Annotated in this window: 43 protein-coding genes and 4 pseudogenes (1 of these 47 only partly in view); 20 read left to right on the forward strand and 27 right to left on the reverse strand. The window is 73.7% G+C overall.

Annotated elements, in window-relative coordinates:
* Positions 1 to 1,924 (forward strand): annotated as a pseudogene (locus ABD335_RS08535) (RICIN domain-containing protein); the annotation flags it as partial.
* 179 nt (positions 1,925 to 2,103) lie between these two features.
* Here ABD335_RS08535 and ABD335_RS08540 read toward each other — a convergent pair.
* Positions 2,104 to 3,978 (reverse strand): calcineurin-like phosphoesterase C-terminal domain-containing protein, encoded by a 1,875-nt coding sequence (locus tag ABD335_RS08540; RefSeq protein ID WP_344321516.1) that lies wholly within the window; start codon positions 3,976 to 3,978, stop codon positions 2,104 to 2,106.
* 245 nt (positions 3,979 to 4,223) lie between these two features.
* The gene (locus ABD335_RS08545) at positions 4,224 to 5,522 is read right to left on the reverse strand and encodes an alpha/beta fold hydrolase (protein WP_344321517.1); all 1,299 of its coding nucleotides are present in this window, start codon (positions 5,520 to 5,522) and stop codon (positions 4,224 to 4,226) included.
* A 242-nt stretch (positions 5,523 to 5,764) separates the two neighbouring features.
* On the opposite strand from ABD335_RS08545, the gene ABD335_RS08550 reads away from it, so the two are divergent.
* The 3 genes from ABD335_RS08550 (at position 5,765) to ABD335_RS08560 (ending at position 9,866) form a co-directional block, all read left to right on the forward strand.
* A complete protein-coding gene (locus ABD335_RS08550; RefSeq protein ID WP_344321518.1) occupies positions 5,765 to 7,168 on the forward strand; it encodes a glutamine synthetase family protein in 1,404 nt (467 codons plus the stop codon).
* Entirely contained in the window at positions 7,168 to 8,289 is a 1,122-nt protein-coding gene (locus ABD335_RS08555) for an amidohydrolase family protein (RefSeq protein WP_344321519.1), read from the forward strand. Before ABD335_RS08550 ends, ABD335_RS08555 begins: the two co-directional genes overlap by 1 nt.
* A 233-nt stretch (positions 8,290 to 8,522) precedes the next feature.
* Positions 8,523 to 9,866: a GDSL-type esterase/lipase family protein gene (locus tag ABD335_RS08560; protein WP_344321520.1), complete on the forward strand. Its 1,344-nt coding sequence runs from the start codon at positions 8,523 to 8,525 to the stop codon at positions 9,864 to 9,866.
* Positions 9,867 to 9,948: 82 nt separating this feature from the next.
* Here ABD335_RS08560 and ABD335_RS08565 read toward each other — a convergent pair whose 3' ends face one another.
* Entirely contained in the window at positions 9,949 to 10,758 is an 810-nt protein-coding gene (locus ABD335_RS08565; RefSeq protein WP_344321521.1) for an SDR family NAD(P)-dependent oxidoreductase, read from the reverse strand.
* 144 nt (positions 10,759 to 10,902) lie between these two features.
* On the opposite strand from ABD335_RS08565, the gene ABD335_RS08570 reads away from it, so the two are divergent.
* On the forward strand, positions 10,903 to 11,703 hold the full coding sequence (locus ABD335_RS08570) for an SDR family NAD(P)-dependent oxidoreductase (RefSeq protein ID WP_344321522.1): 801 nt from the start codon (positions 10,903 to 10,905) through the stop codon (positions 11,701 to 11,703).
* A 142-nt stretch (positions 11,704 to 11,845) separates the two neighbouring features.
* Here the strand turns inward: ABD335_RS08570 and thiI are convergent, their stop codons facing one another.
* On the reverse strand, positions 11,846 to 13,057 hold the full coding sequence (gene thiI, locus ABD335_RS08575) for a tRNA uracil 4-sulfurtransferase ThiI (RefSeq protein ID WP_344321523.1): 1,212 nt from the start codon (positions 13,055 to 13,057) through the stop codon (positions 11,846 to 11,848).
* 259 nt (positions 13,058 to 13,316) lie between these two features.
* Here thiI and ABD335_RS08580 point away from each other — a divergent pair, with 259 nt between their 5' ends.
* Together ABD335_RS08580 and ABD335_RS08585 are read left to right on the forward strand one after the other, a co-directional pair.
* On the forward strand, positions 13,317 to 13,547 hold the full coding sequence (locus tag ABD335_RS08580; RefSeq protein ID WP_344321524.1) for a hypothetical protein: 231 nt from the start codon (positions 13,317 to 13,319) through the stop codon (positions 13,545 to 13,547).
* A 155-nt stretch (positions 13,548 to 13,702) separates the two neighbouring features.
* Complete coding sequence (locus ABD335_RS08585; protein ID WP_344321525.1) at positions 13,703 to 15,193, forward strand: MFS transporter; 1,491 nt, start codon at positions 13,703 to 13,705, stop codon at positions 15,191 to 15,193.
* 226 nt (positions 15,194 to 15,419) lie between these two features.
* Here ABD335_RS08585 and ABD335_RS08590 read toward each other — a convergent pair whose 3' ends face one another.
* From ABD335_RS08590 to ABD335_RS08600, 3 genes are all read right to left on the reverse strand, one after another.
* Positions 15,420 to 16,397, reverse strand: a complete 978-nt coding sequence (locus tag ABD335_RS08590; RefSeq protein WP_344321526.1) for a TIGR03557 family F420-dependent LLM class oxidoreductase — start codon at positions 16,395 to 16,397, stop codon at positions 15,420 to 15,422.
* Between the two features lie 129 nt (positions 16,398 to 16,526).
* Positions 16,527 to 16,982, reverse strand: a complete 456-nt coding sequence (locus tag ABD335_RS08595) for a tellurite resistance TerB family protein (RefSeq protein ID WP_344321527.1) — start codon at positions 16,980 to 16,982, stop codon at positions 16,527 to 16,529.
* 205 nt (positions 16,983 to 17,187) lie between these two features.
* Positions 17,188 to 18,183, reverse strand: a complete 996-nt coding sequence (locus ABD335_RS08600; protein ID WP_344321528.1) for a DMT family transporter — start codon at positions 18,181 to 18,183, stop codon at positions 17,188 to 17,190.
* 73 nt (positions 18,184 to 18,256) lie between these two features.
* Between ABD335_RS08600 and ABD335_RS08605 the strand changes: the two genes are divergently transcribed.
* Together ABD335_RS08605 and rox are read left to right on the forward strand one after the other, a co-directional pair.
* The gene (locus ABD335_RS08605) at positions 18,257 to 19,204 is read left to right on the forward strand and encodes a LysR family transcriptional regulator (RefSeq protein ID WP_344321529.1); all 948 of its coding nucleotides are present in this window, start codon (positions 18,257 to 18,259) and stop codon (positions 19,202 to 19,204) included.
* 837 nt (positions 19,205 to 20,041) lie between these two features.
* Complete coding sequence (gene rox / locus ABD335_RS08610) at positions 20,042 to 21,475, forward strand: rifampin monooxygenase (RefSeq protein ID WP_344321530.1); 1,434 nt, start codon at positions 20,042 to 20,044, stop codon at positions 21,473 to 21,475.
* A 66-nt stretch (positions 21,476 to 21,541) separates the two neighbouring features.
* Here rox and ABD335_RS08615 read toward each other — a convergent pair whose 3' ends face one another.
* Positions 21,542 to 22,798 (reverse strand): M20 family metallopeptidase, encoded by a 1,257-nt coding sequence (locus ABD335_RS08615; protein ID WP_344321531.1) that lies wholly within the window; start codon positions 22,796 to 22,798, stop codon positions 21,542 to 21,544.
* Positions 22,799 to 23,253: 455 nt separating this feature from the next.
* Here ABD335_RS08615 and ABD335_RS08620 point away from each other — a divergent pair, with 455 nt between their 5' ends.
* From ABD335_RS08620 to ABD335_RS08635, 4 genes are all read left to right on the forward strand, one after another.
* Positions 23,254 to 23,724, forward strand: a complete 471-nt coding sequence (locus tag ABD335_RS08620) for a VOC family protein (RefSeq protein ID WP_344321532.1) — start codon at positions 23,254 to 23,256, stop codon at positions 23,722 to 23,724.
* A 487-nt stretch (positions 23,725 to 24,211) separates the two neighbouring features.
* Positions 24,212 to 24,637 carry an RlpA-like double-psi beta-barrel domain-containing protein gene (locus tag ABD335_RS08625; protein WP_344321533.1) on the forward strand — a complete coding sequence of 142 codons (426 nt, stop codon included), beginning with the start codon at positions 24,212 to 24,214 and terminating at the stop codon, positions 24,635 to 24,637.
* Positions 24,638 to 24,648: 11 nt separating this feature from the next.
* Positions 24,649 to 25,281, forward strand: coding sequence for a cell wall protein (locus tag ABD335_RS08630; protein ID WP_344321534.1), 633 nt, complete (start codon positions 24,649 to 24,651; stop codon positions 25,279 to 25,281).
* Between the two features lie 28 nt (positions 25,282 to 25,309).
* Entirely contained in the window at positions 25,310 to 26,218 is a 909-nt protein-coding gene (locus tag ABD335_RS08635; RefSeq protein WP_344321535.1) for a MauE/DoxX family redox-associated membrane protein, read from the forward strand.
* Between the two features lie 79 nt (positions 26,219 to 26,297).
* Here the strand turns inward: ABD335_RS08635 and ABD335_RS08640 are convergent, their stop codons facing one another.
* The gene (locus tag ABD335_RS08640) at positions 26,298 to 26,978 is read right to left on the reverse strand and encodes a TetR/AcrR family transcriptional regulator (protein ID WP_344321536.1); all 681 of its coding nucleotides are present in this window, start codon (positions 26,976 to 26,978) and stop codon (positions 26,298 to 26,300) included.
* A 139-nt stretch (positions 26,979 to 27,117) separates the two neighbouring features.
* Between ABD335_RS08640 and ABD335_RS08645 the strand changes: the two genes are divergently transcribed.
* Positions 27,118 to 28,326: a cytochrome P450 family protein gene (locus ABD335_RS08645; RefSeq protein WP_344321537.1), complete on the forward strand. Its 1,209-nt coding sequence runs from the start codon at positions 27,118 to 27,120 to the stop codon at positions 28,324 to 28,326.
* An 11-nt stretch (positions 28,327 to 28,337) separates the two neighbouring features.
* Here the strand turns inward: ABD335_RS08645 and ABD335_RS08650 are convergent, their stop codons facing one another.
* The 5 genes and pseudogenes from ABD335_RS08650 to ABD335_RS08670 all read right to left on the reverse strand — a co-directional run bounded on the left by ABD335_RS08650 (position 28,338) and on the right by ABD335_RS08670 (position 33,636).
* Complete coding sequence (locus tag ABD335_RS08650; RefSeq protein WP_344321538.1) at positions 28,338 to 28,901, reverse strand: tyrosine-type recombinase/integrase; 564 nt, start codon at positions 28,899 to 28,901, stop codon at positions 28,338 to 28,340.
* Between the two features lie 97 nt (positions 28,902 to 28,998).
* A pseudogene (locus tag ABD335_RS08655) lies at positions 28,999 to 29,640 on the reverse strand (helix-turn-helix domain-containing protein); the annotation flags it as partial.
* Between the two features lie 187 nt (positions 29,641 to 29,827).
* Positions 29,828 to 30,874 carry an NAD(P)-dependent alcohol dehydrogenase gene (locus ABD335_RS08660; RefSeq protein ID WP_344322100.1) on the reverse strand — a complete coding sequence of 349 codons (1,047 nt, stop codon included), beginning with the start codon at positions 30,872 to 30,874 and terminating at the stop codon, positions 29,828 to 29,830.
* A gap of 98 nt (positions 30,875 to 30,972) precedes the next feature.
* Positions 30,973 to 32,337 (reverse strand): rhodanese-like domain-containing protein, encoded by a 1,365-nt coding sequence (locus ABD335_RS08665; RefSeq protein ID WP_344321540.1) that lies wholly within the window; start codon positions 32,335 to 32,337, stop codon positions 30,973 to 30,975.
* 123 nt (positions 32,338 to 32,460) lie between these two features.
* The gene (locus ABD335_RS08670; protein WP_344321541.1) at positions 32,461 to 33,636 is read right to left on the reverse strand and encodes a lactonase family protein; all 1,176 of its coding nucleotides are present in this window, start codon (positions 33,634 to 33,636) and stop codon (positions 32,461 to 32,463) included.
* Positions 33,637 to 34,103: 467 nt separating this feature from the next.
* Here ABD335_RS08670 and ABD335_RS08675 point away from each other — a divergent pair, with 467 nt between their 5' ends.
* Positions 34,104 to 34,955 carry a hypothetical protein gene (locus ABD335_RS08675; RefSeq protein WP_344321542.1) on the forward strand — a complete coding sequence of 284 codons (852 nt, stop codon included), beginning with the start codon at positions 34,104 to 34,106 and terminating at the stop codon, positions 34,953 to 34,955.
* Between the two features lie 365 nt (positions 34,956 to 35,320).
* On the opposite strand, the gene ABD335_RS08680 is transcribed toward ABD335_RS08675, so the two are convergent.
* The 3 genes from ABD335_RS08680 to ABD335_RS08690 all read right to left on the reverse strand — a co-directional run bounded on the left by ABD335_RS08680 (position 35,321) and on the right by ABD335_RS08690 (position 36,751).
* On the reverse strand, positions 35,321 to 35,797 hold the full coding sequence (locus ABD335_RS08680) for a hypothetical protein (RefSeq protein WP_344321543.1): 477 nt from the start codon (positions 35,795 to 35,797) through the stop codon (positions 35,321 to 35,323).
* 175 nt (positions 35,798 to 35,972) lie between these two features.
* Positions 35,973 to 36,251, reverse strand: coding sequence for a hypothetical protein (locus ABD335_RS08685; RefSeq protein ID WP_344321544.1), 279 nt, complete (start codon positions 36,249 to 36,251; stop codon positions 35,973 to 35,975).
* The gene (locus tag ABD335_RS08690; protein WP_344322146.1) at positions 36,221 to 36,751 is read right to left on the reverse strand and encodes a hypothetical protein; all 531 of its coding nucleotides are present in this window, start codon (positions 36,749 to 36,751) and stop codon (positions 36,221 to 36,223) included. Before ABD335_RS08690 ends, ABD335_RS08685 begins: the two co-directional genes overlap by 31 nt.
* Before the next feature lie 87 nt (positions 36,752 to 36,838).
* Between ABD335_RS08690 and ABD335_RS08695 the strand changes: the two are divergent.
* Positions 36,839 to 37,338 (forward strand): annotated as a pseudogene (locus ABD335_RS08695) (IS5 family transposase); the annotation flags it as partial.
* A 107-nt stretch (positions 37,339 to 37,445) separates the two neighbouring features.
* A complete protein-coding gene (locus ABD335_RS08700; protein WP_344321545.1) occupies positions 37,446 to 38,006 on the forward strand; it encodes a cysteine hydrolase family protein in 561 nt (186 codons plus the stop codon).
* Positions 38,007 to 38,699: 693 nt separating this feature from the next.
* Here the strand turns inward: ABD335_RS08700 and ABD335_RS08705 are convergent.
* From ABD335_RS08705 to ABD335_RS08715, 3 genes and pseudogenes are all read right to left on the reverse strand, one after another.
* Positions 38,700 to 41,870 carry a glycoside hydrolase family 3 N-terminal domain-containing protein gene (locus ABD335_RS08705; RefSeq protein WP_344321546.1) on the reverse strand — a complete coding sequence of 1,057 codons (3,171 nt, stop codon included), beginning with the start codon at positions 41,868 to 41,870 and terminating at the stop codon, positions 38,700 to 38,702.
* A gap of 267 nt (positions 41,871 to 42,137) precedes the next feature.
* Positions 42,138 to 42,643 (reverse strand): annotated as a pseudogene (locus ABD335_RS08710) (cupin domain-containing protein).
* A gap of 38 nt (positions 42,644 to 42,681) precedes the next feature.
* The gene (locus ABD335_RS08715; protein WP_344321547.1) at positions 42,682 to 43,680 is read right to left on the reverse strand and encodes a Gfo/Idh/MocA family protein; all 999 of its coding nucleotides are present in this window, start codon (positions 43,678 to 43,680) and stop codon (positions 42,682 to 42,684) included.
* 216 nt (positions 43,681 to 43,896) lie between these two features.
* On the opposite strand from ABD335_RS08715, the gene ABD335_RS08720 reads away from it, so the two are divergent.
* Together ABD335_RS08720 and ABD335_RS08725 are read left to right on the forward strand one after the other, a co-directional pair.
* On the forward strand, positions 43,897 to 44,859 hold the full coding sequence (locus ABD335_RS08720) for a fibronectin type III domain-containing protein (RefSeq protein WP_425583600.1): 963 nt from the start codon (positions 43,897 to 43,899) through the stop codon (positions 44,857 to 44,859).
* Between the two features lie 22 nt (positions 44,860 to 44,881).
* Positions 44,882 to 45,397 (forward strand): metallophosphoesterase family protein, encoded by a 516-nt coding sequence (locus ABD335_RS08725; protein ID WP_344321549.1) that lies wholly within the window; start codon positions 44,882 to 44,884, stop codon positions 45,395 to 45,397.
* Here the strand turns inward: ABD335_RS08725 and ABD335_RS08730 are convergent.
* From ABD335_RS08730 to ABD335_RS08740, 3 genes are all read right to left on the reverse strand, one after another.
* Entirely contained in the window at positions 45,325 to 46,404 is a 1,080-nt protein-coding gene (locus ABD335_RS08730) for a pectate lyase family protein (protein WP_344321550.1), read from the reverse strand. The two genes, ABD335_RS08725 and ABD335_RS08730, sit on opposite strands and share 73 nt — an antisense overlap.
* 15 nt (positions 46,405 to 46,419) lie before the next feature.
* Positions 46,420 to 47,403 (reverse strand): pectate lyase family protein, encoded by a 984-nt coding sequence (locus tag ABD335_RS08735; RefSeq protein ID WP_486387923.1) that lies wholly within the window; start codon positions 47,401 to 47,403, stop codon positions 46,420 to 46,422.
* 20 nt (positions 47,404 to 47,423) lie between these two features.
* On the reverse strand, positions 47,424 to 48,524 hold the full coding sequence (locus ABD335_RS08740) for a pectate lyase family protein (protein ID WP_344321552.1): 1,101 nt from the start codon (positions 48,522 to 48,524) through the stop codon (positions 47,424 to 47,426).
* 237 nt (positions 48,525 to 48,761) lie between these two features.
* Here ABD335_RS08740 and ABD335_RS08745 point away from each other — a divergent pair, with 237 nt between their 5' ends.
* The gene (locus tag ABD335_RS08745) at positions 48,762 to 49,076 is read left to right on the forward strand and encodes a YkvA family protein (RefSeq protein ID WP_344321553.1); all 315 of its coding nucleotides are present in this window, start codon (positions 48,762 to 48,764) and stop codon (positions 49,074 to 49,076) included.
* Between the two features lie 152 nt (positions 49,077 to 49,228).
* Here the strand turns inward: ABD335_RS08745 and ABD335_RS08750 are convergent, their stop codons facing one another.
* From ABD335_RS08750 to ABD335_RS08765, 4 genes are all read right to left on the reverse strand, one after another.
* The gene (locus ABD335_RS08750) at positions 49,229 to 49,984 is read right to left on the reverse strand and encodes a DUF429 domain-containing protein (RefSeq protein ID WP_344321554.1); all 756 of its coding nucleotides are present in this window, start codon (positions 49,982 to 49,984) and stop codon (positions 49,229 to 49,231) included.
* Between the two features lie 134 nt (positions 49,985 to 50,118).
* Positions 50,119 to 50,391 carry a hypothetical protein gene (locus tag ABD335_RS08755; RefSeq protein ID WP_344321555.1) on the reverse strand — a complete coding sequence of 91 codons (273 nt, stop codon included), beginning with the start codon at positions 50,389 to 50,391 and terminating at the stop codon, positions 50,119 to 50,121.
* Between the two features lie 126 nt (positions 50,392 to 50,517).
* Positions 50,518 to 52,911, reverse strand: a complete 2,394-nt coding sequence (locus ABD335_RS08760) for a SpoIIE family protein phosphatase (RefSeq protein WP_344322101.1) — start codon at positions 52,909 to 52,911, stop codon at positions 50,518 to 50,520.
* A gap of 199 nt (positions 52,912 to 53,110) precedes the next feature.
* A protein-coding gene (locus ABD335_RS08765; protein WP_344321556.1) for a HAMP domain-containing protein crosses the window boundary here: on the reverse strand, positions 53,111 to 57,095 show its 3' portion. It continues 41 nt past the right edge of the window; the window shows 3,985 of its 4,026 coding nt (coding positions 42–4,026); its start codon lies beyond the right edge, outside the window — the gene reads right to left on this strand; its stop codon occupies positions 53,111 to 53,113.

The following is a 57,095-nucleotide window of genomic DNA, read 5'->3' on the forward strand; positions in this document are numbered from 1 at the left end:
GGTCACCCCCGACCCGTCCTACCGGCAGCAGGAGTTCGAGGGGTGGGGCACCAGCCTGGTGTGGTTCGCCAACGCCACCGGCGACTACCCCGACGGGATCCGCGAGGCCCTCGCCGACCTGGTCTTCGGCGACGACGGCCTCGCCCTGAACATCGCCCGGTACAACATCGGCGGCGGCAACGCCCCCGACGTGCGGGACTACCTGCGCGCCGGGGGCGCCGTGGAGGGCTGGTGGCGGGCCCCGGAGGGCACCACCCGCGAGGACACCGACTGGTGGAGCGCCGACGACCCGGCCGACTGGAACCCCGACGCGGACCGCACCCAGCGCTGGTGGGTGGACCGCGTCAAGGACGAGGTCGACCGCTGGGAGGCGTTCTCCAACTCACCGCCGTGGTTCATGACCGTCAGCGGATACGTCTCCGGCGGCTTCGATCCGAACGCGGACCAGCTCAGGAGCGACTCCGTCGACGACTTCGCCGCCTATCTGGTGGGCGCGGTCGAGCGGCTGGAGGAGGCGCACGGCATCGACGTCGACACCCTCGACCCGTTCAACGAGCCCAACACCCCCTACTAGAGCACGCGCCCGGGGCCCGACGGCGAACCCGTCGGCGGACGGCAGGAGGGCGCGCACATGGGCCCCGAGCTCCAGCAGCGCGTCATCCGGGCACTGGCCGCGGAGCTGGAGGACGCCGACACCGACGCCGTGATCTCCGCGATGGACGAGACCAACCCCACCCTCTTCGCGCGCAACTGGGAGTCGTACCCGGGCGACGTGCGCGAGGAGGTCGCGCAGCTGAACGTCCACACCTACGGCACCGCCGGCCGCACCACCGTCCACGACCTGGCCAAGGCCGCCGACAAGCCGCTGTGGATGAGCGAGGTGGAGGGCGGCTGGGGCGGCGGCCAGGACTTCGAGTCCATGGCGCCCGGTCTGGGCCTGGCCAGGCACATCGTCGACGACCTGCGCGAACTGGAGCCGTCCGCCTGGGTGTTCTGGCAGCCCGTCGAGGACTACGACAACATGAAGCCGGGGGGCGAGTCCCCGCAGGGCGGCAACTGGGGAAGCATCCAGCTCCCGTTCGACTGCACCGCCGAGGACACCCTGGAGACCTGCCCGATCCGCACCAACACCAAGTTCGACACGGCCCGGAATTTCACCCACCACATCCGTCCCGGGGACCGGCTGGTGAAGGTCGACGACGCCTCCAGCGTCGCGGCGGTCGGCACGAGGGGCGCGACGGTCGTCCACGTCAACGACTCCCGGGCGCCCCGGACGGTGACCCTCGACCTGTCGAAGTTCGGCCGCGTCGCGCGGGACGCCACGGTGACCCCGGTGGTGACCAGCGCCGACGGCGCGCTGGTGCGGCACGCTCCCGTCCGCGTCCTCGACCGCCGTGCCGCGATCGCCGTGCCGGCCGAGTCGGTGACCACCTTCCTGGTCGAGGGCGTCTCCGGCGTGGCGAAGGACGCCGCGCTGGTGCGGAAGGGGCACGCCTACCGGCTGGGCGGCGTCCAGAGCGGGAAGGCGCTCACCGTCTCCGACGACGGGAGCGGCGTGGTGATCCGCACCGCGGACCCGGCCCGCACCGACCAGCTCTGGCGTCTGGAGCCGGCCCCCGGGGACTCCCGGGCCGACGAGAACCGCCGGCGTTACACGATCACCGGCGCGGCGGACGGCCGGCGCCTGGCCGTCCGCGACGGCTCGGCGGTGCTGGAGGACGACCGGCGCCGCGACCTCGCCGCCCAGTGGATCCTGTCCACGACGGGCGACGGCTCCTGGACGTTCGTCAACGCCGCCGGCGGCGAGTTGCTGGAGGTGGGCGGCCAGGCGACCCACGACGGCGCCTCGGTCGGCGTCCGGCCGCCGAACTCCGGACCGAACCAGCGCTGGACCGTCACGGACACGACGCCCCCGCGGTCCTGATCACCCCTGATCACCACCGCCTCGCCCGCGGCACCACATCCGTCCGCGCCCGTCCCGCGCCCCGCCACGGTCCGGGCGGACGCCGGGGCGCGTCCGGCCGACCCGCCGGGAGGGGCGGACGCGCGGGGCCCGGGACCGCCGCCGGCGGCGGTCCCGGGCCCGTCGGGTCGAGGCTCGGCTCAGCGCTCCTCGACCACCGTGAACCTCAGCGTCTCGGTGAACGTGCGGCCGTGGGCGTCGGTCGCGGTGACCTTGGCGCGGTGGGTTCCCGCCGCGAGGTCGGCGGGCAGTTCGAACCGCCACAGGTGCATCGTCCGGTCGGCCACGCTGCCGCCGTGGACCAGCTGCCGGGCGACCGCGTGCGGGTCGGACCACTCCGGGCCGACCAGCTGGTCCTCGCCCCTGGCCCGCTGGGTGCGCACGGCCTCGCGCGCCGGGCCGCCGTCGACGGAGACCTTCACCTTCGAACCGGTCGAGCCCATCCAGAAGTTGGTGGTCAGCCAGGTGGTGCCGGTCAGGTCGGCTCTGCTGATCACGCGGGTGTCGCCGAGCTCGGGGGCCGGGCCCTGCTTGTTCTTGTTCCAGGCCTGGCGGTCGACGTACCACTGGCGGTAGGTGGGCGAGTTGACGCCCAGCTGCATCTGGACGTCGTCCTTCTCGCCCGTGACGGTGAAGCGCTCCTTGAAGGAGGTGCCCTTGATCTCCAGCGTCAGGACGCCCGGGCGCGAGCCGTCGCGGCCGACGGCGACCGGGTAGCCCTTGTCGGTCGGCTCACCGGAGTACCAGTCGCCGGAGATGGCGCCGGCGGTGATGTGGGGGAAGGGCAGGCCCTCGATGCCGAAGATGTCGCGCCAGCCCTTGAACAGGTCGCCGGTCTTCATGTTCTCGATCGAGTGGGTGTGGCCGGCCACGGCGACGGCCTTGCGGCCCTTCAGCAGTTCGTAGACCTCGCGGACCTGGTCGACCTGGTGTCGGGCGCTGCCCTCGTCGGCGAAGGTCAGCAGGGGGATGTGCCCGGCCACGACGACCAGCTTGTCCGAGGGGACCTTCGCCAGGTCCCGCTCCAGCCACTTCAGCTGCTCCTCGTCGAGCCGCCCGTTGTAGGAGGGGCTGTTGACGGGGTCGTTGCAGTTGGGCCGCTGCCCGTCGGCGTTGTCGACGTCCGGGGTGCAGGGGTAGCGGACGGTGTTGAGGGCGACGACGTGGGTCCGGCCGACGTCGTAGGAGTAGTAGGTCGGGGCGAGCCGGGCCCGGAAGGTGTCGAAGGAGTGCTCGGGGGTCTTGGCGTCGTAGTCCAGGTCGTGGTTGCCGGGCAGGAAGCGCACCGGGCCGTTGAGCCGCCCGGTCAGCTCCTTGACGTCCTTGTAGAGCGAGAGGTCGTCGCCGACCACGTCGCCGATGAACAGGGCGCCGCAGCTCGCGTAGTCGTTGCGCCGGGCGAGGTCCGCGATGGCTCCGGCGCGGGCGTAGCCGACCTCGGTCTTGTCGTAGGGCTGGAGGTCGCCGGCGATGACGCAGTCCTGGTCGCCGGACCGGGTGGCCTGGCTCTGGACCAGCGGGAAGTTCACGGCCTTCGGGAGCGGGCCGGTGGGCTCGATTCCGCCGTAGCGCAGCTCGGGGGACCCGGCGGGCAGGTGGTTGTAGTGGAACTGCGCGATGTTGTGCTCGTCCACGGGCACCTGGTAGCCGGCCGGCTGGGTGATGAAGACGGTCATGTTGTCGTGGACGGGCAGCTCGTAGCGGCCCTGGCGGTCGGTGGTGACCACGTCGCGTCCGTTGGAGACCAGCACCCCGGCCACGCCGCGCTCGCGCCGGTCGCTGCTGCTGTCGCGGTCGCCGTCGAGGAAGACCCGGCCGGTGAGCGTCCGCCCGTCCCCGTCGGTGCCGTCGCCCGGCACGACCTCGACCTTGCCCCGGTAGGCATCGGCGTTCCAGTCGCTCTTGTCGGCCGGGGCGGCGGCCGCGGGCATGGCCGTCGTCGTCTGTACGGCCACGGCGGCGAGCGTGGAGCTCGCGATCGCCACCGCGCCGAGCGCCGCGAGTCCGGCGCGCACTGGTCGGGACGTGGGGCGAGTGAGTGACACTGCTCCTGACACCTCCGTCGGTCTGTGGCTGACCCTGTCGTCGACTGCCTGGTGGAACGGATGGGTCCGCGCCCCACCGGCGGCAGTGACACTGGCGGGTGGAGCTGAACTGCGGGCGAGGAGAAGGCGAAGCGCCGGAGGACCGTGTCACTCGATCGTCTCCGGGGTCCGCAGGGAGGAAGGAAAGGGACGAACCGGAGGATATCTTCGGTTCGTCAGATCTCTCCCCTCGCCATGGCCAGCAGGCGGTCGAAGACGGAGGCGTCCACCCGGACGCCGTCGTGGGCGTGGGCGTTGGTGATCCAGGGGCGCAGTCCGCGGACGTGGGCGGCGGTGCGCAGGGAGTGCTCCCGGTCGACGTACATGTCGTCGTGGTAGACGGCGGCCACGACCGGCACCCGGTTGTCGGCGAGCCGGTCGAGGTCGTACAGCGGGGGCCAGTCGACGCGTTCGGCGAGCAGGTGGGCGGCGTCGCGCAGCGGCACCAGCGCCGGGTCCTCCTCGAAGTGCCAGGGGTAGATCATCTCGCCGGTGAGGCGCAGCGGTCCGCCGCGGGAGGCGTCGAAGGCGGGGAACTCCTCGCGCACCCGGTGCGCGGACCAGGCGGTGGGCCGGCCGCCCTGGGCGTAGATGGCCTCGTGGAGGACGGCGTACAGGGGGTGCGGGGCGAAGGAGACGGCGGACTCCACGCCCCGCAGGAAGGTGTCGGACAGCTCCGGCCCGCCGGGGCCGGGGACGAACGCGGTCTCCAGCAGGTAGTGCAGGGCGTCGAACGTCGAGACGCCGCCGAAGCCGGCGCCCAGGGTCTGGAAGCGGCGCACGGTGAGGCGCTCGCCGGTGGGCAGGCGCACGTCGTGCTCGGCCAGGTGGGCGGCCACGGCGTCGACGAGACGCTGGTCGCCGGGGTAGCGGGCGAAGTAGCGGGCGTTGTGGTCCAGGACGCGGGCGTAGGCGGCGCGGTAGACGTCGTCGGCGTGCGCGGTGAGGGCGGGCAGACCGCCGGTGATCAGTACCTTCTCCAGTCCCTCGGGGGCGAGGGAGAGATAGGTCAGGGCGCAGAAACCGCCGAAGCTCTGGCCCAGCACCGTCCAGGGGCGGTCCTGTTCGCCGTCGGCGGCCAGGTGCCGGCGCAGCAGTTCGGCGTCGCGGACGATCGCGTCGGCGCGGAAGTGCGCGAGGTACGCGGCGGTGGTCTCGGCGTCGGGGTGGACGGCGAGGGTGCGGCGGTCGGCGGGGGTGCTGCGCCCCGTGCCGCGCTGGTCCATCAGGACGACGCGGTGGTCGCGCAGCGCCCGGCGCAGCCAGGCGCCGGGGGCGTTGGGACGCTCGGCGCGGTGGCCGGGACCGCCCTGGAGCCACAGCAGGAGGGGCAGGTCCTCCCCCTCCCGTCCGGCGGCGGTGACCTCGCGGGCGAACAGGGTGATCGTCTCGCCGTCCGGGCGGGTGTGGTCCAGGGGCACCCGGAGGGTGTGGTCGGTGCAGACGAGCCCGTTGTGGCGGTGGACGGTGTTCATGGCGGACGGCGGTCCCTCGTGTGGTGGCGGACGGTGTGCGGTGGGGCCGTGCCTGCGCCGCGGACCCCTCCGGCACCGTACGCGCCCCCGTACCGCCGCCGGACAGGGGCCCTCCCTCCGATCGGGTGCCTTCCCCGGGCCGCGCCGGCGCCGGCGGAAGGCGCCGTCCGCCGACTGCGGCATGATCGCCTCACGGCCGTCCGGGCAGCCGGCCGATCCGGTCCGGCCGTGAAGGAGGAGCCATGGAGACGGGGGCGGCGGAACGCGAACGGGCGCGGCGGAACGCCCGGCACGAGACCGCCCGGCTGAGGGCGGAGGGCATCCGCGGCACCGCCCTGACCTGGGTGGACAACGCGGGCATCACCCGCACCAAGACCGTGCCCACCTCCCGGCTCGCGCACGCCGCGCGCTGGGGGGTGGGCATGTCGCCCGTCTTCGACGTCTACGCGGTCGACGACTCGGTCACCACCAGCCGCCACATCGGCGGTCCCTGCGGCGACCTGCGCCTGTTCCCCGACCTGGACCGGTTGACGGTGCTGGCCGGGCAGCCCGGCTGGGCGTGGGCCCCCGTCGACCGGTACACCCAGCGGGGCGAGCCGTACGTCGCCTGCCAGCGGCTCTTCGCCCGGCGCCAGACCGAACGGGCCCTGGCCCTGGGGCTGGAGCTGCGGATGGGGTTCGAGACCGAGTGGACCGTCCTGCGCCGCGACGCGTCGGAGACGGGGGCGGAGGCGGCAGCGGGGTCCGGGGAGGGCGCCCCGGAGGTCCGCTACCCGTGCCGCGGCCCGGCGTACGGGATGGCCCGCGTGGTGGAGCTGTCCGACTACCTCGGCGACGTCCTCGGCGCCCTCCTCGACCAGCACGTCGACGTCCTCCAGCTCCATCCGGAGTACTCGCCGGGGCAGTTCGAGGTGTCCGCCGCGCCCTCGGACCCGGTCGGCGCCGCCGACCTGGTCGTGCTGGTGCGGGAGACGATCCGGGCGGTGTCGGTGCGGCACGGGCTGACCGCCTCGTTCGCCCCCGTCGTGGAGGTCGGCAGGGTCGGCAACGGCGGCCACCTCCACCTGAGCCTGTGGCGGGAGGAGAGGAACCTGTGCCGGGGCGGCGACGGCCCCTTCGGCATGACGGCGGACTGCCGGTCCTTCCTCGCCGGGGTGCTGCGGGAGCTGCCCGCGCTGCTGGCCGTCGGCGCGCCCACCCCGGCCGGCCACCTGCGGCTGGTGCCCTCCCACTGGGCGGGTGTGTTCCGATGCTGGGGGCTGGAGAACCGCGAGGCCGCCATCCGCTTCGTCCCCGGGGCGCCGGACGACCCCGGCGGCGCGAACGCGGAGGTCAAGTGCTTCGACGCGTCGGCCAACCCCTATCTGGTGGTCGGTGGCGTCATCTCCGCCGGACTGGCCGGGATCGCCGACCGGCTGACGCTGCCCGAGCCGGTCTCCGGGGACCCCGCCCGGCGGGGCGACCAGCCCCGGCTGCCCACCTCGGCGACCGAGGCGCTGGAGCACTTCGAACGCTCCACCGTGCTCCGCGAGGCCATGGGGGATCCGCTGTTCGAGGCCTTCGCCGCCGTGCGCCGGGCGGAGATCGCGCTGTTCGAGGGCGTCGCGCCGCAGGACGTCGTCGCCGCGGTCCGGGAGAGGTACTGATGGCCGGGGCATCCGATCTGCCGCCGCTGGTGGACCACCACTGCCACGGTGTGGTCAGCGACGACCCGGACGACGAGACGTTCGCCTCGTACCTGGTGGAGTCGGACGCCCCCGCCGCGCCCGGCACCACGTTCCTCGACACCCAGTTGGGGTTCGCGGTGCGCCGCTGGTGCCCGCCGCTGCTGGACCTGGAGGTCCACTGCCCGCCCGAGGAGTACCTGGCGCGGCGCCGGGAGCTGGGCGCCGCGGAGGTCACGCGGCGGCTGCTGGGCGCCGACGGCATCGCCGACTACCTGGTGGACACCGGTGTGACCGCCGACCTGACCGGCCCCGCCGAACTCGCGGCGGCCGGCGGCGCGCGAGCCCACGAGGTCGTACGGCTGGAGCGGCTGGCCGAGGAGGCGGCCGACACCGCGGACACCGTCGCCTCCTTCCTGACCGCCCTGGACGACGCCGTGGCGGAGGCCGCGCGCACCGCGGTGGGCTTCAAGTCGGTGGCCGCCTACCGGCACGGGCTGGACCTCGCGCCCGAGCCGCCCGGCGACGCCGAGGTGCGGGCGGCGGCCGACCGCTGGCTGACCGGCCGCGAGGCCGGCGACCGGGTGACCGATCCCGTCCTGCTGCGCCGCCTGCTGTGGTCGGCCGTGCGGACCGGCCTGCCGCTGCAACTGCACACCGGGTTCGGCGACACCGACCTGCGGCTGGACCGCTGCGACCCGCTGCTGCTCACCGACTTCGTGCGCGCCGTCCAGCCCACCGGCTGCCCGCTGGTCCTGCTGCACGGCTACCCGTACCACCGGCACGCCGCCTATCTGGCGCACGCCTATCCGCACGTGTACGCCGACGTCGGCCTGGCGTTGAACCACACCGGTGCGCGGGCCGGGGAGGTGCTGGCCGAGGCGCTGGAGCTGACGCCGTTCGGCAAGCTGCTGTTCTCCACCGACGCCTACGGCCTGCCCGAGCTGTACGTGGTGGGGGCCGCCGTCTTCCGCGGCGCCCTGACCCGGCTGCTGTCCCGTTGGACCGGCGAGGGCCTGTGGTCGTACGAGGACGCCGAGCGGGTGGCCGCCATGGTCTGCGCGGACAACGCCCGGCGCGTGTACGGGCTCGACCGGGGCTGACCCCGAACCCGGCCGCCACGAGGCGGGGTTGACGCCGCCGGGGGCTCTTCCTACCGTGCGGAGCGCGGCCCGTCCGTCCGGACGGGCCGTCCACGGGACGAGCGCGTCTCCCCGGTCCGGGGGCCCGCGCCCGTTCCGCGCCCCGCCTGCCCGATCCGCGGGGAGACGACGCACGACTCCGGCTCTTCGACGCTCGGTCCACGCACGGCACCAGCCGAACGAGAGGAACGCTCGTGGGATCTTCACCAGGGCGCGGCGGACTCCGCACCCGTGTGGGCACGTGGTTGGCCCCGCTCGTCATGCTGATCGCCTCGGCGGTGGCCGCGCCCGTCGCCGCCGCGGAGCCCGCCTCCCGAAGCGACACCGGGCCCGCCGCGGCGCCCGGCCGCGACGCCGTCTGGAGCGCGAGCCTCCAGGGCGCGCACGGCACCTCCCCCGACCTGACGGTGCGGAACATCGCCCGGGCCTCGGTGGCGGCCTCCTCGCTGCGGGTGCGCATCGGGAACCCGTACGGCGACCGCCCCGCGACGTTCCGCTCGGCGACGATCGGGCTGCAACGCGAGGTCGGCGAGGCCGATCTGGTCCCCGGCTCCCTGCGCACCCTCACCTTCCAGGGCCGCCCACGGGTCACCGTGCCCCCGGGCGGGCACGTCTACAGCGACCCGGTTCCGCTGCGCGTGGCGGCCCAGCGGAACCTGGCGATCAGCCTGTACGCGCCGGGCGCGCCGGTCAACGACCACACCTTCCCGCCGCCGACCCCGAACCCGCCCGCCAGCTTCCTCTCGCTCGGCGGCGACCACACCCGCGACACGGGCGACGCCGCCTACCCGGAGGAGGACCGGGGGCTGTCCGTCGAACCGGGCTACCACCCGGGCCAGTTGTGGTGGGTGGAGGTCGTCGACGGGCGCACCCCCGCGGCGGGCACCATCGTGGCGCTCGGCGACTCCAACACCTCCGGCCACAACGCGGTGGGCGGGGGCGACCGGTGGACCGACCTGCTGGCGCGGCGGATCAACGCCCTGCCGCCGGGCGGGCAGAAGGCCGTCGCCAACGCCGGGATCTCCGGCAACACCGTCAGCCGGCAGCCCAACCCCTACGACCCGACGGGCCAGTGCTGCGGTCCCCCGGCCCTCGACCGGTTGGAGTACGACGCCCTCGAACTCGCCGGCGTGCGTCATCTGATCCTCCTGGAGGGCACCAACGACCTCGGCGGCGGCGAGCACGCGGCGCCCGCGCCGGCGTCGCGGGTCGTCGACGCCATGCGGGAGATCGTCGACCGCGCCCACGCCCGCGGCGTCGAGGTGATCGGCGCCACCCTGATGCCCATGTGCAACGCGCCGGGCAGCGCCAAGGAGGCCAACCGGCTCGCGGTGAACGAGTTCGTCCGCAGCGGCGGGGTGTTCGACGGCGTCGTCGACTTCGACGCCGCGGTCAGGGACCCGGCCGATCCGACCCGGATCCGCGACGCCTACCGCGCCGACTGCTACCACCCGAACGCGGCCGGCCACGCGGCGATGGCGGAGGCGATCGACCTCGGTCTGTTCGGCCTCGACCACCGGCGGGACGGGGCCGCCTGATCCGCCGCCCACCGCGCCTCCGCGGCCCCCGCGTCCGCCCGTCCGCGGGAACCCGGGACGGGGGCGCGGGGCGGGTGCGGGATCAGGTGCGCAGGTGGGAGGCGCCGTTGAGGTCCAGCACCGCGCCCGCGCTCCACTGGGCCTGCGGGGACGCCAGCCACAGCACCGCCGCCGCGACCTCCTCCGGCGTGGCGACCCGCCCGTACGGGCTCTGGGCGCGGATCGCCTCGCCCTCGGGACCGGTCAGCCGGTGGGCGACCCGGTCGGTGTCGATGAAGCCGGGCGCCACCGAGGTCACGGCGATGCCGTGGGGGGCCAGGGCCACGGCGAGGGACTGGCCCAGCGCGTGCACCGCCGCCTTGGTGGCGCCGTAGGCGGGGTGGTCCGGTTCGCCGCGGAACGCCCCGCGCGAGCCGATGTTGACGATGCGGCCGCCGGTGCCCTGGTCGATCATCCGCCGGGCGACGGCGTGGCTGAGGTCGGCGGTGCCCAGCAGGTTGACGGCCACGTGCTCCCGCCAGGCGGCGCACCACTCGTCGTACCCCGTGCTCGCGGGCGGGTGCGGGGTGTTGACCGCGGCGTTGTTCACCAGGACGTCGATGCCGCCCAGCGCCTCGGCCGCCGCGTCCGCCAGGTCGGCGGTCCGCCGCGGGTCGGTCAGGTCCGCGCCGAGCAGCGCGTGTCCGTCGCCGGCCAGTCGGGCCAGGGTGGTCTCGGCGTCCGCCCGGCGGCTCCCGTAGTGGACGGCGACCCGGTCCCCGTTCGCGGCGAACGCCTCGGCCACCGCCCGACCCAGGCCCCGGGAGGCGCCGGTGACCAGGACGCGCCGCCCGGTGGCGGGGAAGGCGGACGCGTCGGCGGTCCGCGGCCGGGGATGGGCGGGGTGCTGCACGGCGGGGCTCCTCACGAAGGGGGTCACGGGGGACGTCACGGGCGTCCACACCCTAATGCGGGTGCGCGGGCGGGCGCCCGTCAGGCCGAGCGATCCGGCCGATATCCGGTTGACCGCGGCGACCAAATGCCGGACGCTGCGGTCGTGATCGACACCGGACTCGCCGAACGAACCGTCCTCGTCACCGGAGCCGCCGCCGGGATCGGCGCGGCGACCGCCCGCGCCTTCGCCGCCCAGGGGGCGCGCGTGGCCGTGCACCACCTGCCCGCCCAGGCGTCGCCGCCACCGGGGGTGCGGTGGGAGCACACCGCCCCGGCCGCGGAGGCCGCCGAGGCGCTGGCGGCCGAACTGGAGGGGGCCGTCGCCGTCGCCGCCGACCTGGCGGGGCCGGACGCGGCGCGGCGGCTGTTCGACGAGGTCGAGGAGCGTCTGGGACCGGTCGACGTGCTGGTGAACAACGCCGCGCACTGCGAGAGCCCGGACACCCTCGCCGAGTTGACCGCCGACGGGCTGGAGCGCCACTACCGGGTCAACGCCGTCGCCCCGGCCCTGCTGACGGCCGAACTCGCCCGCCGCGCGCGGGACCGGGGCGGTCGGGCCGGGGACGGCGCGGTCCCGTGCGTGGTGAACGTCTCCACCGACGCCGCGCGCGCCTTCCCCTCCCAGATCGGGTACGGCACGTCCAAGGCGGCGCTGGAGGCGCTCACCCGGGCCGCCGCGCTGGATCTGGCCGCCTCCGGGATCAGGGTCAACGCGGTGGCGCCGGGGCCGGTCCAGACGGGCTGGATCGGCGAGGAGATGGTCGAGGAGGTTCGCTCGATCGTGCCCCTGGGACGGCTGGGCGAACCGGAGGACATCGCCGACGCCGTGGTGTTCCTGGCCTCCCGTCAGGCCCGTTGGATCACCGGGCAGGTCGTCCAGGTCTCCGGCGGCCACGCCCTGTGACGTCCGGGCCGGCCCGCGGCTCCCGCCGTGTCGACGCGGGCCGCAGCGGCGGGCCCCGGGGCGTCCCGGCGGCCCCGGAGGGCGACGCGTTCCGCGCCTTGGGCGCGCGGCGGCGCCGGAAGGGGGCCGCGGGGCCGCGGCCTCACGCCACGGCCTCGACCCGTGCCGTCCCGGCGCTCTCCCGCTCGTCCCGACCGGGGCGCATCACCTGGACCCGGCCCAGCAGGTCCTCGACGGTGCGTTCCACGTCGAGCCGGTTCTCCAGCCGCGCGAACTGCCCGGGGGTGGTCCCGGTGGCGACCCGCGGCGGGGCGAGCAGCCGGCAGCAGTCCTCGTCGGGGAGGCGCGAGATGTCGGCGGTGCCGATCCTGGTCGCCTCCTCCATGATCTCGGTCTTGTCCCAGCCCAGCAGGGGCCGCAGCACCGGCAGCGGGCTGGCCTCGTCGACGGTGGCCAGGTTGGACAGGGTCTGGCTGGCCACCTGGCCGAGGCTGTCACCGGTCACCAGCGCCCTCGCGCCGATCCGGCGGGCCAGCTCTCCGGCCACCCGGACCATCAGCCGCCGCTGCGCCACCACTTGGAGACGTCCGGCGCCGGCGGTGGCCAGGGACCGCTGCGCGGTGCCGAGCGGCACGATGTGCAGCCGGGCCTCCGGCTGGTACCGGGTGAGCTCCCGCACCAGGGCGTACGCCTTGTAGGCGGAGGAGGGGCCGGTGTAGGGGGCGCCGGTGAAGTGCACGAAGTCGCAGCGCAGTCCGCGCCGCATGGCGCGGTGGGCGGCCACGGGCGAGTCGTAGCCGCCCGACAGCAGCACCACGGCCCGGCCGCTGGCCCCGACCGGCAGACCGCCCTGGCCGGGGAGCCGGTCGACGGACAGGTAGACCTCGTCCCGGTCGACCTCGACCGCCACCTCCACGGACGGGGAGGTCAGGTCCACCGGCAGGCCCAGCTCCCGTTGGATCCGGGCGCCGACGAAGGCGGCGAGTTCGCTCGACCGCATCGGGAAGTCCTTGTCGCGGCGCTTGGCCCGCACCGCGAAGCCGCCGGCGCCCGTGGAGCGGCCCCGCAGCAGCTCGACGGCGGCCTCCGCCACGGCCCCGGGGTCCTTGGCCACCGCGATCGCGGGCTGCACCACGCTGAACCCCGGTACGCGCCGCACCCGTTCCACCATCTGCTCCACCGGGGCGGGTCCGGTCAGCACCGTGACGCTGCGCCCGGTCCGGATGCGCACCGGGCCGTCGAGTCCGTCGAGTGCCGTGCGCAGGTTGCGCTGCAGCAGCTCCTCGAAGCGTCCGCGGTTGCGGCCTTTGAGGACGACCTCACCGTGCTTGAGCAGAACGCAGGAATGGGCCATGGCAACCTCCAGACGGTTCCGGGGGCGTCCTCCGGACCCTCCCGGTCCGTTCGCTGTCCGTACTCCGACTCCGGCCGTGTGTCCCGTCATGGCGTGCGGGCCTCCCGGCGTCCGCGCCGCCCTCGCAGGGGGCCGGCGCAGGGGCGTGGGGCCCGCGTCCTCTCCATTCTCCTCCCCTCGGTCCTCCGGGAAAGGCGACCGTTCCCTTTCCGCCATAGACCTTGAGCCGAGGTTTGTCAACTTCCCTTAGGTGAGGTATATGAAAGCAGTGATGCCGAAGATCACCGGCCGTATCGGAAAGGAGACCGTGGTGGCCGCGATGGTGTGGCTGCTCATCCCGCTGATCACCGGTATATGCGCCGTCGTCTGGGCCGTGTACGTCCAGCGTCCCCGACGGGGCGACCTGTGGCACGACTCCGCGCGCCACCGGCGGCTGCGTGAGGTGTTCGGCGGCCCGATGCCCGAGCGGAGCCCGCTCCGGACACGGTGACGCCCACGGCGGCGTCCGCCGCGCCCGCCCCCGCCCCTCCCGGAGCCCGTACCCGTTCAGGTGGTGTGGCCCGCCCGGCCCCGGGAACGTGCTGACCATCGCGCGCCGGGACGCAGGCCCCGGCGCGCGCCGAAAGGGGTTGAAGGGAGTGGGCGATGGCGACGAGTGACCCCTTGGAGACGGCGGTCGGCACGGGCACGGTCACGACGTCCGTACCGGCCCGGCTCGACCGCCTCCCGTGGTCGCGCTGGCACTGGATGATCGTGATCGGCCTCGGCACGGTGTGGATCCTCGACGGCCTGGAGGTCACGGTCGTCGGCAACATCGCCGGACGGCTGGCGGAGGAGGGCAGCGGTCTGCCCATCACCTCCGCCGAGGTCACGGGCATCGCGGCGGCCCTGTACGTGGCGGGCGCCTGCTCGGGGGCGCTGTTCTTCGGCTGGCTGACCGACCGCTACGGCCGCAAGAAGCTCTTCATCATCACGCTGGCCGTCTACCTGGCCGCCACCGCGCTGACCGCCCTGTCCTTCTCCAGCTGGTGGTTCTTCGTCTGCCGCTTCCTGACCGGCTTCGGCATCGGCGGCGAGTACGCCGCCATCAACTCCGCGATCGACGAGCTGATCCCCTCCAAGTACCGCGGCCGCATCGACCTGATCATCAACGGCAGCTTCTGGCTGGGCGCGGTGGGCGGCTCGCTGCTGTCCATCGTCATGCTGGACACCGGCATCTTCCCCGCCGACATCGGCTGGCGGCTGACCTTCGGCTTCGGCGTCGTCTTCGGCCTGGTCATCCTGCTGGTGCGCCGCCACGTCCCCGAGAGCCCCCGGTGGCAGTTCATCCACGGGCAGGGGGACAAGGCCGAGAAGCTGGTGGGCGAGGTCGAGGAGGAGATCCGCGCCGAGAAGGGCACCGAACTGCCGCCGCCCGCCGGGGAGATCACCATCCACACGCGCAAGAGCATCGGCTTCGGGACGATCGCGCGCACGGTCTTCTCCCACTACCGCAAGCGCGCCGTGCTCGGGCTCGCGCTCTTCATCGGCCAGGCGTTCCTCTACAACGCCATCACCTTCGGCTTCGGCGCGATCCTCCACGCCTTCTTCGACGTGCCCACCGGCTCGACCGGCTACTACTTCGCCGTCATCGCCGTCGGCAACTTCTTCGGCCCGCTGCTGCTGGGCCGGTTCTTCGACACCGTCGGCCGCCGCGTCATGATCTCCGGCACCTACATCCTCTCCGGCCTGCTCCTCTTCGGCACCGCCTGGCTCTTCGACAGCGGCCGGCTGACCGCCACCACGCTCACGGCCTGCTGGTGCGTGGTGCTCTTCTTCGCCTCGGCCGGCGCCAGCTCCGCCTATCTGACGGTCAGCGAGGTCTTCCCCATGGAGACGCGGGCCATGGCGATCGCCTTCTTCTACGCCGTCGGCACGGCCGCGGGCGGCATCAGCGGCCCGCTGATCTTCGCCAAGCTCACCGAGTCCGGCGTCGTCGCCGACACGGTGCTCGCCTTCCAGATCGGCGCGGCCCTGATGACCCTGGCCGGCCTGGTGGCGGCCTTCCTGGCCGTACCGGCCGAGCGGCGCTCGCTGGAGGACATCGCCACGCCGCTGTCGGCGCGGGCGCCGCACGCACCGGGCAACCACGCCTGACCGACCGCACGCGAAGGCGCCCCTTCGGGCCCTCGGCTCCCCGGCCCACCGCCGGGGACCCCTCTCGTTTCCGGCCGGCGCCGGGAGGCCGCCTTCGGCCCCCGGTCGGCGGGGTTCCGCCCTCCGCCGGCCGGGGGTCGACCCCCGTGCGGTCCGGGGCGGGAGGGGCCGTGGCCGTGCCCCTCCCGCCCCGGAGACCTCCTCGGACGGGGACCCCGACGGACGCTCAGACGGCGGCGCCGCGCGGGGTCAGCCCGCGGATCCGTCGGTCCAGCTCGCCGCTGTAGAAGTCCATGAAGCCGTCGGGGTCCGGGCCGGCGTTCTGCATCACCAGCCGGTCGAAGCCCGCGTCGACGAACCGCTGCGCCGCCGCGACGAAACGGTCCGGGTCGGAACCGCAGGCGAACTTCTCCCGGACGTCCTCCTCGCGGACGGTGGTGGTGGCCGCCTCGAAGTTGACCGGGTTGGGGAGTTCGCTCATCACCTTCCACCCGGTCAGGGCCCAGCGGGAGGTCTCCAGGACGGCCCGGGCGGCGGTGTGCTCGTCGGGCGCCCAGGCCACGGGCACCTCGGCGTAGCGGGGTCCGGCGCCTCCGGCCTCCTGGTAGTGCCGCACGATCTCCGGTTTGTCCTCGGTGGCGAACAGGCCGTCGCCGAGTTCGGCGGCGATCCGCGCCGACGGCCCGCCGCTGGCGGCCACCGCGATCAGCGGCGGCGAGGCGGGCAGGTCGAAGACCCGCGCGTCCTCCAGCCGCAGGTGCTTTCCCTCGTAGGACTGGTACCCGCCGCGCCACAGCAGTCGGATGATCTCCAGCGCCTCGCGGAGCATCTCGTGGCGCAGCCGCACGTCGGGGAAGCCCCGGCCGACGACGTGTTCGTTGAGCCGTTCCCCCGAGCCCACGCCGAGGACGAACCGGCCCTCGGAGACCAGGGCGAGCGTCGCGGCGGCCTGGGCGATGATCGCCGGGTGGTAGCGCACGGTCGGGCAGGTCACGCCGGTCGCCAGTCCGATGCGTTCGGTCTTCGCCGCGATGGTCCCCAGGACCGTCCAGGCGAACGGCGAGTGGCCCTGGTTGTCCAGCCACGGGTGGTAGTGGTCGCTGATCTCCACGAAGTCGAACCCGGCCTGCTCCGCGCGGACCGCCTGCCGGACGAGTTCGGTGGGGCCGAACGCCTCGGCCGCCAGCTTGTAACCGATCTGCATGTGTCCCTCGCTGACTGTTCTTCCGTCCGCCCTGAAGTGCCCGGAAGACGCGGCGTGAAACGGCGCGGTGGGCCATGCGAAGGACCCGCGCCGCCGGCCGTGCGGAAGGACTCCCGCACGGCCGGCGGTTCAGAGGTCGAACTCGTGGGGCGGCAGGTCGAGCACGTGGCACGCCTCGGCGACCACGGCCCGTTCGGTGAGGTCGAAGTGGCCGTCCGAGCCGCCGACGACGATGCCGACCTGGACGACGGCCCTGGACTCGACCGGCCTCCTCCTGACCTTGGCGATCTCCCGCAGGGCGCTCTCCTTCCCGCCCTCGGGGTCGGCGGCGAGCCGGTCCAGCCACTCCTCGAAGCGGCGGCGCAGCTCGTCGGCGGGGAAGTTCCCCAGGATCTCGTTGTGCTCGATCAGGTAGGCGACGCGGCGCCGCTCGGCGGGGTCGACCGTGCCGTCCGCCGTGGCGACCAGCGCGCACATCGCCATGCTCGCGTCCCGGAAGGCGCCGTCCTTGAGGTCGCTCCTCCTCGCCTCCAGCTCGGTCTGCACCGTCCGGGCCGATGCCTTGAGGCGGTCCCACAGGGCCATGAACACACTCCGTACGTCGCCGAGGGGCCCGGACCTCGTACCGCCGTCCGGGCCGTCCGCCTGACGGGGCGGCACCGGTCGCGTCCGCCCCCTCGTCTCCACCTGCCCGTGGAAAGGATAGGAGTGTCCCGCCGGCCGCGCCGACATCGCCCCGGCCGGACCGGAGGGAACGAGCCGAGGGGACGGGCCGGCCGATGAGCGGCCGTCACGAGCCGGACCGGGCACGGGAGACCGCGTCCGGTCGCTCCCGGCGGCCCTCCGGGGCGGCCGGTGCCCCCGCCCTCCCGGCGGTCGGACGCGGACGCCCGCGCCGGCGCGTCATGGCGACCCCGGCGAGGACGACCACCATCCCGGCGACGACCCGCGGGCCGATCTCCTCCCCCAGCACCGCCGCGCCCAGGGCCACCGACACGACCGGCAGCAGGTATCCGACGGTGGCCGCGCCGGTGGCGCCCTCGTCCGCGATGAGCCGGTGGTTGAGGTGGAAGGTGATCCCGGTGCAGAAGACCCCCAGGACGACGACGGCGAGCAGGGCCGTCGCGTCCGGGCGCGCCCGCACCGGACCGTCGACGAACAGGAGCGGCACGCTCAGCCCCGCCGCGGCGAGGAGTTGGGCGGCGGAGACGGCCAGGGGTGCGGTGCCTCCCACGGTGAGCTTGCGTCCCATGTAGGCGAAGGCGACGGCGTAGCTCGCCGCGGCGGCGAGGAGGGCCAGGGCACCCCGGCTCACCAGCCCGTCCCGCCCCCAGGGGGCGAAGATCAGCACGGTGCCGGCGAACCCGAGCAGGAGACCGCCGAGGCGGACCGGGTGAAGGCCGCGTTCGGTGCCGATGGCCAGGCCGATCAGCAGGGACCACAGGGGAGTGGTGGCGTTCAGCACGCCGGCCACACCGGAGTCGACCGTCTGCTGGCCGATGCCGAACAGCAGGAACGGCAGGGCGTTGCAGAAGAGGGCGGCCACGGTGAGCCGGCCCCAGGTCACGAGGTCGCGCGGCAGGCGCTGTCCGACCGAGCGGCTCAGGACGTACAGGACCCCGGCGCCCAGCAGGCAGCGGACGAAGGCGATGCCGGAGGGGGACAGACCGCTGCCGAGGGCCACCTCGATCCACAGGAAGGTCGACCCCCACAGCAGGGCGAGGAGGCCCATCCGTACCGTCGTCGCACGCCCGCCACCGTTCACGTCCGCCTCCCGCTCGTCCATGGGCCTCCACGGTCTCCCGGACGACCTGTCAGAACAAGCGAAAGATTCTTGAGGAACCGTTAAGCTTCCCTGCATGCTCGACGTGCGGCGCATGCAGATCCTGCGCGCGGTGGTCACCAGCGGATCGGTGACCGCGGCGGCGGCGAACCTGGGGTACACACCGTCCGCCGTCAGCCAGCAGGTGGCGGCGCTGGAGAAGCAGGCCGGGACGCCGCTGCTCGAACGGGTCGGCCGGGGGGTGCGGCCGACGGCGGCCGGACTGCTGCTCACCGAGCACGCGGCCGTCATCGGTCGGCAGGTCGCCGAGGCGGAGACGGCGCTGGCCGATCTGCGGGCGGGCCGCACGGGGCGGTTGGCGGTCCGTTACTTCGCCACGGCCGGCGCCGGCCTGGTGGCGCCCGCGCTGGCCCGGCTCCGTCGCGCGTACCCGAACGTCCGGGTCGACCTCGGACCGGCCGATCCCGAGGATCCGCTGCTCCAGGTACGGGAGGGGCGCGCCGATCTGGCCGTCGTGGTCCGTCCGCGCGACCCGCTTCCCGAGGGCATCCGTCTCACGCACCTGCTCGACGACCCCTACCGCGCCGTCCTCCCCCGCGGGCACCGGCTCGCCGCCAAGCGGGTGCTCGACCTGGTCGATCTGGCCGACGAGCCGTGGGTGATCGGCGAGTGGCCGGGACCCTGCCGCGACGTGGTGCTCGACGCCTGCGCCGCGGCGGGCTTCACCCCCGACTTCGCGGTCGACAGCGAGGACTACGCCTCGGCGCAGGGCTTCGTCGCCGCGGGCCTGGGGGTGGCGCTGATCCCGCGGATGGGTCTGGGGAGTCGCCACTCCGGTGTCGTCGTGCGCAGGGTGCGCGGACCCGAACCGGTGCGGACCATCCACGCGGCGGTGCGGGAGACCGCGCCGGCCCAACCCGCGCTGCGGGAACTGCTCGACGCGCTGCGGAGCGCGGCGACCGGTGACGGCGCCGGTGAAGAAACCCGGCAAGGACCCCGGCAAGGCGCCCGGTCGAGGAGGTGAGAGCGCCTCTCCACGGGGAGGAGGCGTCGGGTTCGGATTTCCCGGCATCGGCGAGGTGTGGTCCGCGAAATCCCGGGCATGCGCACGGTACGGCCGCGCCACGATGTCCCCCTCCCCCTCGTCGTCGGCGCGGCCTCGTGGTGCCCGCCCGGCGGCGGGGCGTTCACTCCGGGGCTCCCGAAGGGAGCGTTGACGCCCACTCAGGCGGCCTCGTCCTCCCTGCCGATCGTCGCCGATCACCGGGGACCCGCCGCCCGAGGCCCCCACCGGACGGCAGGCGACGGAGCCGCGGCACGAAGGCCCGCGGTCGCGCACGGGGGTGGCGCTCCCGGTCGCCGAGCCGGGCGAGCGGTCCGGGCAGCCGGTCGGGTCCACGGCGGCAACGGGAGCGGCGATCGGTCGTCGCCCTCGGACGGGTCCTCGACGGGGTCACCGGGGCGCATCGGTTCCGGGTCCCGCCGGCCTCGGTGACCGGGGTCGGGTGACGGCGGCCGCACCGCGGGGCTTCTTCACCCTGGTCGAAAGCCCGACCGTGGTCCCCCGCGACGCCGAAAAGGCGGCTGCGCACTCCTCGCCACTTTCAACCTATAGCGCACCGGGGGGCTTGCGGCAAGACCCGGGTCGTGCCGCAGAATCGTCGCCCACGGCCGGAACCTGCGGAAATGGAAGATTCGCGACGTACGTGTGCTGTTGTCGGCATAGGGGACACGCGGGGACGTCGAACCGACGGCGGGACTCGCGGTGTGGTCGCGGACACTCGGCGCGGTGTGCGGACGTGCGCGCACCGGACCGCGCGGGGCGGCCGGCCGGGAATCGATCTCTCGAGTGGGGGGTTTCATGATCGACGTGATCATCGTCGGCGCCGGACCGACCGGCCTGATGCTGGCCTGCGAGCTGCGGCTGCACGGCGTGCGCGTGCTCGTGCTGGAGAAGGAGACGGAGCCGACCGGGGTGGTCCGCGCGCTCGGCCTGCACGTGCGCAGCATCGAGGTGATGGACCAGCGCGGTCTGCTGGACCGGTTCCTCGCGCACGGCCGGCAGTACCCGGTCGGCGGTTTCTTCGCCGGCATCGACAAGCCCTCCCCCGACCGGCTGGACACCGCGCACCCCTACGTCCTCGGCATCCCGCAGCCGGTCACCGATCGCCTGCTGGCCGAGCGCGCCACCGAGCTCGGCGCCGAGATCCGGCGCGGCTGCGCACTGGTCGGGCTGAGCCAGGACGAGCACGGGGTGACCGCCGAGCCGGCCGGTGGGGGAGGCACGCGGCTGCGCTCGCGCTACCTCGTCGGCTGCGACGGTGGCCGCAGCACGGTCCGCAAGCTGCTCGGCGTCGGCTTCCCCGGCGAGCCCACCCGCGTCGAGACGCTGCTGGGCGAGATGGAGGTGGCCGAGGACCCGGAGACGGTCGCCGCCATCGTCGCGGACGTCCGCGAGACCCAGAAGCGGTTCGGCGTCGGGCCCCTCGGGAACGGGTTGCACCGCGTCGTCGTGCCCGCCGAAGGGGTGGCCGAGGACCGCGCCGTCCCGCCCACCCTCGAGGAGTTCAAGCGGCAGTTGCGGGCGATCGCGGGCACCGACTTCGGCGTGCACTCGCCGCGCTGGCTGTCCCGGTTCGGCGACGCCACCCGGCAGGCCGAGCGCTACCGGGTCGGCCGGGTGCTGCTGGCCGGCGACGCGGCGCACATCCACCCGCCGGTCGGCGGGCAGGGCCTCAACCTCGGCATCCAGGACGCGTTCAACCTCGGCTGGAAACTGGCCGCCGAGGTGCGCGGCTGGGCGCCGGAGGGACTGCTGGACAGCTACCACGCCGAACGCCACCCGGTGGCCGCCGACGTGCTGGACAACACCCGCGCGCAGATGGAGCTGATGTCCACCGAGCCGGGCCCGCGGGCGGTGCGCCGGCTGCTGGCGGAACTGATGGACTTCGAGGAGGTCAACCGGCACCTGATCGAGAAGATCACCGCGATCGGGATCCGCTACGACGTCGGCGAGGGGCACGAGCTGCTCGGCCGGCGGATGCGGGACGTGAGGCTGAAGGAGGGCCGCCTCTACGAGCTGATGCGCGACGGCCGCGGGCTGCTGCTCGACCGGACCGGCCGGCTGTCGGTGGCGGGCTGGGAGGACCGGGTCGCCCACGTCGTCGACGCCGGCGAGGAACCGGACGTGCCCGCCGTGCTGCTGCGGCCGGACGGCCACGTGGTCTGGGTCGGTGAGGACCGGCAGGATCTGCTCGACCTGCTGCCCCGGTGGTTCGGCGCTCCCGCCGACTGAACGCGCGGTCGCGGCCCGCGCGCGGGCCCGTGAAACCGTGAGAGGCGGGCCGGCGCGGGTCCGCCGTCACGTGCCGAGCCAGGCCAGGGCCGCGACGGTCAGGGCGCTGACGCCGGTGTCCAGGGTGGGCTGGACGACCGGGGCGAAGGCGGGGCTGTGGTTGACCGGGACGTCCCGGGCGATGGTGCCGTTCTCGGCCGCTCGGGCGTACAGGTCGGGGTCGGTGCCGCCGATGCCCCAGTAGGTGAACGGCGCGCCGAACGCCTTGGGGATCTCGCTCATGTCCTCGCTGGCGGTCTGCAGGTCGATGGTGTGCGCGTCGTCGCCGAAGTGGGCGGCGAACGCCTCGGCGACGCGCCGGGTCGGGGCCTCGTCGTTGACCGTGGGCGGGAAGGTGACGGTCCTCTCGATCTCGGGTGCCTTCGGCGACCGGGACGCCTCGCACTCGGCCCTGACGATCCGCTCGATCGCCCGCAGGACGTGGGTGCGCGAGGCGTCGTCGTAGGTGCGGACGTTGAGCTGGATGACGGCGCTGTCGGGGATGACGTTGGGGCCGGTGCCGGCGTGGATGCCGCCCACGGTGACGACGGCGGGGGTGGTGGCGGCCAGTTCCCGGGAGACGATGGTCTGCAGACGCACGACGATCATCGCGGCCGTCACCACGGGGTCCACCGCGGCCTCGGGCATGGAGCCGTGCGCACCCCGGCCGTGGACGGTGATGCGCAGGCTGTCCGCGGCCGACAGGAACGGTCCGGAGCGGGTGCCGACGTAGCCGGCCGGATAGGGCAGGACGTGTTGGGCGAGCACCACGTCGGGGCGGGGCGACTTGGCCGTCAGACCGTCGTCGATCATGGCGCCGGCGCCGTCGCCGTTCTCCTCCGAGGGCTGGAAGAGCGCCACGAAGGTGCCCCGCCAGGCGTCCTTGGCCCGGGCCATCAGCCGTGCGCAGCCGATCAGGCAGGTCACGTGCATGTCGTGCCCGCAGGCGTGCATCACCGGCTGCTCGGTGCCGTTGTCGTCGGTCGCGGTGACCGCGGAGGCGTAGGGCAGGCCGGTCCGCTCGCGGACCGGCAGGGCGTCCATGTCGGCACGGGCCATGACGACCGGACCCTCGCCATTGGCCAGGATCCCGATCACGCCGGTGCCGCCGATCCCTTCGACGACCTCGTAGCCGGCGTCCCGCAGGGCGTCGGACGCCTTCTTCGCCGTACGGTGCTCCCGCAGACCGAGTTCGGGGTGCGCGTGCAGGTCCTTGTAGAGGTCCTCGAGGTCGGAGCGGATGCCGTCGAGGTCGGCCGGCACGGTGTGGGCAGGGTCGGTCATGAGGACTCCTCGCGCGAGGGGGACTTTCCCCCGCGGCGGGTGGCGGAACGGGAGCGGCGGCGCATCAGCGGGGCCGGTTCGCAGCAGGGCCGGTTCGCAGCAAGGCCGCCGGTCCGGGCCGCCGGGCGGTTCCGGCCGTGGCGCACGGCGGCGAGCCGGAGGACCAGGGCCACGACACCGCCCGGGAGCGCGCGGGAAGACGCCGGCGAGGCCCGGGGAACGCCTTGCGGCATCGATCCCGACAGAGGTCGAGGAGATCGACGTCACGGACGCGCCGGCCATGGGGCCAGCCTACTCGCGGTCCCGCCCCCGACCACCCGGACGCATCCGGAGCGCGACGGGCGGCGGCAGGGTGCCGACGTGCCGCGCACCGCGCGGTCCGAGCGATGAGTTTCGGCGGCACGGCCGGTCAACCCCTCGGAACCGCTTGGAACCCGACCGCCAGGAGGCGCGCCATGCAGAAGATCACCACCAACCTGTGGTTCGACGGCCAGGCCGAGGAGGCCGCCCGCTTCTACACCTCCCTCTTCGACGACTCCCGGATCACGGATGTCCTGCGCTACACCGAGGCCGGGCCCGGGGAGCCGGGGACGGTCGTGACCGTCACCTTCGAACTGGCCGGTCAGCAGTTCGTCGCCATCAACGGCGGGCCGGACTTCACGTTCACCGAGGCCATCTCGCTCTCCGTGGACTGCGCCGACCAGGCCGAGGTGGACGAGCTGTGGGCCAGGCTCACCGACGGCGGCGAGGAGGGGCCGTGCGGCTGGCTGAAGGACAAGTACGGCCTGTCCTGGCAGATCGTCCCCCGGAAGCTGACCGAGCTGCTGAGCGACCCCGACCCGGCGACGGCGGAGAAGGCCACGAAGGCCATGCTCGGGATGAAGAAGATCGACGTCCAGGGCCTGCTGGACGCCGTCGCCCGGTGACGTCCGCCCCGCCGGCGGGGCGGCGCGGCGCTCCGGTGCCGCCCCGCCGCCGTCCCGGGCCGCCTCGGCGGCGTCCGGCCGGCGGCCGGCCGCGTTCGAGGGCGGCGGACGAGGACGATTCGACGGCGTTCACCCGCCGTTTTCCGGGCCGCTTCCGGGCGGCCGGAGAGCGTTGCGCCCCTCCCCCGCCGCCGGGTCCGGCGCACGTCCGGATATGTGCTCGGGACACACCCGCACCCGTCGGATCGGGCGCGGGACGGTGGGCGAGGACATCTGGCCGACGCGCGTAGAACCGTGCATCATGAAGGTGCTCCACATGCACTGAAGCCCCACCGGACACTTCCCTTCCCGCCGTCACGCCCTGCCGCGTCGACGGTCGGTGCGGGACGCGTCCATCCATGATTGTCATGATCGCGACAAAATCGCCCGTGTATGACATGAGCAGGACAACAGCGTGACGCTGTCGTCCGCCGAAGGGAGCAACGTCATGGCTTGTGGATCCACCTACCTCTGGCGGGGGGAGGCCACGTGGTTCTGCTGCGGCAACGCGTGGGGCCCCTGCGGCAGCTACGGCGGCGGCGCCTGCGGCAACTGCCGCTCCAGCGCCAACCACGGCGCCTGGCCCAACGCCTCCGCCGCCTGCTGGGACATCACCCGCCCCGACCTGTGCGGCGAGGGCGGCATACCCCGCAGAGGCTGCGGTTCGGTGATGAACGTCAAGCACCAGTGCACCGGCGCGACCGTCTGCATCACCATCACCGACTGCGGCCCCCGCACCAAGAGCTTCTGCGGCGAGTCGGCCTGCTGCAACGGCCAGTGCCGCACCAACCGCATCCTCGACCTGACGCCCGCCGCCTACTCCGCCATCGGCAGCCTCAGCTCCGGCAAGCTGCCCGTCTGGATCTACGAGTGAGGGGGAACGCCATGAACCCGAACCGGAAGACCTCCGACGCCGGCGGCCGGCCGCTCGACCGCAGACGCCTCCTGTCCGCCGCCGCGCTCGGCGGCGCCACCATCGTCGGCGCCTCCGCCCTCGGCGGCCTGGACGCCGACGCCGCCTTCGCCGCCCCCGCCCCCTCCCTGGATCCCGCGATCACCAAGACCTCCTTCGCCGAGGGCCGCATCGCCGGGATCAACGGCAGCATGCTGGAAGTGGCCGGTTCCCACGGCGAGTTCCACCGCATCCAGCTCACCAACGCCACCAGCATCTGGAAGCTCCACCCCACCACCGCCGACGCCATCGAGCCCGGCGACGGCCTCTACGCGCGCGGAGTGGAGATGCCCGACGGCAGCATCGCCGCCGACGCGGTGTGGGTGAACATCGTCAACCTCCACTGCACGATCCGCGGCATCGGCAGGGACCGGCTCGAACTCGCCCACAACAACCACGCCGTCGTCGGACGCGTCGTGGCGGGCACGACCGCCGCCTCCTACCACGGGTCCGCCCTCAGCTCCGACCTGTCCCGACTGCGCATCGGCCAGGACGCCCAGGTGCTGGGCGCATGGCGACCCAAGGACGACTCGGTCGACATCGCCCGGGTCTCCGTGGGCCGCTGAGGACACCGGACACGAGAGGAGACAAGGGATGCTGTCGCTGCTTCGCGACCTCACACCGCTCGCCCTCGGCGCGCTCCTGGCCTGGAGCGGCGCGGTCAAGCTCGTCGGCCGCTCCCCCGAACGCCAGGTCGCCGGCACGGCGCTCGAACGCCTGGCGAACGGCGTCGGACGGGCCACGGTGGCGCTCCGGGCGGTCGGCGCGGTGGAACTCCTCGTCGCCGCCGCTCTGTTGTCGGCCCCGGCCGTGGCGGGACCGGGGGCGGTGTGGCCGGGAACGGCGGCGGCCCTCCTCGGCGCCGCGTTCACCGGCTACCTCGTCTACGGCAAGGTGACGGCGCCGGATTCCTCCTGCGGGTGCACCGCCCGCGACGACGCCCCGATCGGCCCGCGCGCCTTCACACGGGCCGGACTGGTGGTGGTCGGCGGCGGTGCCTCGGCGGTGTCCGCCACCCCGTGGTGGGAGGCGGTCGGGCAGCGCCCGGTGGCGGCCGTGGCGTTCCTCGCCGCGTGCGGGGCCGTCACGGCCGTCCTCTTCGCCGACCTCGACCGCCGCCTGCTGCAGGCCCTGCGCCGCCTGCGGCTGCGGATCTTCGGCCACCCGCTCGGCGGCGACCCGTCGGTGGTGCCGGTCGAGGCGTCGGTCGAACTGCTGGAGCGTTCCCTGGCCTGGGAGGCCGCGGCCCCGGTCGTGCGGTCCGGGCTGCGCGACCACTGGGACGAGGACGGCTGGCGCTTCCTGCGGTACACCGGGGCCCACGAGACGGACCGGGGCACCCGGCAGGTCTCGGTCCTGTTCGCCCTGGACGTCCACGCCAACCTGGACAACGCGTCGAGGCCGGCCGTGCGCGTCGCCGTCCTCGACGAGGAGACCGGGGAACCGGTGACGGGCGCCCTGGAGGACGTCACCGCCCGGACGACCCTGCCGATCGTCACCTGACCGGGCCTCCGGCCCGACGACCCCGGGTCCGGCCCCCACGGGGGCCGGACCCGGGCGCGTTCCGCGGCCCCCGCCGCCCCTACCGTCCGCCGGGCCCCAACGGGCCCAGTTCGCGCAGCACGCCCTCGAGCTCGCCGAAAGTGAGCGACGGCGCGGGCAGCGGACGGGCCGCCTCCGCGCGCAGGCCGTCCAGCAGCAGGGCCAGGTACCGGCGCCAGGCGCCGGGCACGACGGCGGCGGAGGCCGGGACCACCCGGCCCAGCGCGGCCAGGGCGAACAGGAGGTCCTCGGCGGTGACGTCCTGCCTCACCGTGCCCTGCTCCTGGGCGCGGCGGATCAGGACGCCGACCGTCTCGTGGTTGTGGGCCCGCAGCGCCTCCAGGGAGGGCACGCCCTCCACCCCCGTCGTCATCAGGTCGTTGGCGCCCCGGTCGGCGGCCAGCCCCTCGAAGACCCGCTCCAGATAGGCGGTGAGGCTCTCCCACGGGTCCTCACCGCGCCGAACCTCCTCCCCCCACCGCATGGTCTCGGTCAGGGAGTCGCCGAAGACCGCCTCGATGAGCGCCCCCCGGGTGGGGAAGTGCCGGTAGAGGGTGGCGTTGCCGACTCCGGCCCGACGGGCGATCTCGTCCAGCGGGGCGTCGACGCCCTGTTCGGCGTAGACCTCGCGGGCGGCCGCGAGCAGCAGCTCCCTGTTGCGCCGCGCGTCCCGCCGCAGCGGCGCCGGCCTCTCCGTTCCGCCTCGTCCGGCCGTGCTCATGGACAGCACCCTAACAGGGAAACGTGGACCACTCCCCGGTTGGCTGCTAGGGTCGAAAACGAGGACCAATCCCCATTTGACGCACCGTCACGCCCCCCGCGCCCGCGTCCGGACGCGCCGCCCCCTGGAGGAGAACGCCATGAGCATGCCCGCCATCGAGCACCTGGCCCCGCACGGCACGGACGTCGCCACGGACCCGTACCCCCTCTACGCCCTGCTGCGCGAGCGCGGACCGGTCCACCACGTGCCCACCACCGACTCCAGGAGCGTCTGGCTGATCGTCGGCCACGACGAGGTCCGCGCCGCCCTGACGGACCCGCGCCTGCGCAACGACATACGCCACTCGTCCGACTGGACGGACGACGGCGGCCACGCCATCGGCCGGAACATGCTCCAGGTCGACCCACCCGACCACACCCGCCTGCGCGCCCTCGTCGCCCGCGAGTTCACCCACCGCCGCGTCGAGTCCCTGCGCCCCCGCGTCAGGCACATCGCCGACGACCTCCTGGACGCCGTGTCGCCCCTGGGCCGCACCGACCTGGTCGAGTCCTTCGCCATGCCGCTGCCGGTGGCCGTGATCTGCGAACTCATCGGGGTCCCCGCCGCCGACCGGACGACCTTCCACGGCTGGTCCACCGAGATCGTCCACCCCTCCGACCCGGAGTCCGGCCACGCCGCCGCACAGGCCATGACGGCCTACCTCACCGCCCTCGTCGACGACAAACGCCGGAAGCCGGGCGACGACCTCCTCGGCGCCCTGGCCACCACCGCCGCCCTCGGAACCGACCGGCTCTCCCCCGAGGAACTGCTCGGCATGGCGTTCCTGCTGCTCGTCGCCGGCCACGAGACCACCGTCAACCTCGTCTCCAGCGCCGTCCACGCCCTGCTCACCCACCCCGACCAGCTCGACGCCCTCCGCGCCGACCCGACCCTCCTCGACGGCGCCGTCGAGGAGACCCTGCGCCACAACGGCCCGGTGGTCACCTCGGCCCACCGTTTCACCGCCGAGCCCGTGGAGATCGGCGGCACCACCATCCCGGCCGGGGAGCCCGTGCTCGTCGTCCTGGCCTCGGCCTCCCGCGACCCCGACCGCTTCCCCGACCCCGACCGCTTCGACATCCGCCGCGACGCGCGGGGCCACTCGGCCTTCGGCCACGGCATCCACCATTGCCTGGGCGCGCCGCTCGCCCGCCTGGAGGGCGCCGTCGCACTGGAGACCCTCCTGGACCGCTTCCCCGACCTCGCGCTCGACGCCGACCCGGCCGACCTCGTCTGGCGCCCCGGGATGCTGCGCGGTCTCCGCCGGCTGCCCGTGCGGTACACCCCGCGGGAGCCCGGGGAGCGCTGAGGGCGGACGCGTCAGTCCCGAGCGGCGGTCCAGACGCGGCGGAGCTGTTCGAACCGGGTGGGCAGCGGGGGCCGCCGGCCGGCGTGGGCGGCGTTGGTGCGGTACACGAAGCGGCGCCAGGACAGCACCAGTCCCTGCCGGGTGATGGGCAGCCCGGCCGCGACCGTCACCCCGTTGTCATGGGTGTGGTGCACCGTCAGCAGCAGCGCCTCGGGCGGCGAGCCCTCCAACTCCGCGCACAGATCGGCCCGGACGTCCATCCAGCGGCGCAGCACCAGCACCGTGCCCGCGTCCAGCCCGTGCCGGCGCACGACGCGGTGCTTGCCGTGCTCGACGTCCACCCACCCCGCCCCCAGGTCCAGCGACCCCACGGTGCACCGCAGCAGGTCCCCGTAGCGGGCGCCGGTGGCACGGGCCAGGCCCACCACCACCGCCAGCCGCACCGTCTCCGGCTTGGCACCCTCCTCCATGGCCTGGGTCGCCAGCGTCCGCCACACCCACTCGGCCTCCTCCGGCGACACGGTCGGCCGCGGATAGCGCCCCTTGTCCACCCCGCCCGTCGTCTTCGCCGCCATCGCCGTCCTCGCCTCCGCCCCGTCGGAATCCTTGTCCGCTTGGCACATTATTTCTCTTCCGAGCGGGAGGTGTCACCGACGGGTCGGGCCGTTCCGGTCAGCCGCCGGTGTGGATGCGGCGGCCGGTGATGCGTTCGGGCCGGATGATCACCCACAGGTCGCGCTCGCCGCCCGCCCACGGGCCGTAGGGGGTCAGGTCGGCCAGGCGGGCGGCCTCCTCCTCGCCGGCGGCCCGGGCGGGTCCGACGACGAGGACGCTCCAGCCGCGTCGGAAGGCTTCGTCCACGTGGTCGACCTCGAAGGCCACCTCGTGCCCCACGGCCGCCGCGGGCGTGGCGTCGGGCGCGGTCCGGAAGACGATCTCGTCGTCGACGACCTGGTAGTTCAGGGGGACGATGGCGGGTCCTTCGGAGGTCGTCACCGCGACCCGTCCGACGCCGTGAGTGGAGAGGTGGGCGCGGCACTCGTCGGGGTCGAGTTCGCGGAGTTCGGGGTGGTGGGCGGGCACGCCGCGGCCGGGCGGGCGGCCGGTGCCGCCGCCGCGCAGCCAGTCGACGGAGGTCTCCAGGGCGGCGGCCAGGCGGAGCAGCGCCGGGCCGCTGGGGGACGCGGGGTGCTCCTCCAGGTACGCCAGGTAGCCGGGCGCCATGCCGGCCAGGGACGCCGCCTCCTCGCGGGTGAGGCCGAGCCGTTCGCGTTGGAGGGCCACGCGCCGGCCGATGTCACCGGGGTCGGACGGTTCGCGGGATGTCCTGTCGGACGCCCTGTCGGACACGGCCACCGCCTCCTTCCTGGAGCTTCTGCGAGCTTCCGTCGAGCGCGTCGAGCATGTCGAACGCGTCGAGTCCGTCGATCGTTCCGCTCCGGGTACCCGCCGGCGGCCCGCCCATGGGGCCGGGGCCTTTCCGAGGACCGACCCGCACGGGTCAGTCCTCGGGGACGAGCACCGCCCGGCCCGCGACCAGGCCCTCGCGCAGACGCCGGTAGACCTCGACGGCCTCGCCGAGGGGGTGGGTCTCCACGTGCGGGCGGATCCGGCCCGCCCGGGCGAGGGCGACGACCTCGGCGAGTTCGGGCCGGGTGCCCCAGTAGGGGATGGTCACCGCGGCCTCCCAGGGCAGGGTGCCGTAGCGGAACGGCAGGGTGCCGCCCGCGAGGCCGACCACGGTGATGTCGGACTCCACGGCGGCGGCCCCGGCGGCGGTGGCCATCGTGGCGTCGGCGCCGACGCAGTCCAACACCAGGGTGGCGCCCAGGCCGCCGGTGAGGTCCCGGATTCGCGCGGCGGCGTCCGCGCCGGCGGGCACGCAGTGGTCGGCGCCGGCCCCGGCGGCCAGGTCGAGCTTGTCCGGGGCGGTGTCGACGGCGACGACGTCGGCCGGGCTCAGCGCCTTGAGCAGTTGGACGGCCATGTGCCCCAGGCCGCCGATGCCGATCACCACGGCCGCGGTGCCGGGGACGAGCCGGTGGAGGGAGCGTTTGACGGCGTGGTACGGGGTGAGCGCGGCATCGGCCAGCGCGGCGGCGGTGCGCGGTTCCAGATCGCCGAGCGGGGTGAGCAGCCGGGGCGAGGGGACGACCATGTACTCGGCCATCCCGCCGTCCGCGCCCAGTCCGCCCCCGGCGGCCCGCAGTTCGGCGGCGTGCCGGCAGTAGTTCTCCGCGCCGCGGGCGCAGGCGGGGCAGACCCCGCACCCCCAGGGGCCGTAGACCAGCACGGCGTCCCCCTCGCGCAGCCCGGAGTTCCGGGTTCCCGGGCCCAGGGTGTGCACCCGTCCCGCGGTCTCGTGGCCCAGGGTGAAGGGCAGGTCGTAGGGCAGGGTGCCGGCGGGCCAGTCCATGACGTGCAGGTCGGAGTGGCACACGCCCGCTCCGGCCACCTTGATCAGAACCTCTCCGGGGCCGGGCTCGGGGACCGGGATCCGGGTCACTCGGGGCGGCTCCTGCCAGGCGGCCATCCGTACCGCCGTCATCTCGGACATCCGCGTCCTCCCGTGCGTGGGGCGTCGAAGGGGCCGTCGACCCCCGCGGTACCCCGGCGCCGGCGGGGCCACACCCTCGGCCGGCGCCCTCAGGGCCGGGCGACGGTCAGCCCGGCCGGGGCGGCCTGCTCGAAGGAGTCGTCGACGGCGACCACGTCGCGTCCGGCCGCGTCCAGCAGCGAGGCGGCGATCGCCGCGCGCGCCCCGGCGGCGCAGTGCACCCACACCACCCCGTCGGGGATCTCGTCGGTGCGGGCGCGCAGGTGGTGGACGGGGATGTGGACCGAACCCTCGACCCGGCCCTTGACGCGTTCGGAGTCCCGGCGCACGTCCAGCACCACCACGCGCTCGCCGCGCTCGCGTGCCTCGGCCAGGTCGGCGAACGACGCCAGGGGGTAGGAGCGCGGTGCCTCGCCGTCGCGGAGCCAGTCGGCGGGTCCGCCGATGGCGGCCGCGGCGGGGCGGTCGATGCCGACCCGGGCCAGTTCCCGCTGCGCGCCGGCGAGCTGTCCGGGGCTCTCGGCGAGCAGCGTGACGGGTTTGCCCCAGGGGATCAGCCAGGCCAGGTAGGTGGCGAGCTTGCCGTCGGCCTCGAAGTTGAACGCCCCGCCCACGTGTCCCTCGGCGAACGCCGTCCGGCCGCGCAGGTCCACCACCCACTCCCCCGCGGCGAGCCGGGCGGCTATCTCCGCGGCGTCCGCGCGCCGGGGCGGGGTGAGGTCCACCGGCGCCGGTCCGGTGGCGTTGACCGGCCCCATGTACGCGTAGTAGGCGGGGATGTCCTCCAGGCCGGCGAGCAGGTCGGCGACGAAGGCGTCGGCGTCCTTCACCAGCGCGTCGTTGGCGGCGCGCTCCTCGCCGATGGTGGTGGCGTCGCCCTTGGCCCGGGAGGAGGTGCAGAAGCTGCCGAACCCGTGGGTGGGCAGGACGGGCACCTCGTCCGGCAGTTCGCCGGCCAGCCGGTGGGCGGAGGCGTGCTGGGCCAGGGCCAGTTCGCGCGTCAGTCGCGGTTCGACCAGGTCGGGACGTCCGACGGTGCCGATCAGCAGGGAGCCGCCGGTGAAGACCGCCACCGCGCGTCCGTCCTCCCGGAGCACGTAGGAGGTGTGGTGCGGGGTGTGGCCGGGGGTGGCCAGGGCGTGCAGCGCGAGGCCGTCGTCGACGTCCACGGTGTCGCCGTCGGCCACCGGCGTGCGGGGGACCGACACCCGGGCGTCGGCCGGCACCAGGTACTCGGCGCCCGTCACCCGGGCCAGTTCCGGGCCGCCGGTGACGTAGTCGTTGTGGACGTGGGTCTCGACCACGAGGGCGATCCGCACCCCTCGGCGGGCCGCCGGGACGAGCATCCGGTCGATGTCCCGTGGCGGGTCCACCGCCACCGCCGTCGACCGTCCGCCGGCCAGATGGCTGTGGTTGCCCAGGCCCGGTGTCGCCACGGTGTCGACGAAGAACACGATGCCGCTCCTTCCGGTCTCCTCCGGATCGCTCCGCCGGGGTGTGGTGCGGCACGCCGCCGGCCCCCTTCTTCCCCCGGGTACCCGGGGGAAGAAGGGGAAACGGGGCCGGGCGTCCGTTCCTCAGGCGCGGCCGGCCGGGACGGGCAGCACGCACACCGCCCGGGGGAAGGCCAGTGGTTCGGCGGCCGGGGACAGGGCGCCGCTCGTCGGGTCCCGATGGAGGACGGTGACCGTTCCGGAGTTCTGGTTGGCCACGTACAGCAGGCGCCGAGCGGGGTCGAGGGCCATGTGGCGCGGGGAACTCCCTCCGCAGGGGTGGTGGGAGACGGGCCGCAGGCCGGTCCCGTCGGGGCCGTCGACGGCGAGGACGGTGACGGTGTCGTGGCCTCGGTTGGAGGCGTACACGAACCGGCCGTCCGCCGAGACCAGCACCTCGGCGGCGGTGCTGGGGATCGGATCGGAGTCCTCCGGCAGGATCGGCACGGTGGCCAGCGGGGTCAGGGCGCCCCGGTGGCCGTCGTACGCGCAGACGGTGAGGGTGGAGTCCAGCTCGCCCAGGACGTAGACGGCGCGCCCGGACGGGTGGAGGGCCAGGTGCCGGGGGCCGGAGCCGGGCGGCATCCGTGCCTCGGTGCCGTCCGTCAGCAGGCCGCGCTCGGGGTCGAACCGGTGGACGTGGACGGTGTCGGTGCCCAGGTCGACGGTGAACAGCCGCTTCCCGGCGGGGTCGGGCAGCACCATGTGGGCGTGCGGTCCGTCCTGCCGCTCGGGGTCGGGGCCGGACCCGGTGTACCGCACCACCTGGGTCACCCCGTCCGGGGTGCCGTCGGGGCGCAGCGCCACGACGGCCACCGTGCCGGAGGTGTAGTTCGCCGTGAACAGGTGGCGCCCGCCGGGGTGGACGGCGAGGTGGCAGGGGTGGGCTCCGCCGCTGGGCGCCTCCCCCAGCGAGCGCCGCACGGTGCCGTCCCGGTTCAGGGCGAAGGCGGAGACGCGGCCCTCGACCGTCTCGTTGACGGCGTACAGGACGCGGCCGGTCGGCGAGAGCGCCAGGAAGGACGGGTCCGGGGTGGGGACCACCGCCTCCAGCCGGAGCGCGCCGGTGTTCCGGTCGGCGCTCGCCACCCCGATGCCGTGGGTGGTGTCGCCGCCGGTGTAGGCGCCCAGGTAGACCCGTGTCCGGCCCCCGTCCCGCCGCCCCGGGCGCGCGGCGGCCTCCGGAGCGAGGGCGAGGGCGCCGGCGGTCGCGCCGAGCAGGGTCAGGGCGGTGCGTCGCGTCGGCTGTGGTTCCGTCATCGGTTCCTCCAACATGGGAACGCTCCCAGAAACTGTTCGCCCATGGTCACAGCCCGCTCGACCCCGGGGAAGCCCCACCGAGCGGCGAACGCTCCGCAGGGCGGCGCACGGGCCCCGGTGCGACGCCGGCGGCATGGGCGGAGAACGACCGGAGCCCGGGGTTTCCACCTGCGGCCGATCCCCGACGGCGGGACCCGTCCGGTGTCCGTACGCGCGGCCGGAGCCGTCCACGGGCGCTCACTCCGCCGTTCGACCTGCCGGCGGGGGAACCCGCGCACGTCGTGATGCGGACCCGCCGGTTCCGCGACCCGCGCACCCGGGTCGGCCGGGTCGGCGTGAAGGCGTGACGCGGGCCGGGGCACTTCCCCGTCCGCGACTCCTGGTGGGGCGCGACGGGTTGCCGTAGGGTGCGGACGATTGCCTATGGGAGCGCTCCCATTCATGTTCCCGTTCCCCTTGGAGGTTCCATGCGTCCGCTCCTCCCCACCCCCCGCCGCCTGTCCCGCCTGCTCGGCGCCCTCGCCCTCGCCGCCGTCACGGCGGTGGCCGCCACGGGCGGCGCCGCGCCCGCGCACGACCGCCACGGCGACCGCCCGCACCACGGTTGCCGGCCCGGTGACGCGCTGCTGTTCTGCGAGGACTTCGAGGACTTGCCGCGCGAGGCGGGCACCAGCCTCGACTGGGGCGTGGACACCCGGCACGGGACGCTCGCCGTCGAACGCCACCACGCCCGGAGGGGCGAGCACCGCCCGGGACAGGTGCTGCGGCTGCGCACTCAAGGCAACGGACACGCCTTCCTGGAGGTCGACGACTTCGACGCCCCCGGCAACGGCTTCTTCGGCCGGATGCGGGTGCGGGTCGACGCCTTCCCCACCGCCCCGGACTGGGCCCACTTCACTCTGGTGGAGGCCACGGGACGCGGCGACGGCAGCGTGGTCCGCCCGATCGGCGGCCAGTACGTGCCGACCGTCGGCGGCGGGACACCGCTGTGGGGCGTGGGTTCCGACGGCGGCCCGACGGGCGACTGGACCGACTGGCGCGCGTCCGCCCCGGCCGAGGCCGGCAGGTGGACCTGCCTGGAGTGGGAGATGGACGCGAGCGACAACCGCGTCTCGGTGTGGATCGACGGGAAGCCCAAGCCCGACCTGACCGTCACCACCACCCGCCACGGCGGCAACCCCGTCGACTTCGTCTTCCCCCGGTTCGACACCGTCCGCATCGGCTGGCAGCTCTACCAGGCCGGCCCCACCCCGGACTCCTACGACCTGCTCCTGGACGACCTGGCGCTGTCCACGGAGCGCGTGGGCTGCGGTCGTTGACCTCCATCCCCGAACCGGAGGGCCGGCGAGCGTCCCGACCCATGGGCGGGCCGGTGTCCGGCGGCAGGAGGGGAGCCGGCTCGCCGCGGTGAGGGCGGACCAGGGCGAGGCGGCGCCGGCCGTCTCGCCAAGGCGATCGGCGGCACGGACGCGTACCTCGGCCTGGACGCCCCCGGGAAGCGGCACCGTCCACATGGGCATCGCCGCGGACCACACCGGTACGGAGTGGTGCTGACGCACCGGCCGTCGCCGTGCACGACGAGGAAACCGTGCGGGTCCGGCCACCGGGCGCTGCGGATCGTTCCCCGGCGCGGCCGGTACGCGCCGCCGACGTACCCGGCCGACGGCCGCGCGCCACGCCCCCGTCAGTCCCGGGAGGCGCCGTCGGGCCACAGCACCCGGACGGGGACGCCGACGCGGCGGGCGTGGGCCACCACGTCGGCCGTACCGCCGTACCCGCGCGCCGGTTTGCCGTCCCAGACGGCGAGCAGCACGTCGACCATGCCGACGAGGAGTTCACTGCCCGCCTGGTGGGCGCGGGAACCCGACTCGACCAGCCCGGTGCGGTGCGTCTCGACCGCGCGCCGCAGCAGACCGTCGTAGGCGGGGTGGTGCCACGCGGGCAGGTCGCCGCGGTACTCCTCGGCGGGCAGGACGGCCTCAAGCCGTCCGCCGTGGTCGAGGACGATCTCGGCGAACCAGGCGTCGGGCCCGTCCGCCAGGCAGGACACCCCCACCAGCTCGCTCACCGGATGCCGCCGCACCTCCGCGTTCAGCATGTCGCGCACCCGCTCGGCGACCGGCTCGGACAACCCGCGGTGCCCGGTGATCCCTACACGCATGACCGTCCTTTCGCCTCCTCGCTCGGCGCGGAGGAACACCGCGCGGCTGCCCGGCCGAATCCCCGACCTCTGACAGCATGTTGCCCACGGCCGGCCGAACGCCAAGCTCATCGGAGCGCGACGGACTTCGGCATCGGACCGGAATCCCGTGATCGAGGAGACCGGTGAAGCCGCGTCACAGTATGTTCCAGCCCAGGTGGGTGTCCGAGTTCCGCAGCCCTGCGATGCGGCGTTCCACCTCGGCCACGGCCCCGGGGGTGCGGGCGGCTTTGCGGGCGTTGGTGGTGACCGTCCTCGGTTCCCGAATGTCCCGCAGGACGGGGTGCCCGGACCAGTCCGTGACGTCGTGGGCGTACGCCTCCGCGAAGCCCCTGTAGTGCTCGGGGCCGTGACCGAAGCGACGGCAGTGGATCTCGATGGCCGTCAGGTCCCGTTCGGGCCGGCCCCAGGCCACGGTGTCCCGGTCGCACAGCACGGTCCGGTCGCCGTCGTACAGGGCGTTGCGGTGCTGGGGTCTCCCTGGAGGACGGCCCGAGGCAGTTCGCAGGAGACGTCCGCGAGGTGTTTCTCCAGCCGGTCCACCCGCTGGGAGAGGAAACGGAGCGATTCCCCCGACAGCGTGGTGATCGCCGTGAGGGAGGCACGGATCGCCGAGACGTTGTCCAGCGGCCTGAGCCGGAACGGCGGGGCGGGCAGTTGGTGCAGGGCACGCAGCGGTCCGGCGATCCGCTGTGCGGGCACCGGCTCGTCGGGCCGGGGGAGGTACGTCCAGAAGGTGACCGGATGGCCGTCCACGACGACGGGCTCGCGGGTGAGGCGCACGACGGCATTGGTGTGGCCGCGCAGGAGCACCGCGTCCGTGCTGTCCGGTTCGGCTGCCTCACATGCGCGTTCCAGGACGTGGCGCAGCTCGGACTCGACGCAGCCTCCGTGGCGGGGCGTCGGTGCGGTCATGGGCCAAGGCCGGCCGGCGGATCGCGTGCCTGTCACGCCGTCCCCGGCGGGAGCGCCGGAATTTCGCCCGACTCCCGCACGGCCCGTTCCCGTTGCGCGATCGACTCCGTCAGCATGTGGGCCGCACAAGGGGGCCACTGACCGGACCGAATCCGACCGACCGCGGCAAGAACGAATCGAAGATCCACCTCATCACCGACCGGAACGGACTGCCCCTCTCCCTTGGGGTTTCCGCCGCCAACCTGCACGACAGCCAGGCCCTGAAGCCACTGGTGCGCGACATCCCACCCATCCGCTCCCGGCGCGGTCCACGCCGCCGACGCCCGTCCAGGCTGCACGTCGACCAGGGCTACGACTACGCCCACCTGCGCCGATGGCTTCGCCGGCGCGGCATCCGCCACCGCATCGCCCGCAAGGGCCTCGCGTCCTCCCAGCGGCTCGGTCGTCACCGCTGGGTCGTCGAGCGAACCGTGTCCTGGCTCGCCGGATGTCGCCGCCCGCACCGCCGCCACGAGCGCATGGCCGAGCACTTCCTCGCCTTCGTCGGCATAGCCGCAGCCCTCATCGGCCATCGCCGCCTCACCAACCGAAACGACGTCTTATCCTGCCTCGACAGACGCACCACCGACCTGCCCGAGGGCGCGGAGAACCCGGCCCGTTTCAACGCCGAACCGACTTCATTACCGGAGACGACATGAGCAGCGCCCTTCTCGTGATGGACGTCCAACAGGCCATCGTGGACATCGCCGACGACGGCTCCGGATACCTGCCACGCCTGCGCAGGGCGATCGACGGAGCCCGGGCGGCCGGCATCCCCGTGATCTACGTGGTCATCGCGTTACGTCCCGGCTTCCCGGAAGTCGGCACGCGCAACAGGGCTCTCACTGCCATCGCACGGGCCGGCCTCTATGTCGAGGGCGCCCCCGGCACCGAGATCCACCCCGAGGTCGCGCCCCGGCCGGGCGACGTGGTGGTCACCAAGAGACGAGCGAGCGCGTTCTCGGGCAGCGATCTCGACGTGGTGCTGAGAGCACGCGGTATCGAGAGCCTCGTGCTCACCGGCATCGCCACCAGCGCTGTGGTGCTGTCCACCCTGTGCCACGCGAACGACCTGGACTTCGGCCTCACTGTCCTCTCCGACGCCTGTCTGGACACCGACCCAGAGGTGCACCGGGTCCTCATCGAGCGTCTGTTCCCGCAGTGGGCGGATGTCGTCACCGTCGACGACTGGCTCAAGACGATCGCGTCTCAATAGCGGCACACCAGGTGGACGACAACACGGGCGGTTGGCTCCGGCGCCTGCCTTTCTTCGCGGGGCGGCAACTGTCGTCGGCTGTAGAGCAGTTCCTCTCTCTGCCTCCAGGCAGGATCCAAACGCCCAATCCGGTACCGGTGAACCTTCCCTCCGACATCCACGACTGACATCAACGACACCGGACGGGGATGCACACCAGCGACTCCGTGGGACCGCCTTACCAGTCGACGGCAGCAGCCGCAGCAGGCCCGGATCGAACTCCCGATGCGGTGGTCACACGCCGGGCCGCCGACGGCAAAGGCGGTGGACGACAGGGGTACTCGGCGGCCCGGCACGGCGGCGGTACGAGTCCGTCGGGCCGGGTGCCGAGGCGTGCCCGCATCCTCCAATCGCCTGGTCCCGTTGCACGGTTCGGCACGGTGGTGCGGAGCCGGCCGGCAAGCACGGCGAAATCGTCGTCGGTGAGGCCCTGGCTCGGGTCGACGCGGTGCAGCAGCGCCGGCGCTCGGTGCTGGGCGGCGACCCAGAGGTGGTCCGTGGTGCCGATCTCGTCGTCGATCCAGATGAACGGCCGGTGGCCGGCCCACTCGACTGTTGGCGCCGAGGTGAAGCCGAACGTGTAAAGCGACGGTCCGCCGGGCGCCCCGTCAGGGGAGGGCGCCCGGCGGACCGGGTGGGTGTGACCCGGGTGGGTCAGCGGGTGAGGCGGTGGGCCTCCGCGAGGTGGCGGATCGCCGTGGCGTACTCGCCGGACGCCAGGGCGTGGTCGGCGTCCGCGGTGCGGGCCGCCGCCCGCTCCGGGGCGCGGTCGCCGGTCTTCAGCAGGGCGTCCTGGGCGATGTCCCGGGCCACCGAGGCCAGTTCGTCCGCCTGGAGGTAGGTGTCCGTGCGGGACTTCTCCAGGAGGGCGGCGGCCCTGCCCAGCGCCTTCAGCACCGCGTCCGCGTTCCGCACCGAGCCGTCGGCGCCGAAGTACGAGCGCTTGAGGGCCAGGGTCAGGTGGACGGCCGCCGCGCGGGACGCGCCGTCGCGGCGGCGGTCCAGCAGGTCGTCGCGGACGTCGTCCAGGCGGTCGCGGGCGCTGTCGGTGCGCAGGCCCCAGCCGTACGGGTACAGCGGGGCGTACTCCTTGTCGCCGACGTTGACCGGCACCTGTTCGGCCGAGCGCGGCCAGCTCACCGGCAGCCGTCCGGTGAAGGGACGCTCGCCGAACAGGGTGTCGGCCACGCCCGTGCCCTCGCTGCCCGGAAGCCAGGAGGCCACCAGGGCGTCGATGTCGCCGAGTTGGTCGGTGACGATCTGCGGGCGGCCGGAGACGATCAGCACCGCGCAGTCCATGGCGCCGCAGACGGTGTCGATCGCCTTCCTGTCGGCTTCCGAGAGCAGCAGGTCGTGGCCGTTGCCGACGTCGCCGATGCCCTCGGCGTACGGGGTCTCGCCGACCACGACGACGCCGACCTCGTGTCCGTCGGTGGGCGCGGAGGCGTCCTCGCTGAAGGTGACCTCGGCGTCGGGCGCGACCCGGCGGATGCCCTCCAGGATGGTGGTGCCCTCGGTGATGTCGCCGGAGTGGCCCTGCCAGCTGATGGTCCAGCCGCCCGCCTGGTTGCCCAGGTCGTCGGCGTTGGACCCGGCGACGTAGAGCTTCTCGTCGCCCTTCAGCGGCAGCAGGTCGCCCTCGTTCCTCAGCAGCACCTGGGAGTCGGCCGCCGCCTCGCGGGCCAGCTTCCGGTGCTTCGCGGAGCCGACGTCGTCCAGGTGGGTGCGGTCGGCGTAGGGCTTCTCGAAGAGGCCGAGCCGGAACTTCTTGGTGAGGATGCGGGCGACCGCGTCGTCGATCCGGGACATCGGGACCGCGCCGGAGTCGACCTGCTCCCTCAGGGTGGAGATGAAGGTCTTGTAGTCGTACGGGACCATGATCATGTCGAGACCGGCGTTGATCGAGGTCCGCACGTCGGAGGCGTAGTCGCCGGGGATCTGGTCGATGGCCTGCCAGTCGCTGATCACGAAGCCGTCGAAGCCGAGCTCCTTCTTGAGGACGCCGGTGATCAGGTCGGCGTGGGCGTGCATCTTGACCGGGCCCTCGTCGTCGCCGAGGAAGTCCACGCTGGAGAAGGACGGCATCACGGTGCCGACGCCCTCGTCGACCGCCTCGACGAACGGAGCGATGTGGACGGCCTCCAGTTCCTCCTCCGTCGTCCGGGTGACGCCCTGGTCGATGGTGTAGGTGCCGGTGGTGGACGAGCCGTACTCGGTGCCGCCGTCGCCGACGTAGTGCTTGGCGGTGGCCAGCACCCGGTCGGCGTCCTTCAGGTCGCTTCCGTCGGCGTCGCCCTGGTAGCCCTCGACGGCGGTGGCCAGCCGGGTGACCAGGGCCGGGTCCTCGGAGAACGCCTCGTAGGCGCGGCCCCAGCGCTCGTCGCGGCTGACGCACAGGCAGGGGCTGAAGTTCCAGGGGACGCCGGTGGCGCGGACCTCGGTGGCGGTGGCGTGTGCCGTGTCCTCGACCAGCTTCGGGTCGCGGGCGGCGCCGAGGCCGGTGTTGTGCGGGAAGATCGTCGCGCCGACGACGTTGTTGTGGCCGTGGACGGCGTCGACGCCGTAGATCAGCGGGATCTGCAAGCGGGTCTGCCGGGCGCGCAGTTGGAACCCGTCGATCATGTCGGCCCAGGCCTCGGGGGTGTTGGGCGTCGGGTTGGAGCCGCCGCCGGAGAGCAGGGAGCCGAGTTCGTGGCCGGCGATGTCGTCCTGGGTGGCCAGGGCGGCGCGCTCGGCCTGGGTCATCTGGCCGATCTTCTCGTCCAGGGTCATCCGGGAGAGCAGGTCCTTCACCCGCTTCTCCACCGGGAGCCGGGGGTTCTGGTACGGCAGGCCGTGGGCGTCGATGACGACGGTCGGCAGGTCGTCGGGGGCGCGGGCGCCGTCGACGGAGAGGGTGACGGGGATGGTCTTGGCGGTGGCGGCCCCGGCGGCGCGCTTGGTGGCGACGGTGAAGGTCTTCACCGCTCCCGAGGGGGTGCCGGCGGGGAAGGTGAGGGTTCCCTCGACGGGGGTGTAGTCCTTCCCCGGCCGTGCGGTGCCCTCGCCGGTGCCGTAGGTGACGGTGACCGGTTCCGCCAGCGGCTTGTCGCCGGTGGTGCCCACCGAGACCTTCACGGTGGCGGTGCCGCCGTGGTCCACGGTGTAGACGGGCTTGTCGGTGGCGACCCGGGCGCGGGTGCCGCCCACGCCGTACAGCTCGACCTGGTCGAACTCCAGGGTGCCGGACGCGGTGGGCAGGTTGACGGCGTAGCCCCACATGTCCGTCAGCTCCAGCACCCCGTCGGAGGGGGCGCCGGCCGGCTGGTGGTCGGGGCGGCGGACGAAGTCCTCGAAGGGGGTGCGGACCTGCTTCCAGCCGTCGGTGTCGTCGGTGAAGTACCCGGCCCACAGCTCGGCCTGTCCGGCGTTCGGGCCACCGTCCTTGACCTCGAACTGGACCCGCCGTCCGCTGCCGGTGCCCTTCACCCAGAAGGACAGGCCCTCGTGTGCGCTCCAGTCCTCGGCGGTGGTCAGGGAGTGGTCGAAGCCGCCCCAGGCGGAGATGTCGTACGTCACGCGCATCGCGCGGTTGCCGACGTTCGCGCCCGGTCGGGCCTCGGCGGCGACCTGGTCGATCGTCGGGGTGTCCCGGGCGTTGCTGCCGTAGGTGCCGATCGGTCCGGGGAACGCGGCGTCGAAGTCGTCCAGGGTGCGGGTCTGTTCGGCGGCCGTCGCGGCGGGCACCAGCCCGGAGGCGAGGAGGGCGAGCAGGGCGCCGAGCGTTCCGACGGCTGTTCGCTTCCGTCGGCGGCGGTCAGGTCTTCCGTGCAACAGCTGTCCCATGGCGGCTCCCGTCGGACACGGTCATGTCACGGTCGTTGTTTTCACTGTTTGAACACACTCGCGGCGCACGTGTGGCTTGGTACGCATCGCGCCGATCATGTATGCACCCTGACGGCGCGTCAAGATGCTTGATGCGTAAACCTCTTGGACGCGACGTGGACGCGATACGAGAAGCCGTGCTGCGCGCACCCGGAAAGTGGGAGCGCTCCCCCGGCAGGGCGGAAAGGTCCCCGGGACGCGGGCCCGCCCCGGGGACCGGGACGGGAGTCAGGCCTTCCGCGGTCCTCCCCCGGGGTCGGTGAAGAAGCTGTCGTGGCGCACGAGGAACTCCGCGAACTCCTCGCCGCCGCGCCGCGCCATCTCCTCGACCCTCTCGAAGTACTCCTCGCGCGGCGCGCCCGGCGTGAAGAGCATCAGCATCGACACCGGTTCGTCGGAGTCGTTGCGGAAGGCGTGCAGCCCGCCGGGCGGCACGTACAGGAAGTCCCCCGGCCGCCCGGTGGTCCGGTTCTCGCCGTCGAAGAGGCTCGACTCGCCGGAGAGGACGTGGAAGGACTCCGAGATCGTCCGGTGGAAGTGGGTGCTCGGGCCGGGAGCGCCCGGCCCCGTCTCCACCCGGTACAGGCCGAACTCGCCTCCGTGGAGGCGTGGGTGGCGAGGCAGTGGGTGCGGTCCCCCGACGGCGAGACCAGTTCCGGTTCCGTGTCGGCCGGTCTGGACACCGCGCTGATCTCACCGTTCTCGCCCAGGTGGCGAGGTTCCGGGGAGGACATGGCCGGCTCCTTCCGTGCGGCGCGTCGCGGCGCCGTCGTCACTCGTGCGGGTAACGGACTCCTATGCGTTCCCGGACCGCGTCCAGGGTCCCCATCACGGCGAGCGTTCCGTCCAGGGGGACGAGCGGGGACTCCGTCTCCTTCTCCCGCAGGCAGCGCATCACCTCCGCCGCCTCGTGGGTGTAGCCGGCGCCGGTCCGGGCCTCGGGCAGGCGGATCTCCTCGGGCTCCCGTCCCTCGCGGTGCAGGACGAAGGACTCCGGGCAGAAGAAGCCGTGCGGCAGTTCGACGCGCCCTCGGGTGCCGCTCACGGCCGCCACGGTGGGGGTGGCCGAGGCGATGGAGCACGAGAGGGTGGCCACGGCCCCGCTGTCGTAGCCCAGCAGGACGCCGGTGGTCTCGTCCACGCCCTCGGGCGTCAGGTGCGCCCAGGCGGCGACGGAGGCGGGGGCGCCGAGGACCAGGTGGGCGAACGACACCGGGTAGACCCCCAGGTCCAGCAGGGCGCCGCCGCCCAGCCGGGGATCGCGCAGCCGGTGGGAGGCGTCCACCGGCGCCACGATGCCGAAGTCCGCGTGCACCGAGCGCACCTCGCCGATCGCCCCGTCGGCGATGAGGTCGAGCATGCGCCGGACGACCGGGTTGCAGTAGGTCCACATGGCCTCCATCAGGAAGACCCGTCTGCGGCGTGCCAGTTCGACCAGGCGCCGGGCCTGGGCGAGATCGAGGGTGAGGGGCTTCTCGCACAGCACCGCCTTGCCCGCCTCCAGGCAGACGGTCGCGGCCTCCAGGTGGGCCGAATGGGGGGTGGCGACGTAGACGACATCGATGTCCGGGTCGGCGGCGAGTTCCGTCCAGCTTCCGTACGCCCGGGGGATGCCGTGCTCGTCGGCGAAGCGGCGGGCGGCCTCCTCCGTCCGCGATCCCACCGCGATGATCTCGCCCTCGGGCAGCGTCGCGAGGTCCCCGACGAACGCGCGGGCTATCCCGCCGGTGGCGAGGATGCCCCATCGGATCGTGTCGTCCCTGTGTGCCATGCGTTCTCCCGGCCCGGTGTCTCGGTGTGTCGCACCTCACCCTAGGGTCGTCGCCGCATGTCCGTCGCGTCCGTCCATTTCCGATGGCCCGTCAGATCGAGGGCGGAGCGGACCACTTGCCGCCGGCCGCTCCCTGTGTCATATATGTCCAGACCATTGAAGCCGTCGGTCTTCCCCGAAGAACCCACTGTCGAACGGGAGTCGTCCATGGGACGGATGTCCGGGCCCGCCGTGCCGGTCGTCGCCTGTCTGCTGCTGGCCGCCTGCGGCCCGGAGCGGGGGGACGCGCGGCCCCCGTCCGCCCCCACCGGCGTCACCGCCCAGGCCGGCAGCGCCACCTCGGTCCACGTCATGTGGAACAGGTCCACCGACGACACCGGGGTCGCCGGCTACGAGGTGCACCGCTCGGGGAAGAAGGTCGAGGACGTGCCCGGCGAGCGGCACATGGTGGACGTCGAGGGGCTGAAGCCGTCGACCGCCCACACCTTCACCGTCCGGGCCCGGGACGCCGCGGGCAACCTCTCGCCCTTCAGCGCGGAGGTCTCCGTCACCACGCCTCCGCGGACCTCCGACGACCGCACCCCGCCCACCCGGCCCGAGCGGCCGCGAGGCAGGGCCGAGGGCGCCCGCGCCGCCACCCTGACCTGGGAGAGGTCGACCGACGACCGGGGCGTGGCCTCCTACGACATCCTCCAGGGCGGCACCCGGATCCACCGTGTGGCCGGTGACGAGACCACGGCGCTGGTCACCGGGTTGCGGCCCGGCGTCCGCTACACCTTCACCGTCGTCGCGCGCGACGCGGCCGACAACGCCTCCCCCGCGAGCCGAGCCGTGAGGATCACCACGGCCGGAGCCGGCGGGGAGTCGGGCGGCCCGGGCACGGCGCCGTCCGACTTCCGGGCCGTGGGCCGCGCCGCCGACGACGGCTACCACATCGACCTGTCCTGGGTGCCGCCGAAGACGGGCGGACGGATCACCCGGTACCGGATCCACCTCGACGGCGAACTCGCCACGACCCTGAACTGGAGCGCCCCCACGCCCCGCGAGAGGGTCTCCTACAGCCTCTACGCCGGGAAGGAGCCGGGCATCACCCACACCGTGCGCATCCGGGCCATGCTCCCGGACGGCACCTGGGGCGCCCTCTCCGAGAAGCGGACCGTCACCCTCGGCGAGCGGTGAGCGCCGGGGCTACGGTGGGGACGTGCTCCTGCTGTTGACGTCCGACACCCACCTCCCCCGGCGCGCCAAACGGCTGCCCGAGGAGTTGACGGCGCGCGTGGCCGAGGCCGACGTGGTGATCCACGCCGGGGACTGGGTGGACACCGCCACGCTCGACCTGCTCCGGGAGAGGTCGCGGCGCCTGATCGGCGTGTACGGCAACAACGACGGTCCCGAGCTGCGCGCCCGGCTGCCCGAGGTCGCCCGCGCCGAGCTGGGCGGGCTGCGGTTCGGCGTCGTCCACGAGACGGGGCCGAAGCAGGGGCGGGAGAAGCGGTGCGCGACGCGCTTCCCCGACCTGGACGTGCTGGTCTTCGGACACAGCCACATCCCCTGGGACACCACGGCCGAGCGGCCCGGCGGCGGCGACCTGCGGCTGCTCAACCCCGGCTCGCCCACCGACCGCCGCGCCCAGCCGTACTGCACCTACATGACGGCGGTGGTGGACGCGGGGCGGCTGCGCGAGGTCGAGCTGCACCGGCTGCCGCCCCGCCGCTGAGCGCCGTCACCGCCGCCCGGCGCTACAGGCCGATGGTGCCGGGGCCCGCGCCCCGCATCACGATGTCCTTGACGGTTCGGGGGGTCGTCGACGGTGCCGCCGACGACCGGCTCGCCGGTCTCCTCCCCGACGAAGACGTTGTTCCGTTCCACGATGGAGCCCTTCGGGCCCGAGTAGCTGTTGGTCATGGGCTCCTCGACGTCCTCGGAGTAGTTGCCCTCGACGAAGCAGCCGGAGCCCGCGTCGCAGGCCGGGCCGGTGTCGCTGTTGCGGTGGAAGTAGTTGTTGAAGATGTGCACCGGGTTGCCGAACCGGGTGCGCGGATTGCGCTGCGGGGTGCGGTCGTACCAGTTGTGGTGGTAGGTGACCTTCAGCCGGCCGGTGTCCTGGGCGGCGTTCTCGTCGGAGTGCCCCAGCAGCATGTTCTTGGTGTGGTGGTGGGTGTGGTTCCAGGAGACGGTGATGTAGCCGGAGCCGCGCTTGATGTCGATGAGTCCGTCGTAGCCGCCGGACAGGTCGTTGTGGTCGATCCAGATGTGGTGGGAGAACATCTGGACGTTGATCGAGTCGTCGGCGGCGTCCTTGAAGGTCAGGTTCCGGACGATGACGTTGTGGACGGCGTTCGCGGGCGGCGAGGTGACGCCGTCGTCGACGGGCAGGCCGATGGTCAGCCCGCCGCCGGAGATGCCGGAGTCGGCGCCGACCCCCACGATCGTCTTGTCCGAGGTCACGTCGTACATGCCGGCCGGCAGTTCGATCATGTCGTTCACCCGGACGGTCCTGGGGCCCTCGGCCTTGATGGCGGCGATCAGTTCCGAGGCGGTGGAGACGGTCACGGTCGGGCCGCCCGCGCCGCCGGTGGTGCCGTCCTGGCCGAGCGCGTCCACGCTCGCGAACCCGACGGGGGACGACTCGGCGAGCACGGCGGGGTCGGACGCCGCCCGGTCGGCGGGGGTGCCGGCCGGCGCGGCCGCCGCGGCGAGCAGCACGGGGTTTCGGTGTCGCATCGCGGTCTCCCGGGGTCAGGCGATCCGGCCGACGCCGACGCCGGCCGGAACGGTGGTGGGAAGGGTCGAGGGATCGTCGAGGGCGTAGGCGTAGTACGCGCGCGGCTCGACGACCGTGCCGAGCGTCTCCGGCTCGCCGCAGTTCACGTAGACGTTGTTCCGCTCCACCACCCGGCCCGGCCCGCTCTCGTCGTAGCCGGAGTGGACGGGGTGGGCGACGTTCTCGAAGTGGTTGCCCTCCACCAGCACGCCCGCGTCCTCGGTGGAGGCCACGCCGTAGAGCGCGTTGCCGCGGAAGCAGTTGTTGTAGACGTGCACCGGTTCGCCGAAGCGGACGCGCGGGTGGCGCTGGGCCGTGCCGTCGAAGAAGTTGTGGTGGATGCTGACCCGCAGGGCGCCGCGGTCCTGGCCGCCGTTGGCGTCCGAGTGGCCGATCAGCATGGTCTTGCTGTGGTCGTGGAAGTGGTTCCAGGAGACCGTGACGTAGTCCGCGCCGCGCACGATGTCGATCAGGCCGTCGGCGCCGGTGTCGAACTCGCAGTGGTCGATCCAGATGTGGTGCGAGGACTGCTGGATGCTGATCGCGTCGTCCTCGGCTCCGGTGAACCGCAGATTGCGGATGATCACGTTGTGTCGGCGGTACATGTCCAGGCCGCCGCCGGTGATCTCCGCGTCGTCGCCCAGGCCGACGATGGTCTTGTTCGAGCGGACGCCCTGTTTGCTGGTGATCCGCATCGTGCCGGAGACCTGGATGACGTAGGGCTCGTCGCGGTCGCAGTAGTCCAGGAACGTCTCGGCGTCGGTGACCGTGACCACCGGTCCGCCCGCACCGCCGGTGGTGCCGGACAGGCCCAGCGCGGCGACGCCCGCGAAGCCGTCCGCGGTGCGCACCGCGGCGGCCGAGGCGCGCGCCCGACCGGCCGCGCCGGCGGCGGCGAGGGCCGCGGCNGGTCGCCGCGGCGCCCGCGAGCAGGCTCCGACGGCCGACGGGGTGGGGATTCCTCATCGTCTCCGTCCTCTCAGATCTTTCCGACGCCCGCGCCGGCCGGGACGACGATCGGCACCTCGGCCGCCCGGTGGAGGGTGTAGGGGTAGTAGGTGCGCGGCTCGACCACCGAACCCCGGGTCTCGATCGGGTGGTTGCAGTCGACGAGGATGTTGTCGCGCTCGACCAGACGGCCGAGGTCGCCGCTGAAGTCCACTCGGGCGGGGTTGTTGACGCTGTGGAAGTAGTTGCCCTCCAGCACCACGCCGGCGTCCATGGCGGAGGCGACGCCGTAGCTGTTGTCGCGGTAGTGGTTGTTGTAGACGTGCACCGGTTCGGCGAACCGCACCCGTGGGTTGCGCTGGTCGGAGGCGTCGAAGAAGTTGTGGTGGTACGTCGTCCGCAGCCGGCCGCGGTCCTGGGCGGCGTTGGCGTCGTCGTGTCCGAGCAGCAGCGTCTTGTCGTGGTCGTGAAAGCGGTTCCAGGAGACGGTGACGAAGTCCGAGCCGCGTTTGACGTCCACGGCGCCGTCGTCGCCGTTCGAGAAGTCGTTGTGGTCGATCCAGATGTGGTGGGAGAACATCTGGACGTTGATCAGGTCGTCCGTGGCGCCGTCGAAGGACAGGTTCCGGACGATGACGTTGTGGACGGCGTTCGCGGGCGGCGAGGTGACGTCGTCGTCCACGGGCAGGCCGATGGTCAGCCCGCCGCCGGTCAGTCGGGCGTCGTCGCCCAGGCCGACGATGGTCTTGTCCGAGGCCACCGGGTGCATGCCGTCGGTGGAGCCGGTCGGCAGCGTGATGGTGCCCTTCACCTGTACGACCAGGGGCTCCGGGCGGGAGATGTACTCCAGGAACCGCGCGGTGGTGGTGGCCGTGACGACCGCTCCGCCCGCGCCGCCGGTGGTGCCGTCCTGGCCGAGCGCGTCCACGCTCGCGAACCCGTCCGCCGCGGCCGACCCAGCCGGAGCGACGCGCGGGGCGGCACCCGGGGCCGGTTCGGCCACCGCGGAGTCGGGCCCGGTGGGCGCGGCGGTCAGGAGCGAGGCGGCCAGGGCGACGACCGCCAGGGCGGTCCGTGGGGTGGCGCGACGGCTCTTTCCCGGGGGCGACAACCGTGCCGGGGACAAGCGCATGGGGGTGCCCCTTTCCGTGGGGGGTGCCGGGCACACCGGATCGGCTCGGGGCCCGGTGGTGCACTGCGCGGTCCGGCCGGACCGTCGTCAGCAAGCGCTTTCTCCGGAAAGTAAGCGCTTGCCGGAAACACGTCAACACCTGCGGAACCGTTCGACGCGTCCTCGCGTCCCCACCGGGAAACAGAAGGAGGACACGGGGCGAGGGGCGAGGAAGGACGAGGAAGGAGGGGAGGCTCGTTGGAGACCTGGCAGATCGCGCTGGTCGTCGTCGGCGCGGCGGCCGCGGTCGCGATGCTCGCCGCCGCGGTCGTCCTCCTGGTGAGGCTCGTGCGGGCCTACCGGCTGCTGCGCGACGAGGACGTTCCGGCGGGCACCAAGGTCGCCTTCTGGGGGGCGGTCGTCTACACGCTGTTCCCCCTCGACCTGCTGCCGGACCCGGTGTACCTGGACGACATCGGCCTGCTGGCCCTGGCCTTCCACCACCTGGGGAAGGCGGCCCGGCGGTACGGGCGGCCTCCCGAGGAGACGGGTCGTCTCGACCCCCGCCGCTAGGCCGCCCCCTGCGGACCGGGCGCCGAAACGCGGTGGGCGGTGGCGGCTTCACCGGCAGGCGATCGACGCGATCGCGTTCCCGCAGGCCATGGTCCGCTTGCGGGTGTCCCGCCGGCCGGATCGCCCACCGCGATCCGGAAGGGACGGCCTGATCAGGACGGTCGGCCGCGGTCCTCCCTCGGCAACCGCGACAGGCTGTCCGGTTCGGGCAGGTGGATCCAGCCCTCGATCCGGGCCGCCTCCCGGTCCTCGCCCGTCGGCCACCGGGTGAGCCCGCGAGCGACGGCCCGGGCGACCAGAGCGGCGATCAGCGCGTCGAAGGCGTGCTCGTCGCGGTCGTACTCCCGCTCGACGTCCGGCTCGCAGCCCAACCACGGCGCCGCCCGCCGCAGCGCGGCCATCGAGCGTTCGCCGGCCAGTCCCCAGCGCAGGCGCGCGGCGGCCGGGTAGACCTCCACGATCCGGCCCGTGCCACGGCGGTCCACCTCCTGCCCGCGGGCCGCGAGCGCGTCGGCCAGGTGGGCCCAGCGCGCCGCCGTCGCGCCGAGTTTGTCGAAGGACACCGACAGCGGCGGGCGCGCGCCCGGCCCGAGTTGCCGGCGCACCCACACGTCCGTGCGCCGGTGGCGCAGTGTCGCGCGGTGATCGGCGCCGGGCCGGCCCCGCCCGGGCCAGGTCTCGTGGGCGGCGTGGGCGGTCAACGCCCGGACGAAGGGGATCGGCCAGCCGAACGGGCAGTCCACACCGGCGCGTTCACCGGGCCGCAGGCCGGCCAGCAGATCGATCAGCTCGTCGTCGGCGCAGCGCCGGCGCGGCGGTTCCACCACGGCCGTCGGGCCGTTCCACACCACCACGGCCGCCGCCGTCGTCCGCTCCCCCGCCGCCAGGTCCACTCCCACCGTCCGCACGGCCCCATGCTCACACACCGTCGGACGCGCTCGGCCTCACTCGGACGCCCTCGGCCGCCCGGTGCGCCCCATGGCACCGAGGTCCGGGCCGGAAGGCCGGGGAGCGCCCGCGCGGCGGGCCGTCCGCACCGTCCTCACTGCGTCCGCTTGCCGTGGGAGTCCTCGCCGGGACCCACCTCCCTCTCCCGCGCCTCCTCGGTGTCGGTGCCGCGGGCCTCGACGCCCTTCAGCGGCTCGCCCTCGACGGTTCCGCCCTCGGAGTACCCCTCCGCGGCGCTCGCCGTGCCGGGCACGACACCGGTCCGGGCCTGCCTCTCCTTCCCGGAGTGGGCGCCGACGCCCCGATCGGCCGGGTCCCTGTCCCTGTCCTTGCCCGTGTCCCTGCTCCGGTCGTCCTGGTTCCCCATGACGGTGCTCCTCGCCGTGTGTCGCGTTCGGGTGCACGGCGCAGGTACCCGCCGGCCACGGCCGGAAACGGACGGCGGGCCGCCGCGGGGCAGGTCGGGACGGGGGTGAGCAGGTCGGGAGGGCGGTCAGTCCATCCGGACGCCGACGATGCAGGTGTCGTCGTCGGTGTCGGCGTTGCTGTAGGTCAACATCCGGTCCAGGCGCTGTTCGAGGGTGGCGTCGGGGTCCTGGACGACGGCCATGAGCTGGTCCAGGGACTCCTGGAGGGAGCGGTCGCGGCGCTCGATCAGACCGTCGGTGTACATCAGCAGGATGTCGCCGCTCTCCAGCTCCAGCCGCTCCTCCTCGTACTTGGCCTCCGGGAGGGCGCCGAGGAGGAGGCCGCCGACCAGGGGCAGCGTGGTGGACTTCTGCTCGCGCACCAGGACCGGCGGCGGGTGTCCCGCCCTGGCCCAGCGCAGGGTTCGGGTGTCGGGGTCGTAGATGCCGCAGACCGCGGTCGCGGTGACGTTCTCGGTGAGGTGGTGGGCGACGGTGTTCAGCCAGGCCAGTATCTGGGCGGGGCCCGCGCCGGTGGTGGCCAGACCGCGCAGGGCGTTGCGCAGCACCACCATGCCGGTGGCCGCCTCGATGCCGTGGCCGGCCACGTCGCCGACGGACAGCAGGACCTGTCGGGAGGGCAGGACGACGGCGTCGTACCAGTCCCCGCCGACCAGGTGGTCCTCCTCGGCGGGCCGGTAGCGGACGGCGATGTGGAGGCCCTCGGCCTCTATCGGTCCCCGGGTGGGCGGCATGATGGCGCGCTGCAGTTGCAGCGCCATGCGGTTGCGCTCGGCGGCCTGCTGCTCGGTCTGGGCGAGCTGGTCGCGGGTGGCGCCCAGCGCGACCTCCGTCCAGTGCTGGGCCGAGACGTCCTGGTAGGCGCCGCGCACCACGACCAGCCGCCCCTCCGCGTCGAGGGCGGGCTCGGCGACCACGCGGATGTGCCGCACGATCCCGTCGGCCCGCTGGAGGCGGAAGGCGGCGGAGGCGGGGCGACGGTGGTGCAGCAGGGCGCGCAGGAAGCGTCCGATGGCCGCCTCGTCGTCGGGATGGGTGTGGGCCGGGAGCTGCTCCAGGGGGATGGGCGAGGCGTTGGGCGGCAGCCCGTGGAGGGCGAAGAGCTGGCTGTTCCAGACGATCTCGCCGGTCACGAGGTTCTCCTCGAAACCGCCGATGCGGCCCAGGCGCTGGGCGTGCTGGAGCACCCGTGCCAGCCGGGCCGCCTCGTCCTGCACGCGCCAGATGAGCAGCACGTTCTCCCCGTGCCGGCTGATGCTGACGCTCGCCTCCACGGTCAGCGGCACCTGGCCGACCATCGCGCGCAGCACCATCCGCTCGGCGCGGAAGGGCTCGCCGGTGGCGTGGACGTGCTCGATCTTCTCGAACAGGCCGCTCTCGCCCATCGCCAGCGGGTACGCCTCCAGCAGCAGCGCTCCGGCGACGGCGCTGCGCGGACGGCCCGCCGGGTCGACGAAGTGGCTGCTGACGTGGTGGATGCGGAAGTCCGCGAGGCGGCCCTCGCCGTCCAGGTGGGGCACCAGCACCAGGGCGGAGTCCAGCAGTCCGTCGGCGAAGTCCACCAGTTCCGAGATGCCCGGGGGGCGCGCCTGCTGGACGCCGGGGACGGCCGGGGAGTGGGTGTCCAGGGTGTGGGCGCACAGCTCGGCCAGTGCCTCGATCTGCCGCTCCACCTGCGGGGGCTGCGGCTCCAGCGGGCCGGGCCAGCAGATCTCCAGGACGCCCAGGACGCGTCCGCCGGTGCCCGCGGGCGTCGTCACCCGGCAGCCGTCGGGCGTCTGCCGCCGTCCCAGCGTGGGCATCCCGACCTCGGCGGGGGACGGGAACCACACGGTGCGGCGCTCGGTGAGGGCCTTGCGGGCGAGCGTGGCCACCCCGGGAGGCACGTAGTGCCACCGTGCGGCCTCCTCCGCGGCGAAGCCCGCGCAACCGGCCAGGGTCAGGGAGGAGTCGGTGCCGGCGGCCCAGATGGCCACCCCCGTGGCCCCCAGCGGGGACAGCGCGTGCTCCAGGAGGGACTCGGCGACGGCCTGGGTGTCGCTCGCGGCCAGCGCGCCGCTCTCGGCGGTGCGCAGCCGCACCGAGAGCGAGGGGGTGCCCTTGTCGGTGGACGTCCGGCTTCCGCCGGTGCTCTCCCACTCCTCCCCGGCCCGGGTGAGGAAGTCGCGGGCGGCCTCGGTGAGGCGGTCGCGGGACGCCTGGTCGATGAGGTCGGCGGCCAGTTCGAGCTGGGAGACGCCGGCCTGGTCGGCGAGGACGGCCAGTTGCCTGGCCGCCTGCGTCGGCCCGCACCCCAGCCGCTCGACCAGGATGCCCTTGGCCATCTCGATCAGGGCCCGGCCCTCGGCCGCGGCGTGGGCCTCCCGCACCTCGCGGCGGAGCCGCTCGACCGTGGCCGCCAGTCTGCCCAGCCTCGCCTCGTCGCCGCGCGGCCCCTCGTGGAGCCTCCCCTCGTACAGCGGCTTCCCGTGCCGCGGTCCCTTGTGCGGCACCACGGCAGCGGTGTCCGCCGCGGGCGTGCCCGCACCGGGCGCCTCCCCCTCCGGGACGGCCCCCGGCGGCCCGCCCTCCAGGACGGGTTCGTCCGGCCGCTGGGTCTCCACTGCTGCGCTCCTCGGAAGGTGGGGGTCGACGGTCGGGTCGGGGTCGGGCCTCGGGCTAGACGCCCAGGCAGCGTCGGATGCACGCGACGAGGTCGCGGGCGTCCAGCGGCTTGGTGACGTAGTCGTTGGCGCCGGCCGCGATGGTCTTCTCCCGGTCCCCGGGCATCGCCTTGGCCGTCACCGCGATGATGGGCAGCTCGGCGTACTCCGGCATCGCCCGGATCGCCGCGGTCGCGGCGTAGCCGTCCATCTCCGGCATCATCACGTCCATCAGGACCAGGTCGATGCCGGGGTTGGCGGCCAGGGTCTCGATGCCCTTGCGGCCGTTGTCGGCGTGGAGCACGTGCATGCCGTGGAGTTCCAGGATGCCGGTGAGGGCGTAGACGTTGCGGGCGTCGTCGTCGACGACGAGCACGGTGCGTCCCGCCAGCGTCTGGTCGATCTCCCGCGGCGCGAACGGCTCGGCGGCCTCCTCGGACCGGACCAGCGGGAGCACGTCGCCCGGCTCCTCCGCGGTCAGGTGGAGGGCGATGCGCTCGCGCAGCTCGTCCAGGCTGGACAGCAGCTCCATCGGCCGGCTGTCGGCGCGCGACCGCAGGGCGCGCTCCTGCTCCGGGTCCAGACGCCGGTTGTTGTGGGCGAGGACCGGGACGCGGCGCAGGGCCGCGTCGCCGTCCATGGCCTCCAGGAAGCGCAGCGCCGTCCCGTCGGCCATGTCCAGTTGCAGCACCACGCAGTGGCACGCCTCTGCGGCGAGCGCGGCGGCCGCCTCCTGTTCCCCGACGGCGGTGACGATCTCCACGGAGCCGTCCGGGTCGTGGCCGCCCTCGGCGAGGTCGGCCACGGCGTTCTCGGCGACCAGGGAGAGCAGGCCGCGGGGGCGGTCCTCTATGACCAGCAGCCGCCGCTTGTGCGGGCGGGGCGGCATGAGGGCGGTCCGCTCCTCGCCGGGCAGGCTGTCGACGGACTCCTCCCGCGGGGTGTCGCCGTCCTGGGGGGCGGCGCCGGTGAAGTCGGGGCGTGCCACGGGCAGGTAGAGGGTGAACGTGCTGCCCTGGTCCGGGACGCTCTCGACGGTGATGGCGCCGCCCAGCAGGTAGGCGATCTCGCGGCTGATGGACAGGCCCAGTCCGGTGCCGCCGTACTTGCGGCTGGTGGTGCCGTCGGCCTGCTGGAAGGCCCCGAAGATGGTCTCCAGCTGCTGCTCGGGGATGCCGATGCCGGTGTCCTCCACACGGAAGGCGATGGCCGAGCCGTGCAGGCGGACCGAGGGGGGCACCTCGGCGGGGTCGACCGGCTCGATCCGCAGGCGGACGCCGCCGGACTCGGTGAACTTCACCGCGTTGGACAGCAGGTTGCGCAGCACCTGCCGCAGTCGGGAGTCGTCGGTGAACAGGTCGACGGGGAGCCCGGGCGCGGTGCTGATCGTGAAGTTCAGGCTCTTCTGCGTGGTCAGCGGCCGGAAGGTGGCCTCGACGTAGTCGAGCAGGCGGCGCAGCGGGACGCGTTCGGGGTTGATGTCCATCTTCCCCGCCTCGACCTTGGACAGGTCCAGGATGTCGTTGATCAGCTGCAACAGGTCGGAGCCGGCGGAGTGGATGATGCCCGCGTACTCGACCTGCTTGGGGGTGAGGTTGCGGGTCGGGTTCTGGGCCAGGAGCTGGGCGAGGATCAGCAGGCTGTTGAGCGGGGTGCGCAGTTCGTGGCTCATGTTGGCCAGGAACTCCGACTTGTACTTCGACGCCAGCGCCAACTGCCGGGCCCGCTCCTCCAGTTCCTGACGGGCCTGCTCGATCTCCAGGTTCTTGGTCTCGATGTCGCGGTTCTGGGAGGCCAGGAGGGCGGCCTTCTCCTCCAGTTCGGCGTTGGAGCGCTGCAGTTCCTCCTGCTGGACCTGCAACTCCTCCGAGCGCGCCTGGAGTTCGGCGGTCAGGCGCTGCGACTCCGCCAGCAGCTCGTCGGTGCGGGCGTTGGCGATGATGGTGTTGACGTTGACGCCCACGGTCTCCATGAGCTGACCGAGGAAGTCCTTGTGGATCGCGGTGAAGGGGGTGACCGACGCCAGTTCGATGACGCCGAGCACCTGGTCCTCCACGAGGATCGGCAGCACGATCAGGCTGGTCGGGTCGGTGGCGCCCAGCCCGGAGGAGACGGTGACGTAGCCCGGGGGCAGGTCGTCGACGGTGATGGTGCGGCGGCTGCGGGCGGCCTGTCCGACCAGGGACTGGCCGAGCCGGTACCGGGGCGCCTCGCCCTCGGCCACGTCCGGGTGGCCGTAGGAGCCGATGAGGCGCAGTTCGGTCTCCCCGGAGGCGTCCTCCTCGGCGAGGTAGAAGGCGCCGTACTGCGCGTCGACCAGCGGGGTCAGCTCGTCCATGATCAGCTCGGCCACGACCGCCAGGTCGCGGCGTCCCTGCATCAGGCCGGAGATGCGGGCCAGGTTGGTCTTGAGCCAGTCCTGCTCCTGGTTGGCCCGGGTGGTCTCCCGCAGGGACTGCACCATGAAGTTGATGTTGTCCTTCAGGTCGGCCACCTCGCCGGAGGCGTCGACCGTGATGGAGCGGGTCAGATCGCCCTGGGCGACGGCGCTGGTGACCTCGGCGATCGCGCGCACCTGTCGGGTGAGGTTCCCGGCCAGCTCGTTGACGTTCTCCGTCAGGCGCTTCCAGGTGCCGGAGACGCCCTCGACCTCCGCCTGGCCGCCGAGCCGGCCCTCGCTGCCGACCTCGCGGGCCACGCGGGTGACCTCCGCGGCGAAGGCGGAGAGCTGGTCGACCATCGTGTTGATGGTGGTCTTCAGCTCCAGGATCTCGCCGCGGGCGTCGACGTCGATCTTGCGGGTGAGGTCGCCCTGGGCGACGGCGGTCGTCACCTGGGCGATGTTGCGCACCTGACCGGTCAGGTTGTTCGCCATGGAGTTGACGTTGTCGGTCAGGTCCTTCCAGGTGCCCGCGACGTTGGGCACCCGGGCCTGGCCGCCGAGGATGCCCTCGGTGCCGACCTCGCGGGCCACGCGGGTGACCTCGTCGGCGAACGCCGAGAGCGTGTCCACCATCCGGTTGATCACGTCGGCGAGCGCGGCGACCTCGCCCTTGGCCTCGACGGTGATCTTCTGCGACAGGTCGCCCCGGGCGACGGCGGTGGCCACCTGGGAGATGGAGCGCACCTGGTTGGTGAGGTTGGACGCCATCACGTTGACGGAGTCCGTCAGGTCCTTCCAGGTGCCGGACGCGCCGCGCACCGTGGCCTGGCCGCCCAGCTTGCCCTCGCTGCCGACCTCGCGGGCCACGCGGGTGACCTCGTCGGCGAACCCCGAGAGCTGGTCGACCATCGTGTTGATGGTCTCCTTCAGCTCCAGGATCTCGCCGCGGGCGTCCACCCGGATCTTCTGGGTGAGGTCGCCCTGGGCGACGGCGGTCGTCACCTGGGCGATGTTGCGCACCTGACCGGTCAGGTTGTTCGCCATGGAGTTGACGTTGTCGGTCAGGTCCCGCCAGGTGCCGGAGACGCCCTTGACGTCCGCCTGGCCGCCGAGCCGGCCCTCGGTGCCGACCTCGCGGGCCACGCGGGTGACCTCGTCGGCGAACCCCGAGAGCTGGTCGACCATCGTGTTGATGGTGTTCTTCAGCTCCAGGATCTCGCCCTTGGCGTCGACGGTGATCTTCTGCGACAGGTCGCCCTTGGCGACCGCGGTGGTCACCTGGGCGATGGAGCGGACCTGCGTGGTGAGGTTGCCGGCCATGAAGTTGACCGAGTCGGTCAGGTCCCGCCAGGCCCCGCCGACGCCCGGCACGTGGGCCTGGCCGCCGAGCCGGCCCTCGCTGCCGACCTCGCGGGAGACCCGGGTCACCTCGGAGGTGAACAGCGAGAGCTGGTCCACCATGCCGTTGAAGACCGTGGCGATCTCGCCGAGGAGGCCGTCGCCACCGTCCGGCAGACGTGTTCCGAAGTCCCCGTCCCGGACGGCGGTCAGTCCGGCCAGGAGCCGGCGCAGCTCCTGCTCCCCCGCTTTGCCCACGCTCCGTGCGCCGCCTCTGACG

The sequence above is a fragment of the Streptomyces macrosporus genome (assembly GCF_039533145.1).
GTDB lineage: Bacteria > Actinomycetota > Actinomycetes > Streptomycetales > Streptomycetaceae > Streptomyces > Streptomyces macrosporus.

Excerpts from the sequence above, each read along its gene's own strand:
- ABD335_RS08545 (WP_344321517.1), bottom strand. The coding sequence starts at position 5,522 with ATGAACACCGTCCACCGCCACAACGGGCTCGTCTGCACCGACCACACC.
- ABD335_RS08550 (WP_344321518.1), top strand. The coding sequence starts at position 5,765 with ATGGAGACGGGGGCGGCGGAACGCGAACGGGCGCGGCGGAACGCCCGG.
- ABD335_RS08555 (WP_344321519.1), top strand. The coding sequence starts at position 7,168 with ATGGCCGGGGCATCCGATCTGCCGCCGCTGGTGGACCACCACTGCCAC.
- thiI (WP_344321523.1), bottom strand. The coding sequence starts at position 13,057 with ATGGCCCATTCCTGCGTTCTGCTCAAGCACGGTGAGGTCGTCCTCAAA.
- ABD335_RS08580 (WP_344321524.1), top strand. The coding sequence starts at position 13,317 with ATGAAAGCAGTGATGCCGAAGATCACCGGCCGTATCGGAAAGGAGACC.
- ABD335_RS08585 (WP_344321525.1), top strand. The coding sequence starts at position 13,703 with ATGGCGACGAGTGACCCCTTGGAGACGGCGGTCGGCACGGGCACGGTC.
- ABD335_RS08590 (WP_344321526.1), bottom strand. The coding sequence starts at position 16,397 with ATGCAGATCGGTTACAAGCTGGCGGCCGAGGCGTTCGGCCCCACCGAA.
- ABD335_RS08595 (WP_344321527.1), bottom strand. The coding sequence starts at position 16,982 with ATGGCCCTGTGGGACCGCCTCAAGGCATCGGCCCGGACGGTGCAGACC.
- ABD335_RS08600 (WP_344321528.1), bottom strand. The coding sequence starts at position 18,183 with ATGGACGAGCGGGAGGCGGACGTGAACGGTGGCGGGCGTGCGACGACG.
- ABD335_RS08605 (WP_344321529.1), top strand. The coding sequence starts at position 18,257 with ATGCTCGACGTGCGGCGCATGCAGATCCTGCGCGCGGTGGTCACCAGC.
- rox (WP_344321530.1), top strand. The coding sequence starts at position 20,042 with ATGATCGACGTGATCATCGTCGGCGCCGGACCGACCGGCCTGATGCTG.
- ABD335_RS08615 (WP_344321531.1), bottom strand. The coding sequence starts at position 22,798 with ATGACCGACCCTGCCCACACCGTGCCGGCCGACCTCGACGGCATCCGC.
- ABD335_RS08620 (WP_344321532.1), top strand. The coding sequence starts at position 23,254 with ATGCAGAAGATCACCACCAACCTGTGGTTCGACGGCCAGGCCGAGGAG.
- ABD335_RS08625 (WP_344321533.1), top strand. The coding sequence starts at position 24,212 with ATGGCTTGTGGATCCACCTACCTCTGGCGGGGGGAGGCCACGTGGTTC.
- ABD335_RS08630 (WP_344321534.1), top strand. The coding sequence starts at position 24,649 with ATGAACCCGAACCGGAAGACCTCCGACGCCGGCGGCCGGCCGCTCGAC.
- ABD335_RS08635 (WP_344321535.1), top strand. The coding sequence starts at position 25,310 with ATGCTGTCGCTGCTTCGCGACCTCACACCGCTCGCCCTCGGCGCGCTC.
- ABD335_RS08640 (WP_344321536.1), bottom strand. The coding sequence starts at position 26,978 with ATGAGCACGGCCGGACGAGGCGGAACGGAGAGGCCGGCGCCGCTGCGG.
- ABD335_RS08645 (WP_344321537.1), top strand. The coding sequence starts at position 27,118 with ATGAGCATGCCCGCCATCGAGCACCTGGCCCCGCACGGCACGGACGTC.
- ABD335_RS08650 (WP_344321538.1), bottom strand. The coding sequence starts at position 28,901 with ATGGCGGCGAAGACGACGGGCGGGGTGGACAAGGGGCGCTATCCGCGG.
- ABD335_RS08660 (WP_344322100.1), bottom strand. The coding sequence starts at position 30,874 with ATGACGGCGGTACGGATGGCCGCCTGGCAGGAGCCGCCCCGAGTGACC.
- ABD335_RS08670 (WP_344321541.1), bottom strand. The coding sequence starts at position 33,636 with ATGACGGAACCACAGCCGACGCGACGCACCGCCCTGACCCTGCTCGGC.
- ABD335_RS08675 (WP_344321542.1), top strand. The coding sequence starts at position 34,104 with ATGCGTCCGCTCCTCCCCACCCCCCGCCGCCTGTCCCGCCTGCTCGGC.
- ABD335_RS08680 (WP_344321543.1), bottom strand. The coding sequence starts at position 35,797 with ATGCGTGTAGGGATCACCGGGCACCGCGGGTTGTCCGAGCCGGTCGCC.
- ABD335_RS08690 (WP_344322146.1), bottom strand. The coding sequence starts at position 36,751 with ATGACCGCACCGACGCCCCGCCACGGAGGCTGCGTCGAGTCCGAGCTG.
- ABD335_RS08700 (WP_344321545.1), top strand. The coding sequence starts at position 37,446 with ATGAGCAGCGCCCTTCTCGTGATGGACGTCCAACAGGCCATCGTGGAC.
- ABD335_RS08705 (WP_344321546.1), bottom strand. The coding sequence starts at position 41,870 with ATGGGACAGCTGTTGCACGGAAGACCTGACCGCCGCCGACGGAAGCGA.
- ABD335_RS08715 (WP_344321547.1), bottom strand. The coding sequence starts at position 43,680 with ATGGCACACAGGGACGACACGATCCGATGGGGCATCCTCGCCACCGGC.
- ABD335_RS08720 (WP_425583600.1), top strand. The coding sequence starts at position 43,897 with ATGTCCGGGCCCGCCGTGCCGGTCGTCGCCTGTCTGCTGCTGGCCGCC.
- ABD335_RS08730 (WP_344321550.1), bottom strand. The coding sequence starts at position 46,404 with ATGCGACACCGAAACCCCGTGCTGCTCGCCGCGGCGGCCGCGCCGGCC.
- ABD335_RS08740 (WP_344321552.1), bottom strand. The coding sequence starts at position 48,524 with ATGCGCTTGTCCCCGGCACGGTTGTCGCCCCCGGGAAAGAGCCGTCGC.
- ABD335_RS08755 (WP_344321555.1), bottom strand. The coding sequence starts at position 50,391 with ATGGGGAACCAGGACGACCGGAGCAGGGACACGGGCAAGGACAGGGAC.